This window comes from Cupriavidus pauculus (assembly GCF_008693385.1).
Classification (GTDB): domain Bacteria; phylum Pseudomonadota; class Gammaproteobacteria; order Burkholderiales; family Burkholderiaceae; genus Cupriavidus; species Cupriavidus pauculus_D.
Genome location: NZ_CP044067.1, coordinates 685,291 through 740,958, shown reverse-complemented (window position 1 = coordinate 740,958; position 55,668 = coordinate 685,291). Strand labels below are relative to the sequence as shown.

The following is a 55,668-nucleotide window of genomic DNA, read 5'->3' as shown; positions in this document are numbered from 1 at the left end:
GAGTTCCTGCGCGACGGTCTGGAAATAGCGGAGGTGGCGGAGTTCCATGGCGGAGGGGGTATGCCGAGGCATACCTTCAGGGTATGAATCGAGACATCTTCGGTCTTGGACGCCCGTCGCGTCAAGGTCCATACTCGGTGCAACGCATGAATACGCATGTTTACGGATGGAGAAGGTATGACAACGACGATCACCGCCGTCGAAGCGATTCTGGTCGATCTGCCGACGATCCGGGCCCACCAGCTGGCCATGGCCACGATGCAGCAGCAGACGCTGGTCATCGTGCGCCTGCGTTGCAGCGACGGCGTAGAAGGGATCGGCGAGGCCACGACGATCGGCGGCCTGTCGTACGGCGAGGAAAGCCCGGAAGGCATCAAGCTGACGATCGACACCTACCTGGTCCCCGCGCTGATGGGGCAGGACGCCGCCAACGTCCATGGCGCGATGGCGCGCCTGAACAAGGTGGCGCGCGGCAACCGGTTCGCCAAGTCCGCGCTGGAGTCGGCCATGCTCGATGCCCAGGGCAAGCGCCTGGGCGTACCGGTGGCCACGCTGCTCGGCGGCGCGGTGCGCGACACGCTGCCCGTGCTCTGGACGCTGGCCAGCGGCGATACGGGCCGCGATATCGAGGAAGCCGAGCGTTTTCTCGAAGAACGCCGCCACAACACGTTCAAGCTCAAGATCGGCCGCCGCGCCGTGCGCGACGACGTGGCGCATGTCTCGGCCATCAAGCGCGCGCTGGGCGACCGCGCGCGCGTGACCGTCGATGTCAATCAGGCGTGGAACGAGGCCGAGGCGGCCACCGGTATCGCGGCGCTGGAGGCCGCCGGCATCGATCTGATCGAACAGCCCACGCCGCGCGAGCACCGCGCCGCGCTGGCACGTCTGGCCGCGCGCTTCGTGGTGCCGATCATGGCCGACGAAGCCGTGACCGGCCCCGAGGATGCGATGGAACTCGCGCGCCTTGGCGCCGCCGACGTATTTGCGCTGAAGATCGCCAAGTCCGGCGGCATCTTTGGCATGCTGCGGACTGCGGCGGTGGGCGACGCGGCTGGCATCGCGCTCTATGGCGGCACGATGCTCGAAGGCGCCGTGGGGTCCATTGCCGCGGCGCATGGGTTCTGCACGCTGCCGCAGCTGGCCTGGGGCACCGAGCTGTTCGGTCCGTTGCTCGTCAAGGACGATATCGTGACCGAACGTCCGGTGTTCCGGGACTTCGCGCTGCATCTGCCGCAGGGGCCGGGTCTTGGTCTCGCCATCGACGAGGACAAGCTCGCGCACTATCGCCGCAAGGCCTGACCTGTCAACGCCACCCACGCAACGCCACCAACGATCGACCAAGGAGACTATCCCATGCTGTTCCTCGTCAGGATGGATGTACAGGTGCCGCAGCACCTGCCCGCCGACACGTTCGAAGCCATCAAGGCGCGCGAGAAGGCCTACGCGGAGGACCTGCAGCGGCAGGGCAAGTGGCAGGCGCTATATCGCGTGGTGGGCGAGTACGCGAACTACAGCGTGTTCGACGTGGAGTCGAACGACGAGCTGCATGCGTTGCTGTCCGCGCTGCCGCTGTTCCCATACATGAAGCTGCATGTGACGCCGCTCGCCAAGCACCCGTCGTCCATCCGCTGATCGCGGACCCCGATAACCATTACAACAAGGAACGGAGACAATGAAGTCCTTGCTGCCCTCGCTGGCGACCCTCGCCGTAGCGACTTCGGCGGTGTTCGCCGCCGCCCCCGCGCATGCCGCCTATCCCGACCACCCCATCCGCTGGATCGTCCCGTTCCCCGCGGGCGGCGCCATGGACAATATCGCGCGCACGCTCGGCGAGGACATGTCGAAGTCGCTGGGGCAGGCCATCGTGGTGGAGAACCGTCCCGGCGCGGGCGGCAATATCGGCGCGGAGCTCGTGGCGCGCGCGCCGGCCGACGGCTACACGCTGATCATCGTGGCCAATGGCATGGCCGTTAACCCCGCGCTGTACGGCAAGCTCAGCTACGATCCGATCAAGGATTTCGCGCCGGTGTCGCTGCTCGCGGTGGTGCCGAACGTGCTGGTCACCAGCAAGGCGAAAAACCCCAGCAAGACCGTGGCCGACGTCATCGCCAGCGCGAAGGCGAAGCCCGGCAAGTACACCTATGCGTCGGCGGGCAACGGCACGTCCATCCATCTGGCCGGCGAGCTCTTCACGTCCATGGCGCATGTGGACCTGCTGCATATCCCTTACAAGGGGTCGGGCCCGGCCATGACGGATCTGCTGGGCGGGCAGGTGGACTACATGTTCGACAGCATCACGTCGGCCAAGCCCCATATCGATAGCGGCAAGCTCACGCCGATCGCCGTGACCACGAGCGTGCGGTCGTCCGCGCTGCCCAATGTGCCGACGGTGGCGGAGGCTGGCGTGCCGGGCTACGAGCTGTCGCCGTGGTTCGCGACGTTCGTGCCCGCGAAGACGCCGCAGGCCGTCATCGACACGCTCAACCGCGCGATGCTCGAATCGCTGAAGAAGCCCGCGGTGCGGCAGCGGCTGGCCGGTATCGGCGCGGAGCCGATCGGCAGCACGCCCGCGCAGCTCAAGGATCATCTGGCGAAGGAGACGGCCAAGTGGGGCGCACTGATTCGCGAGCGGGGGATCCATGCCGATTGAGCCCACGCGTCGGCTGCATTACGTCATCGAGGGAGAGGCCGGCAAGCCCGTCCTCGTGATGTCGAATTCGCTGGGCACTACGCTCGAGATGTGGGACCCGCAGATGACCGCGCTGACGTTGCACTACCGCGTGTTGCGTTACGACACGCGCGGTCATGGCCGCTCGGCGTTGCCCTCGGCATCGTTCGGCATGGCCGAGCTCGCGGCCGACGTCGTCGCCATCATGGATCATGCGGGCATCGAACGCGCGCATTTCTGTGGGCTGTCGATGGGTGGCATGACGGGGATGTTCCTTGCCAGCTGTCACGCCTCGCGCTTCGGCCGCTTCGTACTGGCCAACACCGCGGCGTTGATCGGGCCGGAGACGGTCTGGAACAATCGCATCGCGACGGTGGAGCACGACGGCATGGGTGCGATCGTCGATGGCGTGCTCGCGCGCTGGTTCACCGAACCTTACCTGCGCGCGCATGGCGATGACATCGCGCCGGTACGGCGCATGCTGGAGACCGCCAGCGTCGCGGGCTATACGGCCAATTGCGCCGCGGTGCGCGATGCCGATCTGCGTGGGCTGCTGCCGTCGATCGACGCGCCGGTGCTCGTGATTGCCGGCGAGCAGGACCTGGCCACCACCGCGGCACAGGGGCGTGAGGCCGCGGAAGCGATTCCGGGCGCGCGATACGTGGCGCTGCCCGCCGCGCACCTCTCGAACTGGGAGGTGCCCGAACCATTCGCCGAACACGTCGTCAGGTTCCTGCGCGGACGTTAGTGGCGGACGCTGGTCGTTAAGCCAGAACGGGCAGCCATCGCTGCCCGTTTCCTCATTACATTTCCTTCCGCTCAGCCGGCGCTTGCCGCCATCTCCTGCTGCTGCTGCTGTTGCTGATGCTGCTTGCGCAGTGCCTCGGTCGTCGTGCCTTCGCCGTTCGGTGCCCAGCCCGGCGGCATGGTCAGGTAGCCGATCGCGTTCAGCATGCTGCCCGCATCCTTCATGTCCTTGCCCAGGCTGATCCAGTGTTCGAACTGGTTCACAAGCGGGTTGTGCGTCGTCGTCGGGTGGACCAGGCCGAAGCGGCAGGGTTCGTCTTCCCGTTCTTCCACGTAGGTGCCGAACAGCCGGTCGAAGACGATCAGCACGCCGCCGTAGTTGGCATCGAGGTAATCGACATTCGAAGCATGGTGCACGCGGTGGGCCGACGGGGTATTGAACACATACTCGAGCCAGCCCAGCTTGGGGATCCACGTGGTGTGCAGCCAGAACTGGTACAGCAGGTTCAGGCTCAGCGTGGCCAGGACCACTTCCGGGCGCACACCGAGGAAGACCAGCGGCGCGAAGAAGACGGCGGTGCCCGTGATCTTGCCGGTCCAGCCGAGGCGGTACGCGGTGCCTAGCGTCAGCTCGTTGGGCGAGTGGTGCACGGCGTGCGTGGCCCAGAAGAAGCGGATGCGGTGCGAGGCGCGGTGGTACCAGTAGTAGCAGAACTCCTGCCCGACGAAGAGCAGCAGCACGGCCAGCGCGCTGTTGATCTCGACGGTGAAGAGGCGGTGCTGCCAGGCAAACGCGAAGATCGGCGTGGCCAGCGAGAGCGGCAGGAAGGCCATCAGCTTGCGGCCGACCATGTCGGCGAGGGACAGGCCCATCTCGTGCCAGTGGTATTCCCTGCCTTCGCGGCGTGCCTTGCGCGCCAGAAAGAAGGCCTCTGCGAATGAAGCCGCCACGACGATTCCCGTGACGAAGAACGCGATGTAGTGAAGGTTTTCCATGATCGTTTCCGGTGGTTGAGCGATGACGTGTGTGCGTCGGTGAGCCAACTGTAGGAGCCGGTCAGGGCGGGGGCCATCTGGCAATTATGTCGACCGATGTCATGGCCGGACGGTGAAACACCGCGACATATCTCCGCGTTCTCCGTTTGACGTTTCGAACGACCGCATGCTCGAAACGTCACTCAGTGTGTATTTTGTGATACAAATACACACTTCAATATGACATCGCTCGCTGGAACAATCTGCCTCGGCATTGACACATCCGCGATCAATCAGCGGTTGGCGGCCACCACTAGGGGAAACCGAGAGCATGAAGAGAGAGCTGGTAGCAGTGGCCCTGGCGGGCCTGGGTTGTCACGCGTATGCGCAGACGTCCGTCACGCTGTATGGCGTGGCCGACGTGGGTGTCGAGTTCGTGAATCATCAGAAGGGCGCTGGCAACAGCGTGGTGCGGATGCAGTCCGGCAATCTGTCGGGGTCGCGCTGCGGGCTGCGCGGTGCCGAAGACCTGGGCGGCGGTCTGCGCGCGGTCTTTGCGCTGGAAAGCGGGTTCAGCATCGATGACGGCAAGAGCGGGCAGAGCGGTCGCCTGTTCGGCCGTCAGGCATGGATCGGTCTGGACGCGTCGCAATTCGGCACGCTGACGCTGGGTCGCCATATGACGCCGATGTATGACATCGGCGTGCAGTACGACCCGATGGGCATCTCCACGCGTTACTCGATCGGCGTGCAGGACGACGTGTTCCAGTCCCGCGCCGACAACTCGCTCAAGTACACGGGCAGGTTCGGCCCGGTCACGGCCAAGCTGCTCTACAGCTTTGGCGCGGACGGTACGTCTGGCGTGAATGGCGAAGTGCCGGGCAGCCCGAAGGTCGGCCGCGAATACGGCGCGAGCCTCGCGTACGAGAGCGGTCCGCTGGCCATCGCGGCCGTGTACGACGAGCAGGACGGCAAGACCGTCGCCACGAAGGACGATCACACGCGCAAGGCCGCGCTGGTCGGTACCTACGTGATCGGTCCGGTCAAGTCGTACCTCGGATACCGCTATGGCCGCATCCATACGGCGCCGAACGCGGCCACCTCGTCGAACCTGTACTGGGCCGGCGCCTCGTGGGATATCACGGCCGCATGGTCGCTGACCGGGGCCGCGTACTACCAGGACTTTCGCAATTCCGGCGCCGATCCGTGGCTGTTTATCGTGTCGGCGGACTATGCATTCTCCAAGCGCACCGACGCCTATCTGAACCTTGCCTACACGCGCAACAAGGATGGATCCGATCTGGGCACCGGCGGCTTCGGCAGCACCGTGCCCGGCAAGAACCAGACCGGTGTACTGATGGGCATCCGTCACCGTTTCTGACAACGATCGCCACGCACTTTCCTTGTCCTTTGAACGCCGCGGCATGGCGCCCCGGCGTTTTTTTGCGTCCGCATGCGCGATAATGGCTGCCTGTCCACCGACATCCACGCCATTGCTCATGACCGCTTCCTCTCCCGCCAAGGTCGCCGGTACCGCCGCGTTCTCCAAGTTCATGGTGGTGCTGCAGCAGGTCGCCGATGCCGAGGAGCCCGTCACCATCGCGTCGCTCGCGCGCGACGGCGAATTTCCGCGTCCTACCGTGTATCGCATCGTCGCGGCGCTCGTGGCCGAGGGCATGCTGCGCGAGAATCCGCGCGACAACACGCTGTCGCTGGGGCCACGGCTCATGCAGCTGGCCAGCCGCAGCTGGTCGCGTTCCGATCTGCGCGTGGCGGCCGTGGAGGCGCTCAAGACATTGCGCGATGTCACGGGCGAGACCGTGCATCTTGCCGTGCCCAATGGCAACACGATGATCTACATCGAGAAGCTCGAGAGCCCGAGCGCGGTGCGCATGGCGTCGCGCATCGGCACGTCGGTGTCGATGCATTCGACGGCGGTGGGAAAAGCGTATCTGTTCGCGCTCGCGCAGGATGCGCTCGATGCATTGATCCCGCAGCTGGAGTTCAAGCGCTATATGCCGAACTCGATCGGCGACGCGAAGACCCTGCGCGCGCAACTGGACGCGTTCCGCGCGCAGGGGTGGTCGGTCGATGACGAAGAGAACGAAGCGGGCATCCATTGCTTCGGCGCGCCGATCGTCGACGCACAGGGCCGCCCGATCGCGGCGGTCAGCGTGAGCACGCTACGGTTCCGCCAGAAAGAGGACCCGGTGGCGGCCTACGTGACACCGCTGATCGCGGCCTGCCGGGAGATCGGCTTACGCGTCGCGGAAACCCCGGCCCTGGCCGGTGGCCGCGACGTTTGATTACCTGCTGGTTCAGGTTTTCTCCCCTCTCCCTCGGGGAGAGGGGCCGGGGGAGAGGGCGCCCTTCAACTCACCATATACCCGCCATCCACCGGCAATATCACCCCCGTAATAAACCCCGCCGCCGGCGCACACAAGAACGCCACCGCCTGCGCCACATCCTCAGGCGTGCCCCAACGCCCCAACGCCGTCCGCTGAAGAATCGGCTCCGCGCGAGACGGGTCGTCCTGCAGCGCCTGCGTCAGCGGCGTCGCAATCCACCCCGGCGCCACCGCGTTCACGCGAATGCCATCGGCCGCATACGCCAATGCCAGCGACTTGGTCAGCTGCGCCACACCGCCCTTGCTCGCCGCATAACCGGGCACCAGCGCGCCGCCGAAAAAGCTCAGCATCGACGCCGTATTGACGATCACGCCCCTGCGCGCCGCCAGCAACGGGCGCGCCGTCGAGCAGATGCGCATCGTGCCCGTGAGGTTGACGTCCAGCACCTGTGCGAACACATCCACGTCATGCTCGTTCCCGCGACGAATGATGCCCGCGCAGTTGACGACGATATCGAGCCCGTCGAATCCGCCGATCAGCGCGGCCACGTCGGCGTCCTGGCTCACGTCGGCAATCTGGATATCGATCGACCCATCGAGCGATCCATCGCCCCGATCGATCCCCGTGGCCGTCACGCGGGCACCGAGGCTCGCGAGCCGGTTGGCGACCCCCGCGCCGATGCCCTGCGTGGCGCCCGTGACCAGCGCGCGTTTGCCCGCAAACAGGTTGGCTTCGAATGTCATGGATTCAATCCCAGCTTGGCGATCAGCGCCTTGAAGTAGGCATCGTCCCTGGCAATCGCGGCCCGGAACTCGTCCTGGTCCGCATAGGCAAAGCCGAGGTTCTGCTTGTCCATCATCTCGCGCAGCGCGGGTTCCGCGGCGGTCTTCGCGGCCGCCGTGCGCAGCACGTTGATGACCTCGGGCGGCGTCCCCTTCGGCGCGCCAATCCCGCGCCACGTGCCGATCGACAGATCGACCTTGCGCTCCTTGAGCGTCGGCACGTTCTCGAAGCCCTTCACGCGCTGGTCCGCCATCACGGCAAGCGTCTTGAGCTTGCCGGCGGACACATACGCATAGACCTCCGCGGGGCTCACCGTCACCGCATCGATATGTCCGCCGAGCAGCGCGAGCACGGCGGGATTACCGCCCTGAAACGGAATATGGTTGAACCTGGTACCAGTCTTGTCCTCGAGCGCCGCCGCGGCCAGATGCCAGATCGAGCCACTGCCCGCATTGCCCACGCGCATGCCGCCGGGGTTCTTGCGCGCGGCATCGAGGAACTGTTCCACCGTGGTGTACGGCGAATCGCTGCGCACGGTAATCGCCGACGGATCGGCGTTGAGCCGCGCGATCGGCGTGAAGTTCTCGTACGTGAGCTTGGTCAGACCCAGGTGCGGCACGATGGTCAGGTCGGCCGTCAGCAGCGACAGCTTGTAGCCGTCCGCCTTGGCGTTGGCCACGTCGGCCCACCCGATGGACCCGCTCGCACCGGGTTTGTTGACCACGATCACGCTCTGCGGCAGATGCTTGCGCGAAGACTCGCCAAACGCGCGCGCGAGCGCATCGGTGCCGCCGCCGGCCTGGAACGGCACGACGAGCTCGACGCTATGGGTCGGGTAGCTCTGCGCCTGCACGGTCGGGCCGGCAACGCAGGCGGCGGTCAGCGCAATGCCGCAACCTAGGCGGAACGCGAGAGTTTTCATGAGGCTTGTCTCCTGTCTGGTCTATTTTTAGGGCACTACGAAATCAATAGGTCGCGCGGCCTCCGGAGAGGTCGAACACCGCGCCGGTGTTGAACGAACACGACGCCGAACACAGCCACAGCACCATCTCCGCCACCTCGTCGGGCTCGCCGAGCCGATGCATCGGGCTCTTGTCGATCATCGTGCGCACATGCGCGGGCGACATCTGCTCGAGCAGGCGCGTGCGTACGGCCGCCGGGGCAATCGCATTGACGAGCACGCCTTCCATCGCGAGCTCCTTGCCGAGCGACTTGGTCAGCGCGAGCACGCCAGCCTTGGCCGCGCTGTACGCCGACGCGTTGGGCGTGCCTTCCTTGCCCGCGAGCGAGGCGATATTGACGATGCGCCCGTAGCCCGCCTGCCGCATGGCGGGCACCACGGCCTGGCACGCATGGAACACGCCGACGAGGTCGATCTCGACGATGCGCTGCCACTCGGCGGGGTCGTACGCATCGAGCGGTACGGTCGGTCCCGCGTAACCCGCGTTGTTGACGAGGCAGTCGATGCGTCCCCAGCGCGAGAGGGCGGCCGTCGCGGCCGCGCGCAGCGTGTCGGGCCGGGTCACATCGACGGCGCTGGACAGGCCGTCGCCGGTATCGTCGAGCGCGTTCGGCAGATCCCAGACGATCGCGGTCGCGCCATGCGCGCGCAGCTGCGCAACGATTTCCGCGCCGATCCCCGCCGCGCCGCCCGTGACCACGGCCACCGTGCCGGAGAAGTCGTAGCGCGCGTGGGGGCCCCTTGGCGTCGCGTTCATCGGACTGCGCCGCTATCGAATGAACTGGTTGGCATAGTCGGCGCCGAGGCCCACGGCTTCGAAATGCTTGCGGCACATCTCGATCTTCGTGAACACGTCCTCGTACCCCATGCCCTTGCCCCACGGGTCGGTGTAGTACATGACGCCGTTCACCTGAAAATACGTGATCATCTCCTCCACATCGGGCGGCACATAGAGCGTGTGCGTCTCGCCGGGCGGCTCGAACACGTAGCTGCCTTCGACCGCTTCCCAGTCATGCTCGAGATACTTCCAGCGCCCCTTGAGCACGAAGCCATGCACGGCCTGCGGATGGCGATGGCGGCTCAGCACGCCGGACTTCCGCACGCGCAGCAGATTCATCCAGTAGCCCTGGCTCGCGTTGAGGCACAGCGGCCGGAACCACACATTCTCGGCCTGCGGCACCCACAGGCGCTCGTCGGTCGGGATGGCCTGCGGCACGACGATCTCGGGCAACGCATCGGGCGGGTTCGGATACTGGTAGGGCGTCAGCGGTTCTGTGTCGGGCGTATCGAGCGGCATGGGAATCTTCCGTTGTCCATATTATGGAATACTTAACTACAATATGGACTTATTGTAGAGTCGCGCCGACACGCTTGTGGGATAGGACTTTCCCTAGCCGGAATCGACGCCCTGCGCGCTATAGTCACGCATCATTCCCAACCCTCAGTTGCCAAACATGGACAAGGCGCGCGTACTGACACTGTTCCTGGGCGTGGTCCGGGCCAAAAGCTTCGCGCAGGCCGCGGTGGAAGCCGGCGTCACGCCGCAGGCGGTCAGCAAGGCCGTGCGCACGCTCGAGGACGAACTCGGCGTGCGGCTGTTGCATCGGACCACGCGCAAGCTGAGCCTGACGACCGAAGGCGCGCGATTGTTCGAACTGGCCGATCCGGGCATGCGGCAGCTCGACGAAGCGCTCGAACAGGTGCGGAGCAGCCGGGCCGAGGACGACGGCATGCTGCGGCTGACCGCGCCGCATTCGGTGGCCGTGCGCGTGCTGGTGCCGCTGATCCGGCAGTTCCGGCAGCAGTATCCGGGCATCACGTTCGACGTCGTGGCCAGCGATCTCTTTACCGACCTCGTGGAATCGCGGATTGACGTGGGCTTCCGGGCCGGGACCAGCCCGGGCCAGAACCTCGTGGCCCGCAAGCTCTGCGATCTGCCGCTGCTGATCTGCGCCTCGCCCGAATATCTGGCCCGGCATGGCGAACCGAAGCGCGCCGAGGACCTGCAGCGGCACCAGTGCACGGGCTTCCGGCGGCCCGTCACGGGCCGGACGATCCCGTGGGAACTGACGATCGATGGCGATCTGGTCTACCTCGAGGTGCCGGCCGTGGCGACCTTCAACGATGTGGAGACCGAGATCGAAGCCGTGCGCGCGGGCATCGGCATCGGCCAGCTGTCCGCGTACATGGTGCAGGAGGATCTGGCGGCGGGGCGGCTCGTCGCGATTCTGCCGCAGTACGACAGCAACAACGTCGGCCTCTACATGTACTACCCGCATCGCACCCATATGCCCGTCCGCGTGCGGCGCTTTATCGATTTCGTCGTGGCGGCGAGCGGTGGGCCCGGCGATCGGCTGCTGGGGTTGGGCGGCACGTCGATCGCCAGGCGCTGATCATCAACCATCGGTTGTCAGTGAAACGTCATTCCTGGTCCTAGTGTCGCGAGTGGGTAGCTCCTACATTGGTCTCAACGGCAACGCGCCGCAGATATCCAGTTATCCCATCCACAGGAGTTCGATCATGACGTCCCACTTCGCACGCACGCTCGTTGTAGCCACCATGACGCTGACCCTCGGCGTCGCGCTGTCCGGCAACGCCCACGCCGGGCAGGATCGCACCGGCGTCAGCGCGCCGCCGGCCCGCACGCTGCAGGTCTTCGATCATCTGGCCCGCGCCGATCGCGCGGGACCGCGCGACCCGTACACCGATGGCGCGCGCCTTCGCGAACGCAACCCGTTCGTCGATGGTGCGCGTGTCGGCCCGCGCAGTTCGTTTTCCGACGGCGCCTGACGCCTGAAGCCCGGGTCCTCCCGCACCAACGCCCCGCACGGGGCGTTTTTTCCATGCCCGCGCCCTCAGGAAGGTGAGAGCGCCAGCGCATGCTCGATGGCCCCCACCATCGCCGAGGGCAGAAAGGGCTTCTCCAGCAGCGCGGCGGCGTTCAATAGCGCGGCCCGCTGGCGGTACGTCTCGTCCGCCGCGCCCGTCATGAAGATCACTGGCATGCGAAGCCCCGCCGCCCACAACGACTCGTACAGCGCGAAGCCCGTCATCGCGGGCAACTCGATATCGGCAATGAGGCAGGTGGTGGCCGCCAGCCGCGGCGATTGCAGGAATCCGCGCGGCGTCGCATAAAGCGCAACGGGCAGCCGCAGCGAACGGATCAGCCCGCCGAGCGCGATTCTTACGCCGGCATCGTCCTCCACGACGGAGACAAGGGGCACCACAATTGACGAGTTCTGCATGGCGGCGGACGGCGGGCGACGGGCGGAGTCATGTGGTCTCAATGTATGTGCACGCGGACGCGCGGGCGCTACCACTACGGTCGGTTCGAAGTCATACCAAAGTCGCACTTCATGCGCCGAAGCACAGCTTTTTGTGGCGGGCGCCCCGCAACCGACATACATTTTCTGGATAGTCAGAAGAATATGCGCGGATTCGCCAAAGGTACGAAGGGGGTGTACTGTGACGTTTCATGCCATTCCCGCAGCGCTGTCGGACTTGGATGACGAGGGACTCGTGTTGGCTGTCGATGACGAGGCGGCCATGCGCAGGGCGCTGGCCAACCTGTTCCGCTCGGTCGGCCTGCGCTACGAAACGCTGTCTTCCGCCGAGGAATTGCTGGCGCTGACGCCGCCCGACGTGCCGACCTGCCTCGTCCTGGACGTGCGGCTGCGCGGCATCAGCGGGCTGGAGATCCAGGCGCGGCTGCGCCAGCGCCAGCATCCGATCCCGATCGTCTTCATCTCCGGCTATGCCGATTTTGCAATGGGTGTCGCCGCCATGAAGGGCGGCGCGTGCGACTTTATCGCCAAGCCGTTCCGCGACCAGGAACTGCTCGACGCCGTGCACCGCGCGCTGGAGGTGGATCGCACGCGCCGCTCGGCGGACTCGCGGGTGCGCGCGCTGCGGGCACGCTTTGCGCAACTCACGCCGCGGGAGCAGGAAGTCATGTCGCTGGCCACGGCGGGTTTGCTGAACAAGCAGGTGGCCAGCGCCATCGGCATTACCGAGGCGACGGTGAAGATCCACCGTGGGCAGGTCATGCGCAAGATGCAGGCGGACTCGTTCGCGGAACTGGTGACGATGGCCGACGCGCTCGCCGTACGCCGCCCTCGCGCACTCACCCTATGATCTGGCTGGCCATCGTGCTGGCCGTGACGACGCTGGCATTGGCCATGCGCGTGCGCGCGATGCGGCGCGAGGTCGTGCGTCAGCGCGCCGCATTCGCGCGGCTGCAGGACATGCTCGCCCATGTCAGCCGCCTGTCCACGCTGGGCGAAATGGCCGCATCCATCGCGCACGAACTCAGGCAGCCGCTCGCGGCGATCTCGCTCGATGCGGATGCGTCGCTGCGCTGGCTGTCGCACGAGACCGTGGATCTGAAGGAGGTATCGGAGGGCGTCGAACGCATGCGCGAGGAGGCGCTGCGCGCGGAGCGGGTGCTGCGCGGACTGCGCGCGCTGAGCCGGCGCACGGAGCGCGAGGTCGAGCCGCTGTCGCTGCGCTCCGCATGGGACGAAACCGTGCCGCTGGTGCCGCTGTCGCGCCTCGCGCACGCCGAGCGGATGGACGTGGATATCGCCTCATCGCTACCCGACGTACTGGCGGACCGTGTGCAAATCCAGCAGGTCATGCTGAACCTGCTCACCAACGCGCTGGAGGCGGTCGCCGCGGTGCGCACCGGACATCTGCGCATACGCGCCTACCAGTGTGGCGACCATCGCGACGCGCGCAACGGACCCGTGTGGTTCGAGATTGCCGACAACGGCTGCGGCATCGATCCGCGGCATCTGCCGCGGGTCTTCGAACCCTTCTTCACGACCCGCCCGGAAGGCATGGGCATGGGCCTCGCGATCAGCCAGCGTCTGGTGGAAGCCCACGGCGGCGCGATGACCATTCGGTCGCGGGACGGCTGGACGACCGTCGCCTTTTCCTTACCCGCGTTGCCACGCGGCCCGGCAGACCCCTCGGGGAATGCGTCCGGTGACAGGGGCGGGGAGCCGCGTCAGGCTCAGCCAGCCTTGGCGTTGCTGCCCGATGCCCTGCGGGCTTCCTGCAGCTGATGCTGCAGCTGGGCCTGTTGCACTTGCTGCTGGTGTGCATAGGTACGGGCGCGATCGATGACGGTCCAGTCGGGACCGGCAAAGGCGGAAACGGAAGAGACAAGGGCGGTGGCGCCGGCGATGGCAAGAAGAACGCGCTTCATTTTCAACTCCAGATGGGTGGGACAAGTGCTCTGCATCGAGCGATGCAATGCGTTAAGCGATGGCTTAAGAATGGTCGCTACTTGCTATTGGGTCAAAGACCCATTTCCAATGTCCGTCATAGGTTGAACCAATAGCTGTCGAGCGTACCGGTCGCGACGATACCCGACCCATCGGCGAAGGTTTCCGTGTCGTTTCAGAAGTGTTCAAAACGCCGGATGCGGCGGTTTATCTGCGGCCCGATTTCAGATTCGCCGTGTTCTGCTTCCATGCGGAGAACACGCCATCGAGGCAGTCCAGCGTGGTGCAGGCGTCGCGCTGTTTGCGGAACGCTGCCACGTCATCGTCGGTGATCTTCTGCTCGCGCAGCATGCGCTGCTGATCGGCAAAGATCCGGCGATAGCCCATCGACAGCAGCGCGTGATCGCAGATCAGCCGCTCGGCGGCCGTCGCACTGCCGCGCGTGGCGGGATCGCACGTGATATCGATGCCTTGGGATTGCGCGAGGGCAAGGGAGGGAAGGGCGAGGACGGAGAAAAACGAGAAAATCGCGAAGCAGCGTGTCACGCGGATATCGGCAGAGGCGCCAAAGATGGGCGGAAGGCGAGAGTCTACCGCCTTCCGGCCACAGATCGGTGGAGCGGAAGCGGACGTCGAATGTGCCAATCCCCATCTAAAACTTCCTTGACTTCCAAATAGATGGTGACTACCATCTAAATAAGATGGTTAGCGACCACAAACAATCGAAGGCACAGGGGCGAACATGAGAAAGTCGAAAGCGGAAACCGCGGAAACACGCCGGCGCATCGTCGAGATGGCCGCACGCGAGTTTCGGCTCAAGGGCATTCAGGCGACGGGGCTCAACGACGTCATGACACCGCTAGGCCTGACGCAGGGCGGCTTCTACCGGCACTTCGCGTCCAAGGACCAGCTGGTGGCGGAGGCCTGTACGCAGGCCATGGCCGAAGTCATTGCCGGACTGGAAGCCGCGGCGGGAAAGCAGGGCGCGAAGCCCGGCATCGCGCCGCTGGTCGATGCCTACGTGTCCACGGCGCACCGCGACACGCCGACCGGCGGCTGCCCGCTGGCCGCCATGGGCAGCGAACTGGCCCACGCGGACACGCAGACACGGCGGGCCGCCACGCAGGGGTTCGACGACCTGCGCGACACCCTTGCCAGACGCTTCGCGGACAAGTCCCCGAACGAGGCGAAATCCGCCGCCGCGTTCGCGCTGGCGGCAATGATCGGCGCGATCACGATGTCACGCGTCATTGAAGATTCCGACGCTTCAGTGGCGCTTTTGAACGATGTCAAACGGCATCTCGATGCGATTTGACGCTGTCGGACACCCATTACCTCGACAGGAGCAACTCATGGCACAACGCAAATATCTGATCACGGGCGCAACGGGCAAGACCGGTGTCCATACCATTCGTCAACTGCTGGAGCAGGGTCACGCGGTGCGCGCGTTCGTGCATCAGGAGGACGAGCGCAGTGAAGCGCTGCGCGCGCAGGGCGCGGAAATCTTCGTGGGCGACCTGCTCGAGCACGACGACGTGATCCACGCGATGGAGGGCGTGTCCGGGGCATATCTGTGCTATCCCGTGCGGCCCGGCTATATCCAGGCGACGTCCTACTTCGCGGATGCGGCCAAGCGCGCGGGCGTGGAGGTCGTGGTGGAGATGTCGCAGATCTCGGCGCGCGAGGACTCGAAGAGCCATGCGGCGCGCGACCACTGGATTGCCGAGCGCGTGCTCGACTGGTCGGGCGTGCCCACCGTGCATATCCGTCCGACGTATTTCTCGGAGTGGCTGACATTCCCGTGGGTGCGCGACCCGCTCGTGAACGAAGGCAAGATCACGCTGCCCTATGGGGACGGCCGCCACGCCCCGATCGCGGCGGAAGACCAGGCCCGCTTTATCGCGAGCGTGCTGACGCAGCCGGAAGGCCATATCGGCCGCATCTACTCGCTGTTCGGGCCGGTGGAAATGAGCCAGCAGGAAATCGCCGCCGAAATCGGCAAGGTCCTCGGCCGGACCATCACGTACGCACCGTCCACGCTCGAGCAGTACCGCGCGCATCTGGAGTCGTACAACCTGCCGGAATTCCTGATCCAGCATTTTCTGGCCACGGCGGTGGACTATCAGAACGGCATCTTCTCGGGCGTGGACGGCGTGATCGCCCAGGTGACCGGCCAGTCCCCGCAAACCGTGGCGGACTTCGTGCAGTCGAATCGGGAGGCGTTCGCAGCATAAGTCGCGGAACTCCTATGAATCTGCGGGGTCAATGTTTCGTTCGGTTACAATGCTGTGTCGCAGCAATTCGCCTGCCACGTGGTTCTCCCGTCGTAACCCCTCCAACGCGCGCCCCCATTCATGCGTTTCGTCGTCTACCTGCTGACTGCCCTGTGCCTGTCCGCGCTGTCGTTCTCGGCAGCGGCGAACGTGCGCGCGGATGCACCTGCGGCGGACGCCGTCATGGAGGCGGTGGCGCAGTCCGATGCGGTCGTGGCCACCGGGTTTTTCGATGACGGCGATGCCGCCGAGCAGATCGTCCTGCCCGGCGACGACCCGCTCGAGGTCGAGGAAATCTTCGTCGATAACGGTCCGCCGCCCGGTTACTGCAATATCTGGTCCGCGGACCTGCTCGACCCGCTGGACATGCTCGACGAGATCGAGGAGTCCAGCGCGCTGTTCGTGCTGCCGCCCGTTCCTCCCGTTCAATTCTCCGTAGCCACCTACGTGGCACCTTCCGGTGGCCGGGCTCCCAGCCGGCCGGCGAGCCTGCTCAGGCCGCCTGACGCCCTCGTCTGACGTCTTCACGGCATCCGCCGTCTGTCCGGTAACGACCGGACACGGCGGGTCGCATCCTTGCCCTTAGCGCCTGTATGGCGCCATGCTCTCGTCCTGATGCCATGGCATCCAGGGACGTCATCCGCCTTTGGCGGGCGTGGGGCAACCGTTTCGCTCGATTGCTTTCGACATGAAGAACAAGATAACGCTGACCTGGGCAGCGTCGTTGTCGCTGGTAGCCGTGTCCGCATGGGCACAGCAGCCGGCCACGACGACCGCGCCGGCCGCGGTCCGGACACCACCCGCATATACGACCCAATCGGTCACGATTTTCGATCTGCAGCAAGTGCTCGCGCTGGCGCAGTCCACCAACAAGGGCGTGGACGCCGCACAGGCCGGCGTGGATGCCGCGTCCGCGGCCATCACGTCCGCCGGCGCGTATCCGAACCCGCAGGTCGAACTGATGTACGGCCGCCTGCAGGGCCGCCAGTCCGACGTGCCGAGCGGCGCCGCGCCGACCTACGCCGTGGTGCAGAAGTTCGACTATCCGCAGCAGCGCAGCCTGCGCCAGGAAATGGCGGGCCGCGGGCTCGAGGCATCGCAGGCGCAGCGGCAGGGGTTCCGGTCGGACCTCGCGGCCCGCGTCAAGACATCGTTCTATCAGGTGCTGCGCCGCGAATCGGAGCTCAACTCCGCGCGCCAGGACCTCGAGATGATGCGGCAGATCCATTCGCGCGCCCGGCTGCGCGTGGAAGTCGGCGAGGCTCCGCGCTACGAGCTGATCAAGGCGGAAACCGAACTGCTCACCGCGCAGAAGAACATGCAGACGGCCGAGCTGCGCGTGGATCAGGCCAAGGCCGGGCTGCGCCAGCAGGTGGGCGGCGGCATGCCGTCGCTGTTCGACGTGCAGGGTACGCTCGGCACCTCGCCCACCGTGCCGGCGCTCGGCATCCTCCACGAGACGATGCTCAGCAACAACGCGGAACTGACGCAGCGCCGCATGGAACTGGAGAAAGCGCGTCTCGGCGTGGACTACCAGCGTTCGCTGCGCTGGCCCGAGGTCTCGGTGCGCGCGCAGACCGATCGCCAGCCCGACAACAAGGTGACGCAGGTCGGCCTGGTCATGACCATTCCGCTGTGGGACCGCCGCAGCGGCCCCGTGGGCGAGGCCACCGCGCAGGCCACGCAGGCGCAGACCGCGCTGGAAGCGCGCCAGTTCGAGCTCATGCAGGAACTGGACACCGCATACCGGCAATACGAGATCACGCAGGCGCAGGTCACGGCGCTGGAGTCCGGCATCGTGCGCGAAGCCGAATCCGCGCTGGGCGTGGCGGAAGCCGCGTACCGCTTCGGCGAGCGCGGCATTCTCGACTTCATCGATGCGCAGCGTGTGCTGCGCAATGCGCGGAACGAGCTTATCGCCGCGCAGTACGAGATGCAGGTTGCCGCCATCCAGATCGAAAAGCTCATGTCCGCGGCGCCCGGTAGCGTTACCGGTCCGATGCCGTCCGCGATGCCCACGTCCCAGATTCCGAATTGATCATGCGCCCCAATTTCCTTTATTCGTTCACGGCCGCCGCCGTCATGGTGCTTGCGCTGACCGGCTGCTCCAAGGAGGCGGAGACCGAACCGGCCCCGGCCAAGCTGCCGCCGGGTCTGGTCCAGCCCGAGCAGAACCTGCTGGCGACGCTCAAGGTCGCGCCCATCGCCACGTCCCCGTTCGCGGAGATGCTGCGCGTGGCCGGCCGCGTCGACTTCGACGAGCAGCGCGTCTCGCGCATCGGCGCGAGCGTGACCGGCCGCGTCACCGATCTCTACGCTATCCTCGGCCAGGAAGTGAAGGCCGGCCAGGTGCTCGCGCGCCTCCATAGCAGCGAACTCGGCGCCGTCCAGATGTCGTTCCTGAAGGCCGTGGCGCAGAGCGACCTCCAGTCCCGCAATGCCGAGCGTGCCCGCCAGCTGTTCGCGGCCGACGTGATCGGCCGCGGCGAACTGCAACGCCGCGAAAGCGAATTCGCCATCGCGTCCGCGGAAATGCGCGCCTATCGCGACCAGCTGCGCGTGCTGGGCATGTCGCCGGCCGCCATCGCCACGCTGGCCAAGAGCGGCAGCATCGACTCGTACTCGCCCGTGTATTCGAGCATCAGCGGCACCGTGGTCGAGCGCAATGTCGCGCAGGGCCAGGTCGTGCAGCCGGCGGACGCGCTCTACACCGTGGCCGACCTGTCGCGCGTCTGGGTCGTGGCCGAAGTGCCCGAGCAGCAGGCCGCGCTGGTCGCGGAAGGCCAGAGCGTGGATATCGAAGTCCCGTCGCTGGGCAACGGCAACGGTGCGATCACGGGCAAGCTGATCTACGTCGGCCGCATCGTGAACCCGCAGACGCGCACGGTGCTCGTGCGTACCGAGCTCGACAACCGCGACGGCCGCCTCAAGCCCGCGATGCTCGCGAGCATGCTCATCGCCAGCAAGGCCGTGGAGCAGCTGGTGGTGCCGGAGTCCGCCGTGGTGCGCGACGGTAACGACGAGTCCGTCTATGTGGAGATGCCCAACCACCAGTACCGCCTGACCAAGGTCAAGCTCGGCGCGGAAAGCGACGGCATGCGCGTGGTGCTCGGCGGCGTGAAGCCGGGCGACCGCGTGGTGGTCGATGGCGCGTTCCATCTGGACAACGAGCGCAAGCGCCTCGAACAGGGATAAGCCGCCATGATGACATCCCTGGTAGAAGCCGCTATCAAGCAGCGGCTGGTGGTGTGCGTGATCGCGATCGTGCTGTTCTTCTTCGGGTTGCGCGCGGCCGGCAAGCTGTCGGTCGATGCGTTCCCGGACGTGACGAACGTGCAGGTGCAGATCGCCACCGAAGCCACCGGGCGCTCGCCCGAAGAGGTGGAGCGCTTTGTCACGGTGCCGATCGAAATGGCGATGACGGGCCTGCCCGGCCTGGAAGAGATGCGTTCGCTGAACAAGGCGGGCCTGTCGCTGATCACGCTCGTGTTCACCGAGAAGACCGACGTCTATTTTGCGCGGCAGCTCGTCATGGAGCGGCTGATCGAAGTGGGCGGGCGCATGCCGTCGGGCGTGACGCCGGTGCTCGGCCCGGTCTCGACCGGTCTTGGCGAGGTGTATCAGTACACGCTGGACCGCGCGGACGACGGCGACAAGGAACTGTCGCAGGAAGAACTCTCCGAGCGCCGGATCGTGCAGGACTGGGTGGTGCGCCCGCTGCTGCGTTCGATCCCCGGTATCGCGGAAATCAACTCGCAGGGCGGCTATGTGCGCCAGTATCAGGCGCTGGTCAATCCTGACCGCATGCGCCATTACCAGATCACGCTGCAGCAGGTGTATCAGGCCCTGGCCAACAACAACGCGAACTCGGGCGGCGGCGTGCTGCCGCACTATGCCGAGCAGTACCTGATTCGCGGCGTGGGCCTTGCGCGCGGGGTGGAGGACATCCAGAGCATCGTGATGAAGGAGGTCAACGGCACGCCGGTGTACCTGCGCGATGTGGCGGAGGTCACCATCGGGCACGAGGTCCGGCAGGGCGCGCTGATCAAGAACGGCCAGACGGAATCCGTCGGCGGCATCGTGATGATGATGCGCGGCGGCAACGCCAAGGAAGTGGTCAGCCGCGTGAAGAAACGCGTGGCGGAGATCAACAGCACCGGCATGCTGCCGGGCAAGCTGCAGATCGTGCCGTACTACGATCGAAGCGAGCTGGTGGACTCGGCGCTGTGGACCGTGACCAAGGTGCTGATGGAAGGCGTGGTGCTCGTGGTGATCATCCTGTTCCTGTTCCTCGGGGACGTGCGCTCGTCGCTGATCGTGCTGGCGACACTCGTGCTGACACCGCTGCTGACCTTCATGGTGATGAACCGGATGGGGTTGTCCGCGAACCTGATGTCATTAGGGGGGCTGGCGATCGCCATCGGCCTCATGGTGGACGGGTCCGTGGTGGTCGTGGAGAACTCGTTCGAGCGATTGGGGCACGCCAAGGATAGCGGCCTGACCAAGACGGAGATCCTCGTCGGCGCGGTCAAGGAAGTGGCCACGCCCGTGATCGTCGGCGTGGGCATCATCATCCTGGTGTTCCTGCCGCTGATGACGCTGAGCGGGATGGAAGGCAAGATGTTCGCGCCACTCGCGATCACGATCTCCATTGCGCTGGCCATCTCGCTGTTCCTGTCGCTGACGCTGTCGCCGGTGCTGTCCTCGTACCTGCTCAAGGGCGGCGTGGACCACGAGACCAGGCTCATCGCGGTGATGAAGCGCGGCTACCTGCGCATGCTGCACTGGTCGCTGACCAACAGCAAGAAGACGGTGATCGGCGCCGTGGTGGGCTTCTTTGCCGCGGTCGCGATCGTGCCGATGCTCGGTACGTCGTTCATTCCGGAGATGAAGGAAGGCTCCATCGTGCCGGCGCTGGACCGCGTGCCGAACATCTCGCTCGAAGAGTCGATCAAGCTCGAGAAGGAAGCCAACAAGCTCGTGCTGTCGGTGCCGGGCGTGAAGGGCATCGTCTCCGGCGTGGGCCGCGGCGAAAGCCCGGCCGACCCGCAGGGCCAGAACGAATCGACGCCGATCGCGAGCCTCAAGGACCGCGACGAGTGGCCCGACGGCTGGACGCAGGACGATATCCAGAACGCCATCCGCGAAAAGCTCAAGGCGATTCCCGGCGTGCAGATCGTGATGGCCCAGCCGATTTCGGACCGCGTGGACGAAATGGTCAGCGGGGTGCGTTCGGACGTGGCGGTCAAGATCTTCGGTGACGACCTCGACAAGCTGCGCGAACTCGCGGGCGAGGTGTCGCGCGTGGCCGGCGGCATCAAGGGCTCGCAGGACGTGCGTATCGAGCGGATCTCGGGCCAGCAGTACCTGCAGATCGAGATCGATCGTCAGGCGATTGCGCGCTACGGGCTCAATGTCTCGGACATCCAGGACATCATCGAGATCGCCATCGGCGGCAAGCGGGCCACGGACATCTTCGAAGGCGAACGCCGCTTCGCGGCGGCCGTGCGCCTGCCCGAGGAGTTCCGCGACAACGTGCAGGCGATTCGCAATCTGCTGGTATCGTCGCCTTCGGGCGTGCAGGTGCCGCTGCAGAGTGTGGCGAAGATCGAGGTGACCGACGGTCCGGCGCAGATCAGCCGCGAAATGGCCAAGCGCCGCGTCGTGGTGATGATCAACGTGAAGGACCGCGACCTGGGCGGCTTCGTGGCCGAACTGCAGGGCGCGACGGCCAGCAAGGTCAAGCTGCCCGAAGGCTATTACTTCGAGTGGGGCGGCCAGTTCCAGAACATGGAGCGCGCGATGGGCCACCTCCAGATCATCGTGCCGTTGACGATCGCCGCGATCTTCTTCCTGCTGTTCCTGCTGTTCAACTCGCTGCGGTATGCCACGCTGATCATTCTTGTGCTGCCGTTCGCGTCCATCGGCGGGATCATCGGGCTGTTCGTCACGGGCGAGTATCTGTCGGTGCCGGCATCGGTGGGCTTTATCGCGCTGTGGGGGATCGCGGTGTTGAATGGCGTGGTGCTGGTGTCGTATATCCGCACGCTGCGCGAGTCGGGCATGTCGCTGCGCAACAGCGTGGTGCGCGGTGCAACGCAGCGGTTCCGTCCGGTGATGATGACCGCGACGATCGCGCTGCTGGGCCTCGTGCCGTTCCTGTTCTCGACGGGGCCGGGTTCCGAGGTGCAGCGCCCGCTCGCGGTGGTGGTGATCGGCGGCCTCATCACGTCGACGCTGCTCACGCTGGTGATGGTGCCGGTGCTCTACCGCTGGTTCGACGACCAGAAGCCGGAGCCGAAGGACCTCTCGGTCTGATCCCGACCGTCTCGCTATAATCTTCGGGGCCGGCGTTTCATGCGCCGGCCTTTTTCTATTGGAGTCCTGACATGACATTGGTGGCCCGCGTGCTGGCGCTCACCGCATTGCTGCTGCCCGCGGCAGCCCATGCCGTCGTCGAGTCGTCGCTCGACGGCATCAACTACGAACTGGGCCAGCGCGGCAAGCCCGAGGCTCCCGGCGCGCCCATCGCGTGCATGGATGCGGTCAAGGCAAAGCTGCCGAATCCGGAGGCGTTCCGCTGGACGCGCAGCACCACGCGTCGCGTGGCCGAAGATGCGTACAGCGTCGTCGGCAATATCGAATTCATGACGGCGTCCGGAGAGACGCGCAAGGGCGACGCGCAGTGCGACGTCATGCGCGCGCCGGGCAATACGTTTATCGTGCCCAAGATCCGGTTGCCCTAGCACCGGCCATGCAACATGACAATGTTGTCATGTTGCTGGACACATCGCCGATGGTCTCCTAGAGTTTGTGTACGCTGTACACAAATAAAGGAGATCACGCATGCAGACGCAAACGACTCAGGAACATACCTGGCTGAAGAAGCTCATCGGCAACTGGATGGCCGAGGGCGAAGCGAAGCCGGGCCCCGATGCGCCGCCCCAGAAGTGGAAGATGCCGGAGCAGGTGACCGCCATCGGCGATATCTGGGTGCAGGGCCGCAGCGAGGGCGACATGCCGGGCTGCGGACATGGCGTCATGGTGATGACGCTTGGCTACGATCCCGCCCGCAAGCATTTCGTGGGCACGTTCATCGGCTCGATGATGAGCCATCTGTGGGTCTACGAAGGCGATCTGTCGTCCGATGGCCGCACGCTGACGCTGCGCGCCGATGGCCCCGCGTTCTCGCCGGAGGGCAAGGTCGTGGAAGGCAAGATGGCGAAGTATCGCGACGTCATTGCGTTCCAGGACGACAACCAGCGCACGCTCACGTCGTTCATGCAGGGCGGCGACGGCGAATGGATCCAGATCATGCAAGCGACATATAAACGGCAATAACGCGCAATCAATCGGCCGTTCCTTCTTCTATCATCGCGTCATGCCAACTTTCCCGCCGACGGTATGCGCGTTCCGATTGCCCTGACCGCTGTCCTCATGGCCGCCTGCGCGGCGCCGTCCGTCGATCGCCAGCCCGCGCAGGAAGCGCTCGCCGGCAGCGCCAACGGCGTCTGGTGGAGCGACCCCACGCAGGTAGCCATCATTACCGACGACACGGGCAACCGGCTGCAGTCGCGCGCCAACGATGGACGCGTGCTGCCGCTGGCCACATTGCCGCCGGTGACCACGCCGCGCGGCCCGGGTCTCGGCCAGGTCGTGCGCGATGCCGATGGCCGTTATCTTGTTCCGAGGTTCGGGTTTGGCGGCGCGGGCGGCGTGGCATACGTCGATCCGCGCGGCAGCATCGATGTGGTGAAGGGACTGGCGCCCGAGCGCCGGCGCATCGGGTTATGGCCCGTCAGGACGAATACCTATGTGGTGAGCTGGTTTATCCAGCAGGAAGGCCGGGGCGATGCCAGCCGGCAGGGCGGCGTGAGCCTGCTGACGATCGATCCGAAGACCACGCCGCTGACCGGTGTGGAACGGGATCTGGTGACGGGGCTGGACAAGCCCGTGGGCGTGGCGGTGCGCGGCAACGTGCTGTACGTCGGCGACCAGTCCACGCGAAAGATCTATACGGGCGATCTGGCGCAACTGACGTCGACACCGGGCCGTGCCGATGCCCTGAAGCTGTTGGCGACGGCCGATAACGACCAGTTCACGCTGGGTGCCAATGGCGACCTGTTCACGGGGGGCCACGATGGCGCGATTCGCCGCATCTCGGCGGCGGGCGCGGTCAGCGTGTTCGCGCAGGGATTCCAGTCGATTCGTGGCGTGGCGTTCGACGCCGGCCATCGGCGCCTGTTCGCGGTCGAGTATGCGCGGGGCACCTCGACGCTGCATGTGCTGCCGGTGGATTGAAGCGGTGAATCGACGGGCGGGTCAGGCCTCGAACGGCGAGTTCCAGGCTTCGAGCAGCGCCTGGAAGCGGTCGGCCGGCGCGGGCGGGATACGCGTGCTGCGGCGGGCAGGCGGCAACGGGCGGCCGGTGAGGTTGTAATAGACCATGTTGTCGTGCGCCTCGGGTTCGTGCGGCACATGGTCGACCACGCACATCTGGCGCGCGGCCTTGAGCGCGCGTGTGGTTTCCTCCGCGGTCAGTCCGCTTGCATCGGCAAGCTGATCGCGTCGAAGCGGTCCCTCGCGCTGGAGGCCGCTCACCAGAAGATGTACGCATTCGCGCGTATTCCGTTTCATAGCAAGGATTGTTCCGTACCAGTGACGCGAAGCCAATCCTGTCTGACATTTGTTCACATTCCGTTGCTGGCAGTCCCAAGGCGGGCATGGCACGCGCGCGTGGTTTTTGCCGTGTGAAGGTCTCCGCACTGGTGCATCGAAAGCTTGCGTGGCTCCCGATACTGTATAAATATACAGTTATTGAGAGAAACCACGACGTCGCCTTATAAAAAGAGGTGACTACAGCACAATGCCTGCGCAACCGTACGCAGCCCCGCCCATGGCGGTGGAGCTGCCGTCCCCGCTGTTTGATGCGCCCGAACCTGATGCGCCCAAATCTGATGCGCCCGAACCTGATGCGCCCGACCCGCCCCCGGAGGGCGGCCGCGTGGCCGTTGCCGATCTCGAGCAGCGCTATCCGGGTCTCTGGCGCGCTGGCCAGCTAGGCCATCTGGGCCGTCTGCCGGTATGGCCCACGGGCTATGACGCGCTCACGGCCGAGCTGCCCGGCGGCGGCTGGCCGGCCGCCGCCGTGACCGAACTGCTGCTCGCGCAGGATGGCGCGGGCGAGTTGCGCCTGCTGATGCCGGCGCTGCGCGCGATTGCCGCGACGGGGCGCCGCGTGGGGTTCGTGAATCCGCCGTACCTGCCCAACGCGATGGGACTTGCCGACAGCCTGCCGGCAAGCCAGCTGTTCTGGGTGCGGGCACCGGCCGGCGCCACGCAGGCCGCGCGCCGCGCGGACATGCTGTGGGCGGCCGAGCAGATGCTGCGCAGCCAGGCGTTCGGCGCGGTGATGGTATGGCTGTCGGGCGCGCGGCCGGAAGCGATGCGCCGGCTGCAGGTGCTGGCCCATGCGGGCGATACGGTGGTCTGGGTGCTGCGGCCGCGCAAGGCGCTGCACGAGTCGTCGCCCGCGGTGCTGCGGTTATCGCTGTCGCCGATGCCCGGCAATGTGCTGTCCATCGCGTTCCATAAACGGCGCGGGCCCGTGCGGGACACACCGCTGCTGTTGCCGCTCGCGGGCATGGCGCATGTTCCGGGCCGTCCCGCCGCCCCCGTCACTGAGAAGAGTCTTGTCCATGCTGCCGACACACTGGATCGCGGTGCATCTGCCGCGCCTGTCGCTGGACGCGCTGCGGCCGAACTGGCCTGAGGCGATAACCATCGCAGCAGATGGCACAACCTCCGTCGCGTTCCATGCGCTGCCGGTGGCGGTCTTCGAACACGAACGCGTGGTGCTGGCCAACGGGCCGGCCATGTCGCTCGGCGTCGGCCATGGCATGCGGCGCGGCGGCGTGCAGGCGCTCTCCGCGGAGGTGGTGCAGCTCGAGCGCGACGTGCAGGCCGAAGCCTCGCTGATGACCGCGGTTGCGCTGACGCTGCTGCATTTCACGCCCGCGGTGACCATCGACGAGACCCCCGACGCGGCCACCGTGATGCTCGACGTGACCGCAAGCCTGCGGCTGTTCGGCGGCCATCGCGCGCTGAGCCGCGCGGTGCGCGCGCGCGTGCGGCAACTGGGCACCCTCGCGCAGATCGGCACGGGCACCACCGCGCAGGGCGCCGCTTGGCTCGCGCGGCAGCCGCTGCGTCGCACCGCGCGCGGCAAGATCCTCCGCCCCGCGCGGCGCGCGGTGCAGGCCGCCCGCATGCATCGCCTGCTCGATCGCCTGTCCGTCGAGTGCCTGCACAACCTCGTCGATCCCGAATGGCTCGACGGCATCGGCTGCCGCACGCTCGCGCAGGTCCGTCGGCTGCCGCGCACGGGATTGTCGCGGCGGCTCGGCCCGGCGCTGCTCGCGCGGCTCGATCAGGCATACGGCGATGCGCGCGCGGGCTTTGCATGGTTCGAAGCGCCGCCGACGTTCTCGCAGCGCATGGAACTGCCCGGGCGCATCGACTCGGCCGAAGGCGTGCTGGCCGGCGCGCAGCGCCTGCTGCTGGCGCTGTCGGGCTGGCTCGCGGCACAGCAGGCGGGCGTCACGCGCTGCGTGCTCGTGCTCGAGCACGAACGCTACCGGCTGGGCGTGGAGGTCGATTGCACGTCGGTGCCGCTCGCCCTCGCGCAACCGAGCCGCGACCCCGTGCATCTGTCCCGGCTGCTGCGCGAGAAGCTCGACAAGGTGCGCTTCCACGCGCCCGTCGGCGGGCTCGCGCTCAATGTGGAAACGATGTCCACGTGCCTGCCGCGCAGCGAGGCGCTGTTTCCCGACCCGGCGGGCGAGCCCGCGGAACTCGCGCGCCTGCTCGATACGCTGACGGCGCGCCTCGGCCGCGACAATGTGCTGCAGCCCAGGCCGCTGGCCGACCATCGGCCCGAGCGCGCCAATCGATGGTGTCCCATCGACGAGGTGCCCACACGCGGGACCGGCCGAGCCAGTGGGGGTGGGGGGGGCAGCGGGACCAGCGGGACCAGCGGAAGTGGCGACCGCCCGGAGCGCCCGCTATGGCTGCTCGAAGCCCCGCAGCCGCTGCGCGTGGAACGCCATCGTCCGCTGTACGAGGGCCCGCTGGTCATGCTCACGCGCGCGGAGCGCATCGAGGCCGGCTGGTGGGACGGCGGCCTGGCCACGCGCGACTACTTTATCGCCGAGCGCGCCGACGGCGTGCGCTGCTGGGTGTATCGCGAGCGCCCGGGACATCCCGCGCGCGACGGGGACGAGGGCGGCGAGTACCGCTGGTTCCTGCATGGATTGTTTGCCTGATGTCGATGTTTCCGTTACTGCCGTCGCTGCCCGACTACGTCGAGCTGCACTGCATCTCCAACTTCACGTTCCTGACCGGCGCGTCGCACCCGGCCGAGCTGATCGAGCGCGCGTTCCAGCTCGGCTACAGCGGACTCGCGCTGACCGACGAGTGCTCGGTGGCCGGCACCGCGCGTGCGCACCATGCGCTCAAGACCCTGCGCGAGGAAGCGCGCGAAGCCGCCCGCGCGGCGGAGCAGGCGTTGAAGGCGGGCCCCAGCGACGACGCGGCATGGGAAGAGAATAACTGGCTGCTGGCCCGCGCCGCCGCGGCCGATGCCTTCAACCTCATCATCGGCAGCCGCTTCACGCTCATGGCAGACGTCGCGGCGAACCCCATGCCGCCACCCAGACTGGCCATCCTGGCAAGGAACCGCGAAGGCTTCGGCAACCTCAGCGAGATGATCACGCTGGGCCGCCGCCGCGCGGAGAAGGGCAGCTACCTGCTGTACCCATCGGACTTCAGCGACCCCGCCCCCGAGCAGTCCCATCTGCACGGCATGCCCGACTGCCTCGTGCTGCTGCTGCCCGACTATTGCCCCGACCCCGACGTGCTGCGCGCGCAGGTGGACTGGTGCCAGCGCACATTCGGCGCGCGCGTTTCCATCGCGCTGGAGCTGTTGCAGGGCCACGCGGAAGCGCTGCATCGCACGCGCCTGCAGCAGGTATCCGACGAGACCGGCGTGCCGCTCGCGGCGGCCGGCGCGGTAACGATGCACGTGCGTTCGCGCAAGCCGCTGGCCGATGTGCTGACCGCCATCCGCGTGGGCCAGCCGTTGCAGGCATGCGGCCATGTGCTGGCACCGAATGCGGAGGCGCATCTGCGCATGCGTCAGGTCCTGTCGCGCCTGTATCCGAAAGAGGCGCTGGAACGCACGCTGACCATCGCCGACCAGTGCGATTTCTCGCTCGGCACGCTGCGCTACGAATACCCCGAGGAACTGGTGCCCGATGGCCTCACGCCCATCCAGTACCTGCGGGACGAGGTGAGAATCGGCATGCGCGAACGCTTTCCGTATGGCATGGAGCCCGCATGGGAGCAGCAGCTCGAAGAAGAGCTGCAACTGATCGAGGAAAAGAAGTACGAGCCGTTTTTCCTGACCGTGCACGATATCGTGCGTTTCGCGCGTGGCAAAGGCATCCTGTGCCAGGGCCGCGGTTCGGCGGCCAACTCGCTGGTCTGCTTCTGCCTGCATATCACCGAGGTGAGTCCCGCGCAGGCCAATCTGCTGTTCGGCCGCTTTCTTTCGCGCGAGCGCGACGAGCCGCCCGATATCGACGTGGACTTCGAGCACCAGCGCCGGGAAGAGGTCATCCAGTACATCTACGGCAAGTACGGCCGCCATCGCGCGGCATTGGCCGCCTCGCTGATCTCGTACCGCTCGCGCAGCGCATTGCGCGATGTGGGCCGCGCGCTCGGCATCGACGCAACCGTGGTGGAGCAGGTGGTCAAGAGCCAGGCATGGTGGGACAGCGGACGCGCGTTCATGGAGCGGCTTGCGCGCTTCGGGCTCGATCCCGATGCGCCGGCGGTGCAGCAATGGGCGAGCCTGACCGAACAGCTGCGCGGGTTTCCGCGGCATCTGTCGCAGCACGTCGGCGGTTTCGTGATCGCGCGGCACAAGCTGTCGCGGCTCGTGCCCATCGAGAATGCGGCGATGGCGGATCGCAGCGTGATCCAGTGGGACAAGGACGACCTCGAATCGCTGGGGCTGCTCAAGGTGGATGTGCTCGCGCTCGGCATGCTGACCGCGATCCGCCGCGCGCTGGCGATGGTGCCGAACCCCGACCCCGAGCGCGCGGGGCAGCCGTGCCGCATGGAGGATCTGCCCGAGGAAGATCCGGCCGCGTACGACATGATGTGCAAGGCCGATACGGTCGGCGTGTTCCAGATCGAATCGCGCGCGCAGCAATCGATGCTGCCGCGCCTGCAGCCGCGCCAGTATTACGACCTCGTGGTCGAGGTCGCGATCGTGCGGCCGGGGCCGATTCAGGGCGGCATGGTGCATCCGTATCTGGAGCGGCGCGAGGCGCTGCGCGAGCGGCAGCAGGCGCCGACCTATTTCAACGACGTGATTCGCCGCGTGCTGGGCCGCACACTGGGCGTGCCGATCTTTCAGGAACAGGTGATGCAGCTGGCGATCGACGCGGCGGGTTTCACCGCGGGGCAGGCGGACCAGCTGCGGCGCTCGATGGCGGCATGGCGCCGGCATGGCAATCTGCGCAAGCATCAGGACGCGCTGATGAGCGCGCTCGTCTCGCGCGGGTATCCCGAATCGTTCGCCCAGGCGTTATGCCGGCAGATCGAGGGGTTTGGCGAGTACGGGTTTCCGGAAAGCCATTCGGCAAGCTTCGCCAAGCTCGTGTACGTGAGCGCGTGGATCAAGTGCCATCATCCCGATGCATTCCTCTGCGCGCTGCTCAATAGCCAGCCAATGGGCTTCTATTCGCCGTCTCAGCTCGTGCAGGATGCGCGCCGGCATGGCGTGATCACGCTTCCCGCGGACGTGACGTGCAGCGGTTGGGAAAGCACGCTCGAGGCGCGCCGCCCCGGGCGGCAATATCGCGATGTGCGGCTGGGGCTCGATCGCGTGAAGGGCATGCGCGAGGAGGCCGCGCATCGTATCGAGGCGGCGCGCGCCGAGCAGCCGTTCGCGAGCGTGGAAGACCTCGCGCGCCGCGCCGCGCTCGACGCGCACGATATCGACGTGCTGGCCGCCGCCGATGCGCTCTCGGGTCTGGCCGGCAATCGCCGTCAGGCCCGCTGGCAGGCGCGCGCGGCGGCGCTGCAGAGCGCGCATCGAGACCTGCTCCATGCCGCGCCGCCGGAAGAAGACGCGCTCGAACTGCCGGTGCCGCGGCTGGGCGAAGACGTGGCCGCCGACTACGCGAGCCTGGGCCTGTCGCTCAAGTGCCATCCGCTGACGCTGCTGCGCGAGCGGCTGGCCGCAATGAAGTATGTCTCGGCGGCGCAGCTGAACCGGACGCCGAACGGCCGGATGGTGCGCGCGTGCGGCATCGTGACGGTGCGGCAGCGGCCGTCGACGGCCAGCGGCACGATCTTCATGTCCATCGAGGACGAGACCGGCCCGGTCAACGTGATCGTGTGGCCGTCGCTCGTGGAGACCCAGCGCAAGGAGGTGCTCGGCGCCACGCTGGTCGGCGTCATCGGGACGTGGCAGCGGCAGGGCGAGGTGAAGCACCTCGTGGCGAAGGAACTGGTGGACCTGAGCCCATTGCTGGGCCGGCTGATGGTCGGCAGCCGCGACTTTCACTAAAAGAATGCCGGCGATGACCCGTGCCATCGCCGGCAATTTTTACGCAGCGCTCGTCAGCCTTACCAATACGTGGAGATATACGCCCCGACGATCAATACGATCGCAATCAGAAAAATCGGGTGCGTCCATGTGTACCGGCGCTTGCCCCGAATACGCTCCATCTTCTCGCGTTGATCCTGCACGTCGCTCTGCATCATGTTTCTCCTTGAGTAGCGTCTCTCGGAACGTGCACGATGCGTGCCATTGGGGCGATGTCCTACGGCGGCGTAGGACGCCACGCGTTATGCCTGTGTAAAGCGTGTGTTAGCATGGCACGAACTTGCGTTGGACATTGCTGCTGCCCGCGCGTGTGTCGCGATTTCTGTTTCGCCTTCCGGCGATTTCTGTTTCGCCTTCCGTTTCGACCTCGTTATCTTCATCGCCCATGTGCGCTTGCCAACCGCTCCCGACGCCTGCCGCTCGCCCCGCGCGAACGCCGTCGGCCCGCGCGCGCGCCGAGGCTCTCCCTCTCCTGCGGACCAAGGCTCCGCTTGATCGGGCCCGGTACCAGGACTGACACCCGCGAGGGTTGGGCCGGACCGGGCAATCAAGCGACCCATCCAATTCCCGTTACGCGTTTTTTTTGCGCCGATTTGCGTTTATTCGCAGGAGATGCCATGTCCACGACCCAACAGCACACACCGACCCTTTTCCTGACCGAGCTCGACGTCGTCCGTCTGGAGCGCCTTGCCGCCCGGAGCGCGGCGCCTCATCTGCTCGAGATGCTCGACGACGTGCTCGCGCGCGCCGCGATCGTCGCGCCGAGCGAGATTCCGCACGATATCGTCACCATGAACACGCGCTTCGTCTGCCTGCTGGAGGGGGACGCGACGCCGCGCGAGTGGACGCTCGTCTATCCGGATGCGGCCGACTACGAGGCCGGTCGCGTCTCGGTGCTGTCGCCGGCGGGCGGCGCGCTGCTTGGCGTGCATGCGGGCTCGACCGTGCAGTTTCCGCTGCCCGACGGCCGCGCGCAGCGGATCGTCGTGACGGAGATCCTGTATCAGCCCGAAGCGAACGGCGAATACACGGTCTGAGTACCGTCTGACGTCATCAATCGAGATGAATGCCGAGCTCGCGAATCAGCCGCGTCCAGCGCGCGGTTTCCGCACGCAATAACTCGCCGAACTGCTCGGGCGTATTGCCCACCGGTTCCACCCCGAAATCGACGAGCCGCCTGTTGATCTCGGGATCGCGAATCGCGGCCACCACCTGCCGGTTGAGCGTGGCGACGACATCGGGCGGCGTGGCGGCAGGCACCACCATGCCGTTCAACGCCGCGGCCTCGACGTTGCGGTAGCCGAGTTCGGCAAAGGTCGGCACATCGGGCAATTGCGGCAGCCGCGTGGCGTTGGCCACGGCCAGTGGGCGAACCTTGCCGCCCTTGATAAACCCCGCGCCAGCGGCATAGTCCACCATCATCGCGGGCACCTGTCCCGCGGCCACATCGGCCAGCGCCGGCGCGGCGCCGCGATAGGGGGCGTGCGTGAGCGTGAGGCCGGCTTCGACCTTCAGCAGTTCCATCGCCAGATGATGGGGGCTGCCGGCGCCGGCGGATGCATAGTTGAGCCCAGCGGGTTTCGCCTTGGCTTCAGCGATAAACGCCTGCGCGGTCGTCGCGCGCGTGGCGGGCCCGACCACCAGGATCATCGGAAGCCGGCCGATCAGCGTCACGGGCGCAAGGTCCTTCGTCGGGCTATACGACAGCGTCTTGTACAGCGCGGGATTGAACACCATCGTGCCGTTGTCGGCCGAAAGCACGGTATAACCATCGGGTGCCGCCCGCGCGGTCTCCGCGGCCCCGATCGCGGTGTTGGCCCCGGGCTTGTTGTCCACGACCACGGGCTGCCCCAGCCGCGCGGACAAGCCTTGCCCCACGGCACGCGCCAGAAAATCGGAACCGCCGCCGGCGGGATAGGGCACGATCCACCGCACGGGCCGCGAGGCGTAGGTGTCTGCGTATGCCGACGGCAGCAGCGCAAGGGAGATCAGGCACAGCGTAAATCGATGGATGGCACCGCGATGGCTCGTCATAAAGGGCGTCTCCTGAAATAGGCGAGACCGATTCCGCAAATGCATGCACGAACGGATCGATCCTCTGTGCGGGATGCTAATGGATTCGCCGGTATTGCACATCCCCGGGATCAACCGTATGGTTAGTGCTCCCGCTCTATCTCGCGCCCGGGCTCACACGACGGATATGGTGGCGCTCCCGTCGGTGCTCTCCAGCAGAGGCGGGTGCGTGACGATGGACCGCAGCGGAGGGATACTCGCCGTCAAGTTCGCCAGATCGGGATGCGGGCGACGCAGCTGCGGGTCTCGACTAAAGGCGGATTCGAGCGCGGATGCGATCTCCAGCAGCCGCAAGTCGCGCCGGAACGGCGCCACGACCTGAAGCCCGAACGGAAGATTTCGCTGATCCCGCCCACACGGCAGCGAGAGGGACGGATTCGTGGCGAGCGTCACGACGTACGTCAGATCGAGCCATCGATAGTAGTTCGGCAGTGTCTTGCCATTGATCGATTCGGCGTACAGATGGGTCCACGCAAAAGGCGATACCGGCGTCGTCGGGGTGAGGATGACGTCGTAGCGCGAATACAGCTTCTGGAACGCGCGAAAGATGCGCGTCTGCTTGGAATGCGCCCACGCCGCGTCGGCCATCGTGAACGCCGCGCCAAGCTCGTAGTTGGCCCGCGCATTCGGGCCGATCGAATCGGGATCTCTTTCGTAGGCATCGTGCATTGCCGCGACGAAAGCCTGGGAGCGCACGATGTCGAAGCAGCGGTGGACGTCGCCGAGCGGATGCGTGGCGAAGTCGATCGGCTCGCATGACGCGAAAAGCCCCGAGATCCTGGAGATCTTGTCCCGGAATGTCGCCTGGACCGCGGTGTCGACTTCGCATACGCCGAAGTCCTCGGTAAAGCCGACGCGAAGCGTGCTCAGGTCCACAGGCTGCAGGTCGAGGAACGCCTGCGCATCCGCGTCATAGCTCAACGGCTCCGCGTCGGACAAGCCGACCGTTGCCGCAAGTTGAAGCGCGGTCTCGGCAACGGTCCGGCCCATGGGTCCCACGACCGAGAGGGGCGACCAGCCGAGCTGGCGCCGGTCGCTGGGGACGAGTCCGGGAGACGGCCGCATCCCCACGACCCCGCACTTGGCCGCGGGGATTCGAAGCGACCCGCCCGTGTCCGATCCCGTGCAGATCGGCAGCATGTCGCAGGCCAGCGCCGCCGCGGAGCCGCCAGACGATCCGCCGGCATTCAGGTTTGGATCGAATGGATTCCCGGTGGCGCCCCACACTGGATTGCGTGTGTTGGCTCCCGCGCCGAACTCGGGGACATTCGTCTTTCCGACAAGCACCGCGCCGGCAGCGCGCAATCGCCCCACCAGGACATTGTCCCGTGCCGGAATATTGCCGCGGTACAAGGAAGACCCGTAGGTAGTCAGAAGTCCCGCCGTTTCTTCGAGGTCCTTCACGCCCATCGGCAGCCCATGGAGAATTCCCACGGACTTGCCTTCGAGGATCGCGCGCTCGGCGGCACGCGCTTCGTCCAACGCCCGATCGAAGCAGGTTGCCGTGACCGCGTTGATAAAGGGATTGAAAGTCTCGATCTGGCGAATGCAGGACTGCAAGACCTCGACCGGCGAGACGTCCCTCGCGACGATCATTGCTCTTAAATCGGGTGCTGTGAGTTGTGCAAGCTCGGCAGTCATAACGTATCTCTTGTGCGGTCCGTGCCGCGTCCTGATGAGTAGAAGGGTTCCTCGAAGCGTTACTGCCTGAGCTTCATTTTCTCGACCACAGGGGCGTTCTGCGCCATCTCGGCGCTCGCGCGGCGTTGGAACGCGGCGCCGTCCTGCCAGGTCACGGAAAACCCCATCGCGCCGAGCTTTTTCTCCACCTCGGCGTCATGAACCATGGCCTTGAGCTCGGACCCGAGACGCGCCGCGACATCGGCGGGCAATCCCTTCGGTGCGACGATGCCGACCCAGTTGTCGAACACGAAGTCGGGCAGGCCCTGTTCGATGAACGTGGGCACTTGAGGAAGGAGTGGCGAGCGGCTTCGGGACGCCACTGCGATGGGAACCAAGGCGCCCGACTGAATGAACGGCGCGGCTGCCACCACGCTATCGATGGCCAGGGTGGTCTGTTTCCCCATGAGTGACGTCAAGGAGGGTGCGCTGCCCTGGAATGGAACGTGCAAGAGCGACGTGCCGGTCCTCGCCGCGAAGCTCTCGGCGATGACATGCGGCATCGATCCGTTGCCAAAAGAGCCGTAGGGCACATTGCCAGGCGCCTTGCGCGCCGCCGCAATGACGTCGCCCACGTTCTTCAGCGGGGAGCCGGCATAAGTCACCATGACCATCGGCATCGCGGCCACGATCCCGAGATAGTCGAAGCTCTCCGCGCTATATCGTGGATTCGGATAGATCAACGGGTTGATCGTAAAAGTCGGCGCGCCCGTGACGAGCAGGGTGTAGCCGTCTGCTTTTGCTTTCCCCACATACGCCGCGCCGATGGTCGTATTTGCGCCAGGCCGGTTATCGACGATGAACGACTGATGCATGCGCTCGCCCAGCTTGGCTGCGATCAGTCGGGCAATCGTGTCGCCCGTCCCACCTGCGGGGACGGGGGCTACGACGGTGACAGGTCGTGTGGGATAGGTCTCGGCAAAGGAGGGGTTGAAGACCGTAATGCCGGCAACGGCGATGGCCGCGAGAAGGTAACGCATGAAACACTCCAATCACTCTCATCAAAGGGCGCGACCGCGCTGTCCGGGCGGCCGGTTCGGTTGATATTGGACTGTTGTTTGGCGTTTTTCAAGTGCTTGTCCATTGAACAATGAACTTTTACTCACCAGGCACTGACGCTGTGCACTCCGGGTCGTCAATGCACTGAAGCAAGGCGCCACGCCTCATGTTGATGCCGCAAAAAATGCCGTGCATGGACCCGGCTTCCCTATTGGTAATTTCTTTGTGTTGTACGGTGAACAAGGAAATACAAACCATCAAATTACTTTTCACAGAACATCGTGCAGGGCTGGCATAGCCATTGCATTGCATCTCTGGGAAGGTCTGATTTGCTTACAGGGGAGAGAAACTTGAAGACAAGCAGCATGGTTTGGACGGCCGGGGCGGCCTGTTTTATTCTGGCAGGCGGAGCGCAGGCTCAAGCAAGGTCGGGCGTAACGCTTTATGGCTCGATTGACGCAGGGGTGACCTACCTCAGCAATGTGGGCGGGCACAGCCTGGTCAAGATGGACGACAGTGTGAGCCAGGGCAATCGCTTCGGCTTCCGTGGGACCGAGAAGCTTACGAGCGATGTATCTGCGCTTTTCAACCTCGAGGGCGGCTTTATGTCCGACACGGGCGCAAGCCGTCAAGGCGGTTTGCTGTTCGGCCGTCAGGCCTATGTTGGTTTGTCTTCCGAGCGGTTCGGCACCGTCACGATGGGGCGTCGCTTCGATCAGATGGTGAGTCTGATTCGCTATCACCCGGGCTACTACACCGGCATCTACTCGTTTTCGCCTGGCGACCTGGACCGGATCTCGGGGGCCTGGCTGAACAACACCGTGGTGTATAGCAGCCCAAGCATCGGCGGTCTTACCGTAAACGCGCAGTACAGCTTTGCCGAGGATGGCACGAGCAATACCAATGGCGGTCGGGCCTACAGTCTTAGCGCGGCTTACGCGTCGGGCCCGTTCAATGCGGTATTGGCCACCACGAACATCAAGCAGTACGCCGGAAAGTCCGCCGCTGCCTTGGGCTTGCCGAGCCTTTTCGGCACCGCGGCCAATGCCTCGCAGGCGACAACGATTCTCGACGACTACCGCGCCATGGGTGCCGGTGCCGCTTACACATTCGATAAGCTGACGATCAGCGGGCTCTACACGAACACTCGCCTCGAACCCAGAGTCGGGTCTTCCGAGACGCTGCACAACGCATCGCTCACTGCCGCGTACTACGTGACACCGAGCCTCGTCCTGACTTCCGGCTACACGTATTCGAAGCTGGATAGCTATCGCTGGAATACGTTCGACGGCGCCGTGGACTATCTCTTCTCCAAACGCACCGACGTCTATTTCATGGCCAATTTCCAGGACGCAAAGTCGGGAATTCGCGCGCTTCTTGCCACGAATGCGTCATCGAGCAACGATCGACAACTGGCGTTGCGCATCGGGATTCGGCACAAGTTCTGATTGCGCGCGACCGGCGTCACATCTGCGCGAGGCGTTTCTCCATCCCGGCGATCACGACTTCAACGTATGTGGCAAAGCTCGAGTCCATCGGCGCCTCGACGCCATTCTGCCAACGAACGATGAAGGCGCGATTCGCCATGGCAGGAAGGTATCGCGCAAGCATCGGGTACTCGAGTGCGCGAATTTCGTGGGCCTTCTGCTGCAATTGCGCGGCCCAGGCATCTGGGTCATCGGTAGGCACCGCGGCGAACTCGAGCGTAGGGAATCCGACCATCGCGGCAATGACCACGTTGTAAAGCTCCACAATGCCCTCCTCCTTGCAGCCTGCAGATACCAGAACAGTGAGGATTCGGTCGATCATGCCCGGACTCAGGCACGAGTTCGCGACCAGCTGTCCACCGACAAGCTGGGCCGCGTTCGGGTGTTCCTTCATCACCGCGCGGCATCGAACAAACAGTTCGCGAAACCAGTCCTGCCACGTCAACTTGCCGATCTCTGGCGCGACATCGGCCATGGTGGCTTCAACGACGGCTGCGAGCAGGTCGTCACGGGTTGCAACGTGCCAGTAGACGGCGGCCGGATAAACGCCCAGCGAGCGGGCGACATCCCGAAGGCTGAAGCGCATGACGCCATTGCGGTCAATCTGTTCGATGGCGGCGGCAATGATCCGCTCCCGGGTCAGACCGGTATCCGCGGCCTTCCGGGTCGTTTTCCTGGCGCTTGCTGGCGCGCGTGAAGCCGCCTTCTTCTTTGGCCCCGCCGCATTTTCGGTCTTCTCTTCGGTTTTCTTGACGCGGGCACGTGGTGTCCGTTGAGTCGAATTTGGCATGGATGTATCCGTTACGTTGCTTGTCCGCACAACTGTCCATTGTACAGCGCACAGGTTTTTGGCTATGCAGGCAAAATTATGCAGATGACAACCATCAATTGATCAGTGGACAATGCAAATGTTGATCGCTATCATAGCCGGCATACCGGACCCACGGAGTGCAGCTTCTTCATGAACAATTTCGCAATCCATATCGACGTCGCCGCCATCGACAAGGCGGTGGCTGCTGCAGCGGCAAACTACGCGGAACGAAACCCGAACAGCCAGGCGCAGTATGTCCAGGCGACCGAGGTGATGCCAGGCGGCAACACACGTTCGGTGCTGTTCTACACCCCATTCCCCCTGGCGATCGTTCGCGGAGAGGGCTGCCGGCTTTGGGATGCGGACGGCCACGAGTATCTGGACTTCATCGCGGAATTCACGGCCGGGATCTATGGCCATTCGAACCCCGTCATCCGGGCGGCCATCGATGGCGCGCTGGACAAAGGCATCAATCTCAGCGGCCATAACCTTCTGGAATCCCGGCTCGCGAGGATGATTTGCGAGCGGTTCCCCTCTGTCGACGCCATACGCTTCACGAACTCGGGAACCGAGGCCAACCTGATGGCCATTGCTACCGCGAAGGTTCATACCAGGCGGGCGAAGATCATCGTCTTCAAGGGTGGTTATCACGGCGGTGTCCTCACGTTCGCTGCCGGTGGCAGTCCCGTGAATGTTCCGCACGAGTATCTGATCGCGAATTACAACGACCTCGAGAGTGTTCGAACGATCTTCGAGACATACCCGGAGGACGTCGCCGCGGTCGTCGTGGAGGCCATGCAGGGCGCGTCGGGTTGCATCCTCGGCAAGCCGGCGTTTCTGGCAGGTCTGCGTGAGATGACGACGGCGTATGGTGCGCTGCTGGTTTTCGACGAGGTGATGACGTCCCGCCTGGCACCCGGTGGACTGCAGCAAACGTTGGGAATCCATGCAGATCTGACGACCCTCGGCAAGTACATTGGAGGTGGGATGTCGTTCGGCGCGTTTGGCGGACGCCGGGACCTGATGGACCAGTTCGACCCACGCAATCGCGCTGCAACGCCCCATGCCGGCACGTTCAATAACAACGTTCTCACGATGGCCGCCGGTGCCGCGGGACTGGCCGAACTGTACACACCCGCCGCCGCGCGCGAACTGAACGCGATGGGGGATCAGCTGCGTCGTGAACTGAATGCCATGTGCACCGCGCGTCGTGTGCCGATGCAATTTATCGGGACGGGGTCGCTGATGAACCTTCAAGCCGGCACTCAGGAAATTCGTTCGGTCTCCGACCTGGACCCGAATGGAAACATTCTTAAAGACTTGTTCTTTTTCCACATGATCGAGCAAGGCATCTATATCGCGCGCAGAGGTTTCATTGTGCTGAGCCTGCCAATTACACCGAGGGAGACAGGTCGGATGCTGAGGGCTGTCGAAGGCTTTATCGATCGGTACGAGTCCGTGTTGAAGCCTGTCGCTCCATGACGCAGCCGAATGTCGTGGGTGCATTCGAGTGCAGAAAACTGGTGAGGTTTCAGCACTGCGATCCTGCGGGCATCGTGTTCTATCCGCAGTATTTCGTGCTCTTTCATGAGCTGATCGAAGACTGGTTCAACGAAGGCCTGCAAGTCAACTACGCGAATCTGATCTCGGTGCGACGGACGGGTGTACCGACCGTCCACCTCGAGGTCGATTTCAAATCGCCAAGCAAGATCGGCGATAGCCTGCGAATGCAGTTGGCTGTTACTCGCGTGGGGGACAGCTCCGTATCGCTCGCCTTGAGGGCCGTGTGTCACCACGAGGTCCGGGTCGAGATATCGCAGACGATCGTATTTCTCTCATTCGACAGACGCGTGGCGATATCGATTCCGGAAGATTTGCGCGAGCGCATGCTTCAGTATGCCGTGCGCGACGATGCGCCGATGGCTGCATCGAGAAGGGAGTGAGCAGGTTTTCATGGCGAAGAACAAGGTGATAGTCCTCGTCGCACCAACGGGCGGCATGGCATTCAAGTCACAGAATCCTTACCTGCCGACGCAGCCAGAGGAGATCGCACGCGACGTGTACGACTGCTACAACGCTGGCGCAAGTGTTGTGGCCATACATGCCCGGCGTCCGGACGACGAAGCCACGTGCAACGCCGATATCTACGCGGATATCAACGCACGCATCCGCGCGGCATGCGACATCGTCATCAATAACTCGACTGGCGGCGGTGTCCACGGCGACATGATCCGGCCGATCGAGGGCGGGATGTGGGACACCGTTTGGGAAGAGCGTATCAAGGGAATGGAAGCGGGGGCCGAAATGTGTACCCTCGACGCTTTCACGTTCGTGGCTTCGTTCGGTGGCAAGGAAGTCCTGCTCAACACGTCGCCATCGCGCGGCCGGTTTCTTGCGGAAGCAATGAAGACGCGCGGAATCAAGCCCGAATGGGAGGTCTTTAGCCCCACCCATATCGTCCAGGACGCGACGACCTTGATTCAGATGGGGCTGGACGAACCGCCATACGTGTTCAACCTGGTCATGAACGCGCACCGCGGCTTTCAGAACGCGATGCCCTATAGCCCGAAGGGCTTGCAGTACATGGTCGACCTGTTGCCAGAAGAGAGCATCTTCTGCGTGAGCGGGATCGGCCCGGCGCAATTGCCGGCAGGAATCAACTCGCTGCTGCTTGGCGGCCAGATGATCCGGGTCGGTCTGGAAGACAATTTGTACTACCGCCAGGGGCAACTTGCCCGCAATGTCGAACTGGTCGAACGCACCGTGCGCATTCTGCGCGAAATGGATTACGACATTGCGTCGCCCGCGGAGGCCCGTGAAATGCTCGGACTCCCCAGGACCGATACTTCCGCGCGTCCACGCTTCTCGCCTCCTCTCCGTCACGCCTGATCAGCCCAATACTATTTGGGAGACGCTCGCATCAAATAGGGACCCCTGCTCGATCATCCAATCGCAGAAAGTCTTCACGATGGGATCATGCTGCCGTTCGGCGCGCGTGATCAGAAAATAGCCCGGTGTAGTGAGTTCCAGCGCCCCGAACGGTGCGACGAGACGTCCGGCCGCAAGGTCCGTAGCAACGAGGGGCGAGTAGCCCATCGCCACGCCGAGGCCGTCGATTGCGGCCTGCAGGCAGAAGTACAGATGCTCCAGTTCGAGGGATTGCGCGGGGACCACGCGCGTGTGCTGTACCGCCGCCAGCCAGTCGTCCCATGCCGTGCGGCGCGCCGGGCAGTGCAGGATCGTATGGTGGGCCAGGTCTGCGATGGTCGATAACGGCGCGCGCTCGAGCAGCGCCGGCGAGCATACGGGAAACGCGGTTTCCGAAACGACCTTCACCTTGTGTAGTCCCATGACCTCCTGCGGCTCGCGGCGAATGACGACATCGACGTTCGCGGGTATCTGGCTCATAGGCTCGAGGCCCGTGGATATCTCCACCTCGACGTGCGGATGCAGCGCGCGGAACGCGGCGAGCCGTGGAAAGATCCATCGCATGGTGATGGTGGGCAATGCGTTGACTCGCAGCACTTCATGCGCGCGAATGCGCCGCGATGCGGACGCGATCGCGGCCAGCGCGGGACTGATGGAGTCGAGATAGAGCCGTCCCTGATCGGTCAGTTGCACCGATCGCCCCAGCCGGTGGAAGAGCAATACACCCAGCGATTGTTCCAGCGCCTTGATCTGGTGGCTCACCGCGGCATGCGTGACGGAAAGCTCGTCCGCCGCGCGCGAAAAGCTGCGCAGCCTGCCGGCAGCCTCGAAGGCCCGGATCGAATTGAGTGGGGGTAGTCTTTGCATAGTGTTAGGAAAGCTAACATTAGCGGCCAGTTTATATCGTTTGATGCCGGTCGGTCGAGAGAGTCAAATGCTCCTGCTCCGCACGCGGCGCGCACAGGGCGCGGCACCGCAGTGTGAGGAATATTCATCCCATGAGGGAGAGGAGACGACATGCTGGCAGGCAGGCGAGTGCTGGATCTGAGCTGGGTACTGGGCGGACCGTTCGCGGGACAGTTGCTCGCGCAGCTCGGTGCGGACGTGATCAAGGTGGAGACACTCGACGGGGACACGGCACGGCGCGTGCCGCCCCTCACCGAGGCCGGGGACTCGCCGTTCTTCCTGTCGGTCAATCGCGGGAAGCGCGGCATCGCGCTCGACCTGAAGACGCCCGGCGGCAAGGAAGCCTTTCACGATCTGCTGCGCGAAGCCGATGCCGTGATCTACGGTTTCGCGCCGTCCGTACCCAAGCGGCTGGGGCTGGATTTCGAGACGCTGGCCGCCATCAATCCGCGCATCGTCGTGGCGCAGATGATCGGGCTACATGATCAGGGCGAGTATGCGAACGCCCCGGCCTTCGACCTCATGCTGCAGGCAATGTCCGGGCTGATGAGCATCACGGGTGAAGCAGGCAGGCAGCCCGTGCGCGTGGGCTATCAGGTGGCCGATCTGGCCGGAGGCCTGTATCTCGCGCTCGGCACGGTGGCGGCGCTGTGCCGTGCCCAGGCGACGGGGAAGGGCGAATGCGTGCAGGTTTCCCTGTTCGACGCGCAGGTGGCCATGATGACCTGGCAGGCGCAGGGCTGGCTATGCGGCGGCGCGATGCCGCAGGCGGGTGGCGCACGGCACGCCATGATCGCGCCGAGCGATATCTTCCAGACCGCCGATGGAAGGTGGATCGCGCTCGCGCCGACGGGCGAACATTTCTGGCGCAAGCTTTGCGAGTCGATAGGACGCCCCGAGCTCGCGGACGATCCGCGCTTCCTCGACGGTGCCGCGCGCATCGCGAACGTGCCGGCGCTCACGCGAGAACTCGCGGACACCATCGTCACGCGGCCCGCGTCCGAATGGGAATCGATCTTTACGGAAGCCCGTGTGCCGGCGGCCGTCGTCCTGAACGTCAGCGAGGCCCTTGCGCATCCGGTGGTCCACGAGCGGCGCATGGTCGAACAGGTCGCACATCCCGCGGACGGCACCGCGGTGCCCATGCTCGGCAACCCCTTCAAGTTCGCGGACGCGCCATCGCTGGCATATCCACCCGCGCACGGTGCCGATACCGCGCGCGTCCTGCGCGAGGTGGCCGGCTATTCCGCGGCCCGCATCGACGCGCTCCTGCAAAGCGGCGCCATCGCCGACGCTTGCGAGGCTACGGCATGAACGCGGGCGATCTCGACGTAGTGGAGCGCCGCATTGCGGCGCTGCTCGACACGACGCGGCAGTTCGCGACAGATACGGTGGCTCGACTGGCCGGCAGCGGGTTGGATACCTGGGCAGGCGCGGCCATTCGCGAAGCGTGCGCGCGCGGCATGGCGGGCATCGAGGTTCCCGCCGAACTCGGCGGACTTGGGTTGCCGTTTCGCGCGCGCACACTGGTCGCGCAGACGCTCGCGGAAACGGAATTCGCGTTTGCCTTCGCATTTATCAACCACCATAACGCCGCCCTCCGCATCGCGGAGAGCGGAACGCCCGCGGCACGCGGGAAGTACGTTCCCGCAATGCTGAGAGGCGAGTTGATCGGATGCACGGCGATGACGGAGCGCGGCGCGGGCAGCGACTTCACGTCCATCGCCATGCGGGCGAGCCGGGTGGAGAACGGCTGGCGCCTGACCGGCGACAAGCAGTGGATCGCCAGCGCGACCGGCGCCGAAATTTCGCTCGTGTTCGCGCAGACCGATGCATCGCAGGGCGCCAACGGCATTGCCTGCTTTATCGTGGATCTCCGCACGCAAGGCTGCGTTCGTCAGGGCGATATGCCCATCGACGGACTCGAACTCGCGGGGATCGGCGGCTTCGCGCTCGACGATTGCTTCGTTCCGGAGGAGGACGTGCTCTATGCGCCTGGGGCCGGCTTTCGGCAGGCGATGGCGGGCGTCAACAAGGCGCGCGTGCATATCGCGGCGATGGCGTGCGGCGTCATGCGAAGCGCGCTCGAGACGGCCACGGCATGGACCGCGTCGCGTACGGTCTACGGCCAACCCGTGATCAACCAGCAGGGCGTGCGTTGGTCGCTCGTCGACGCTGCGGCCAAGCTGGATATTCTGGACATGCTGACGCAACGGGCTGCACAGGCGATCGATTCGGGCAGTCCCGAGGCAATGCAGGCGGCGGCAAGCGCCAAGCTCTACGCCGGCAACGAGACCGAAAGCGTGGTCTCCGCCTGTATCCAGGCCATGGGCGCACGCGGGATGGCGCGCGACACCGGCATGAGCCGGCGCCTCATGGCGGCGCGCGCGCTATGCCTTGCCGATGGCTCCAACGAAGTCATGCGCGATCGCCTTGGCGCATCGCTCGCTCAACGATTCCGGCGTCGCGCTGGCGATGCCGGGCAACCCCACACCGAAGCGACCACCACCTCCACCATGCAAACACCTCCGACCACGTTCCGTGCGTTGTTCATCGACAAGGCCGAAGGCGGCGGCACCCGCTGCGATCTGCGCTCCCTCGGCAGGGCGGCGCTGCCGGAAGGGGATGTGCTCGTGCGCGTCAGTCATTCCACGCTCAACTACAAGGATGCGTTGGCCATCACCGGCCGTTCGCCTGTCGTGCGGAAGTTTCCGATGGTACCGGGCATCGATTTCGCGGGTGTCGTGGAGCGCAGCGCGGACGCGCGTTTCGCCGTGGGCGACACCGTGGTGTTGAACGGGTGGGGCACCGGGGAAACGCACTGGGGTGGCCTTGCCGAGTACGCCGTGACACGCGGCGACTGGCTGGTCCCGCTGCCGGCGGGGATGTCGGCGCGGCACAGTATGTCCATCGGCACCGCGGGCTACACGGCCATGCTGTGCGTGATGGCGCTGCAGGCGCGCGGCGTGATGCCCGAGTCCGGGCCCGTGTTGGTGACGGGGGCGAACGGCGGTGTCGGCACCATCGCCATCTCGATTCTGTCGAGGCTTGGCTACGCCGTAACGGCCTCGACGGGCCGGCCCGACCAGGCCGACTACCTGATCGGGCTCGGCGCCAGCGGCGTCATCGATCGCGGCGTGCTGGCCGAGGCGGGCAAGCCGCTTCAGAAGGAGGCATGGGCCGCGGCCGTCGACTGTGTCGGCGGTCATACGCTCGCCAACGTGCTCGCGACCACGCGCTACGGCGGTGTGGTCGCCGCCTGCGGGCTGGCGCAGAGCATGGACCTGCCCGCGACCGTCGCGCCATTCATCCTGCGCGCCGTCTCGCTGATCGGCATCGACAGCGTGTATGCACCGCGAGCACGCCGTCTGGAAGCCTGGAGTCGCCTGGCCGCGGATCTCGATCCGGCCGTGCTGGCGGACAACACGCGCGTCATCGGATTGAGCGATGCGATCGGCGCCGCGCACGAGCTGCTGGAAGGAAAAGTGAGGGGGCGACTGGTCGTCGATATCGGCCGCTGACCCCCGCGAGCAGGACACCCCGAGAAGGAGGAGACAACGATGAACAATAAAAGCATTCGCAACACCATCCGCAACCGCGTCGGCGCGGCGATCGCGGGGGCCATGCTCGTACTGGCTCCCGCCGCAGGCCACGCCGATACCTATCCGAGCAAGCCCGTACGTCTGATCGTGCCGTTCCCACCCGGTGGCTCCGTGGACTATGTCGCGCGCACGATCTCGCAGAAGTTCTCGGAGAATCTCGGCCAGACGGTGGTCGTCGACAACCGCGGCGGTGCGTCGGGCACGATCGGCACCGCGGAGGCCGCGCGAGCGGCGCCTGACGGCTACACGTTGCTGCTGGTGTTCGACTCGCACGCCGTGAACCAGAGCCTGTACGACATCAAGTACGACACCTTCAAGTCGTTCGATTATGTGAGCCTGATCGGAACGATGCCTATGGCCGTCGTCACATCGAAGAAGTCCGGGCTGACGTCGCTGCAGGCGTTGCTGTCGAAAGCGAAAGCGAATCCCGGCGGCGTGACCTACGGATCTTCGGGAGTGGGGGGCTCCAATCACCTCAACCCCGTCGCTTTCGGCAAGAAAGCGGGGATCGACCTGATGCATGTGCCGTACCGCGGCGGCGGCCCGATGCTCACGGCACTACTGGGCGGCGAGGTCGATATGGTGATCGCCAGCCTGCCGACGGTGATCAACTACGAGAAGACCGGCCGCGCGCATATCGTCGCTATCGCGAGCAAGGATCCTGCGCCGCAGTTGCCCGGCATTCCTACCGTCGATGCCGTGCTGCCGGGGTACGTCGCCCAGTCGTGGGTAGGCATGGTCGCGCCCGCGCAATTGCCGAAAGACGTGTTCCAGAAGATACAGGCAGCGCTGTCGAAGACGCTGGCGGATACAGCGATCCGGAACAAGATGGCCAGTGACGGGTTCAATATCGTCAGCTCCACCCCGGAGGCATTCGAGCAGCAGGTGCGGCACGAGGCCAGGCGTTGGGGAGATCTGATACGAGACGCCAACATCCGGGTCGAATGAATTGAACCGGTTCGCTGTGAGACACATGAATGGATTGGAGGGCTACTCCAGAAACACATAATCCGCGCGGTAGGGCACGCGATTTTCCTGCCCCTCCTGTGTGCAACCCTGAGCCGGTGCCACACCGCCCTCGGTCTTCAGCCGTTGCACATACCGCGTCTTCGAGAGCAGACCCGTCCCGCCGGTGCTCGTTGCCTGCAACAGCAACAACGGAATGCTGTCGGGGCCCTGGGCCTTCTGCTGCAGCACCTTGCCTGTCACCTTGCTCCCATCGGGCGCCTCCCACGTCGGTCCGGCGTAATGCCGGACGACGCGCTGCCCCGTGTCATCCTTCAGCGTCGCCTCCGGTGCGAGGAACGTCCACGACAACCGGCCGTCGTTCCCGCGCCTGCACTGATAGATCTGCACGCCCGACGCATGCATCGCGGCGATCGTGCCACGCGCGTCGGGGGGCTGTAGTTCGGGCGGAGCCGATATCCCCGACGCGCATGACGCCAGCGCGCCCGCCATGCAGGCGATGGCGACGCTTACCTTGCCAGAATGGCCGCTGAAGTTTGACATCTTGCCTCCCTGTGTCATGTACGGGAGAAGCATAGTACGCGGCGACCGAGACGTTCAACGTACCGGCGTCAGGCGCCGGATATCCAGCTGCGCAATTCCGGTGATGGTCTTGGCCAGGGCCAGGAAGGCCGGCGCATTGGCATGCGCTTCGAGATCCGCCTCGCTGCGCCAGCGTTCGATCATGACAAACGTGCCGGGCTGGCTGGTGTCCGTGCTCAGGTCATACTGCTCGCAGCCTGGCTCCGTTCTGACCGCCTCGACAGCGCGGACGAGCGCATCGCGGACAATGGTTTCCGAGCCCGATTGCGCGGTAATGGTTGCGACAACGACGATGGGTTGCATGATGGGATCAGTCGCGCGAAGGAATGTTCACCGCGCGCTGCACGGCGGGCCGAGCCACGAATGCTTCGAGCACGCGTGACACTTCGGGGAAGTCCTGGATGCCGACGATATCGCCCGCTTCGTAGAAGCCCACGAGATTGCGCACCCACGGGAACGTCGCCATATCGGCGATCGTGTAGTCGTCGCCCATGATCCACGCGCGGCCCTTGAGCCGTTCGTTGAGCACGCCCAGCAGCCGCTTCGACTCCGCCACGTAGCGGTCGCGCGGACGCTTGTCCTCGTACTCCTTGCCCGCGAACTTGTGGAAGAACCCCAGCTGGCCGAACATCGGACCGATGCCGCCCATCTGGAACATCACCCACTGGATGGTCTCGTAGCGCGTGGCCGGATCGGCCGACATGAACTTGCCGGTCTTCTCGGCCAGATAGATCAGGATCGCGCCCGATTCGAACAGCGCCAGCGGCTTGCCGCCAGGACCGTCGGGATCGAGGATCGCCGGGATCTTGTTGTTCGGATTGAGCGAGAGAAACGCGGGCGAGAGCTGATCGTTGCTGTCGAAGCGCACGGCATGCGGTTCGTACGGCAGACCGGTCTCTTCGAGCATCAGCGACACCTTGATGCCGTTGGGCGTGGGCAGCGAGTAAAGCTGCAGGCGGTCAGGGTGGGAGGCAGGCCACTTGTCGTGAATCGGGAACGAGGCCAAAGTTGAAGCCATGAAAACTCCGTGCGGATAGGGAATGGCCGAAATGGTACCCCCATCCGCAGGAGCTTGCTGACAGTCGCTTAATCCTTCAGGACCTGTCCGATGGCATGGGCCACGACGCCCACGTTTCGCTCGTTCAAGCCAGCCACGCACATACGGCCCGAACGCAGCAGATACACGCCATGCTCGTTCTTGAGGCGATCGACCTGATCGGCCGTCAGCCCCGTGTACGTGAACATGCCGCGCTGCTTGATGTAACGCGACAGCTTCTCGCCGGTCACATGCTCGCGCAGCTGGTCATGGATGGCCTGACGCATGCGCGCGATACGATCGCACATCGAGGCCAGTTCCTGCTGCCAGCTCGCGCGCAGATCGGGCGAGGTCAGCACGCGAGCCACCACGCGCGCGCCATGCGTCGGCGGGTTGCTGTAGTTCGCGCGCACGGCACCGGTCAGCTGACCGAGCACGCGGCCCGCTTCGTCGGCGCTCTGGCAGATCACGCTCAGTCCGCCGCAACGCTCGCCATACAGCGAGAAGTTCTTCGAGAACGAATTGGCGACGAGCGCCGGCACGCCCTGGCGCGCGAGTTCGCGCACGACGAACGCGTCGTCATCGAGGTTCGAACCGAAACCCTGATAGGCCATATCGACGAACGGCAGCAGCTTGCGCTGCTTGACCACGTCGATGACCTGCAGCCATTGCGCGTCGTTCAGATCGACGCCGGTCGGGTTGTGGCAGCACGCATGCAGCAGCACGATGCCGCCCTGCGGAATCTGCTTGATCGCGGCAAGCATCTCGTCGAACTTCAGGCCGCCGGTCGCCGGGTCGTAGTACGGATAGCTGTTGACCTTGAAGCCCGCGCGCTCGAACACCACGCGGTGGTTCTCCCAGCTGGGGTCGCTGAGCCACAGCTCGGTGTTGGGGAAATAGCGCTTGAGGAAGTCCGCGCCGACGCGCAGCGCGCCGGAACCGCCCAGCGTCTGCAGCGTGGCGATGCGGCCATCCACGCGCGCCGGATTGTCTTCGCCGAAGACCAGCGCCTGCACGGCCTGGCGATACGCGGCCATGCCCGACATCGGCAGGTATGGCCGCGGACCCATGTCGGCCAGCAGCGCGGCTTCCGCCTCGGCCACGGCCTTCATGACGGGCAGCCGGCCATCGTCATCGAAATAGATACCGATGCTCAGGTTGACCTTGTTGGTGCGCGGGTCCTGCTGGAAGTCTTCGTTGAGCGAGAGGATGGGATCGCCCGGAAAGGCCTCGATATGTTGGAACATGGGCTGGCTTGGCAGAGAGTGGAGGGAGCGCGGGCGGCAGCACGCCGCCAAAACCGATAGCTTACGACAAAAATGACCGCGATCGGCCCCCTTGCGCCGTCTCGCGCGGGGGCCATCCCGGCAAAACCGTTCAAACCTTCAACGTGCCGCGGGCGATCTGGTCGCGCTCGAGCGACTCGAACAGCGCCTTGAAGTTGCCCTCGCCAAAGCCCTCGTCGCCGCTGCGCTGGATGTACTCGAAGAACACCGGGCCGAGCACGGTCTTGGAGAAGATCTGCAGCAGCAGCCGCGGCTTGCCGTCGGCCGTGGTGCCGTCCAGCAGGATGCCGCGCGCCTTGAGCTGGTCCACGGGCTGGCCATGTCCGGGCAGGCGCGTCTCCAGCGCTTCGTAGTAATAGTCGTTCGGTGCCGTCATCAGCTCCACGCCGGCCATCTGCAGGCGATCGATCACCTCGATGAGGTTGTCCGTCAGGAACGCGATGTGCTGGATGCCTTCGCCGTTGAACGCCATCAGGAATTCCTCGATCTGGCCGCTGCCCTTCGACGATTCCTCGTTGAGCGGAATGCGGATGCGGCCGTCGGGCGCGGTCATCGCCTTGGACGTGAGGCCCGTGTACTCGCCCTGGATGTCGAAGTAGCGGATTTCGCGGAAGTTGAAGAGGCGTTCGTAGAAGTTCGCCCAGTAGGTCATGCGGCCGCGATAGACGTTGTGCGTCAGGTGGTCGATCACGCGCAGGCCATGCCCCTCGGGGCGGCGATCGACGCCCTCGATGAACTCGAAGTCGATGTCATAGATCGACTTGCCGTCCTCGAACCGGTCGATCAGGTACAGCGGCGCGCCGCCGATACCCTTGATCGCGGGCAGGCGCAGCTCCATCGGGCCGGTCGGAATCTCCACGGGCTGCGCACCGAGTTCCAGCGCGCGGGCGTACGCCTTGTGCGAATCCTTCACGCGGAATGCCATGCCGCAGGCGCTCGGGCCGTGCTCGGCCGCGAAGTAGGCCGCCTGGCTGTGCGGCTCGCGGTTCACGATGAAGTTCACGTCGCCCTGGCGGTACAGCACCACGTCCTTCGAACGATGGCGTGCCACGAGCGTGAAGCCCATTTTCTCGAACAGCGGTTCGAGGACATTCGGCATCGGCGACGCGAATTCGACGAACTCGAATCCCATCAGCTGCATCGGGTTGTCAAAGAGGTCGGCCATGGGCGTTTGCGTGGAGAGGTCGGTCATGGAGAAATTTTATTGCGGGTGTCAGGCCCGGATATTGCAGGGATCTCGTAAATACCGAGTCGCGGGCGGGGACAAAAGATGCGATATTCCCGACTTCGGTGCACCATCCCTGCCAGCAGCGAACCATTCGAGTGTATATTCGCGCCCGCAAAATAGGATTTCGTAACATCCCAAGGGAAACCCTAGGTTGTGAGAGGAAATTTCGTAGAACTACGATAAGGAGAAATCGACGTGCAGAATCCGGAGCTCGATCGAACCGACCGGCGCTTGCTGGGCGTGCTGCAGGAACATGGACGCGCCTCCAACCTCGAACTGGCCGAGGCCATCAGCCTGTCGCCGGCGCAGACGCTGCGGCGGCATCGCCGGCTGGAAGAGGCCGGCATCATCAAGCGGTACGAGGCGCGGCTCGATAGCGCGGCGCTCGGGTTTGGGGTGACCGCGTTCATCCACGTGACGATGGAACGCGGGCACATCCGGGACTTGTCCAGGTTCAAGGGGCTGGTGGCCGAACTCGCACAGATCCAGGAGTGCTTCTCGGTGACGGGCGATATCGACTACGTGCTCAAGGTCGTGGCGCGCGACCTCAAGTCGCTGTCCGACTTTCTGCTCGATACGCTGATGCGCATACCGGGCGTGAGCGGCGTAAAGTCGAGCGTATGCCTCGACGAGATCAAGTGCACGAGCGCGATGCCGCTCGAGACCTGATCTCCCGTATCGTCCTCGGATCAAGCGGCAAATACGCCGAGCGTGGACTTCGGTTCGAGGAAGGCCTCGAGCCCGAACGTGCCGTACTCGCGGCCGAGGCCCGACTGCTTGAAGCCGCCGAACGGTGCCTTGGGCTCGTGCGCGAGCGTGTTCACCAGCACGCGTCCCGACGCGATGCGTGACGCCACGCGCCGGGCGCGTTCCGCGTCCTTGCCCATGACATACGCGGACAGTCCATACGTGGTGTCGTTGGCAATCGCCACCGCGTCCGCTTCGTCGCGATACGCGATGATCGACAGCACGGGCCCGAAAATCTCCTCGCGTGCAATCGTCATGTCGTTGCGCACATCGGTGAACACCGTCGGGCGCACGAACCAGCCCGCGGACAAGCCATCGGGACGGCCCGGTCCACCGGCCACGAGCGTCGCGCCTTCCTCGAGCCCCACGCCGATATAGCGCTGCACGCGCTCCCACTGACGCTGGCTCACCATCGGACCGATGGCCGTGGCGGGGTCCGAAGGCAGGCCCGCCGGAAACTGGCCGATGGCGTCGCGAATATGGGCTTCGAACTCGGCCTTGCGCGCGGCGGGCACGAGAACGCGCGTGCCCGCGATGCAGGCCTGCCCGCTGTTCATAAAGCCGGCCTGCAGCACCATCGGCACGACTTCCGCAAAATCCGCGTCGTCGAGGACGATCGTCGGCGACTTGCCGCCGAGCTCGAGCGTCACGCGCTTGAGCGTGTCCGCCCCGGCGCGCACGATGGCCTTGCCCACCGCGGTGGAGCCCGTGAACGAGATCTTGGCCACATCGGGATGCGCGGTGATGGCCGCGCCCACCACATCGCCACGGCCCGTCACGATATGGAACGCTCCCGGGGGCAGGTCGGCTTCATGCAGCGCCTCGGTCACGATGCGCGTTTGCAGCGCGCTCATCTCGCTGGGTTTGATGACCGCCGGGCAGCCGGCCGCGAGCGCCGTGGCGAGCTTGCCCGTGATAAAGCTGGCATTGGCATTCCACGGCGTGATGAGGCCGGCCACGCCGACCGGCGTCATCGTGACTTCCGCGGTGCCCGCGCGCCGCGCGAACGGATAGTCGCGCAGCACGTCGGCGGTATGCGCGATGACGTCGGCGGCATAGTCCACCATCCAGCGCGCGCGGCTGATCGGCGCGCCATATTCCTCGATGACCGCGTCGAACAGTTCCGCCTCGCGCTTGCGGACTGCGGTTTCCATCCGCGCGAGCCATGCAAGCCGTTCTTCGCGGCTGGCACTGGCGATGCGCGGCAAGGCGGCCTTGGCGGCGGCGATCGCCGCGCCGGCGTCGGCCTCGTCGGCGAGCCGCACGCGGCCGATGGTCTGCTCGGTGGCCGGGTTGAAGAGATCGAACCATTCTTCGCCGTGCGGGGTGACGAAGGCGCCGTTGATATAGATCTTGTCGATGGTGTGCATGGTGAGCGTCAAATAGCGGGAAAGTTGGGTTGCTTTCAATGTAGGCGCGCACCATTGGCCCGTCTAGCCATACAATCGAGGATGAATCGTTGAATAGATCGGGATAATTCGAGGATGCAGACCAGTGGCTTACAGGAACTCGAGGCGGTGCTTGCGGTGGCCCGGCACAAAAGCTTTCGCGCGGCGGCGGTAGAACTCGGCGTCTCGACCTCGGCGCTATCGCACGGTATCGCGGCGCTCGAAGGCCGCATCGGCGTGCGGCTGTTCAATCGCACCACACGTAGCGTGGCGTTGTCGGAGGCCGGCGCGCAGTTCGTCGATAACGTGGCGCCGGCGCTGGCGTCGATCCGCGACGCGCTGACGCAGGCGGGCAGCTATGGCGAAACGCCGCGCGGCACGCTGCGCATCAATACGTCGGTCGGCGCGGCCAGACAGGTGCTGCCGATCTTTCTCGAATACGGCCGGCGTTACCCCGACATGCAACTCGACGTCGTCACCGAGGGCCGGCTGATCGATATCGTCGTGGCGGGATTCGACGCGGGCATCCGGCTGCTCGAAGCCGTGCCGCAGGACATGGTGGCCATCCCGTTCGGACCCGATCAGCGCATGGTGGTGGTGGGCACGCCCGGGTACTTCGAGAAGCATCCGGTGCCGCAGTCGCCGATGGATCTGCTGCAGCATCGCTGCATCCGCGCGCGCATGGCGAGCGGGTCGATCTATCGCTGGGAGTTCACGCGCCATGGCGAGATGCTCGAGGTGGACGTGCCCGGCCCGATCACGCTCGACGACGCGTCGCTGATGACGGCCGCCGTGCGCGAGGGCGAATGCCTGGCGTACCTGAGCGAATGGAACGCGCTGCCCGATATCGCGGCCGGGCGCCTCGTGCGCGTGCTCGAGGACTGGACGCCGTCGTATGGCCGGCTGTGCCTGTATTACCCGAGCCGCCGCAATATCCCGGCGGGCCTGCGCGCGCTCGTGGAGATGATGCGCGAGGCCTGAATGGCTGGGTTAGCCGGCGGCCTCGATACTCGCCATGGCTTCCGCGATGGCGTTCGCGTCGGTGGGCCGCACGAGGCGCGCGACTTCCTGCCCGTCGCGCAGGAACACGAGCGTGGGCCAGAGCTTGACGCGGAACGAACGGCCGAGCGGCCGGCCGCTGCCGTCCTCGATCTTGACGTGGCGGATGGACGGATGCGTCGCGAACGCGGTCTCGATCAGCGGCTGCGCGCGCATGCAGAAGCCGCACCACGGGGCGCCGAACTCGAGCAGCGTGGCGCCGGACAGCGCATCGATCTCGGCGCGCGCCGGTTCGGTGGCGGCAAAGGTCTTGGTCATGCTCATCGTTAGGTGTCTCCTGGTCTCGCGGATGAGGTGGCCCACGCTTACGCGAAAATCGCGCCAGCGGCATCCGGCCCGGATTGCGAGTCGTGCTGAAGCGCATTGTGCCGCGAAAATTCACGATGTGCAGGCCGCCACCACGCGGGCAACAATGCAAGAATTTCCGCATCGGCAAACCGATCGTCGATGAGCCAGACCACACCCCGATCCGCATCGGTACGGATGACCCGGCCCGCAGCCTGCACCACCTTGCGCAGTCCCGGATACAGGTACGCATAGGCATATCCCTGTCCGAACAGCTGCTCCATGCGCTCGCGCAACTGCTCGTTGACGGGATTGATCTGCGGCAGCCCGAGCGTCGCCACGAACGCGCCGATCAGCCGGTCGCCGGGAAGATCGACACCCTCCGAAAAGCTGCCGCCCAGCACCGCGAAACCGATGCCGCGTCCGCCCGCGACAAAGCCATCGATAAACGCGGCCTGATTCGCTTCGTCCATGCCGCGCGCCTGCAGCCGGCACGGCACGTCCGGGTAGTGACGCGCGAACAGTTCGGCCGCGCGTTGCAGATAGTCATGGCTGCTGAAGAACGCAAGGTAGTTGCCGGGCCGCGCCGCATATTGCTCGCCCATCAGCTGCACGAGCGCGGGTAGCGTACGGTCGCGGTCGCGATAGCGCGTGGAGATGCGCGTGGCGATATGGACGTCGAGCTGCTCGGCGCGGAACGGCGAGGGCACCTCGACCCAGGCCGTGCGCGCCGGCAGCCCGAGCATGTCGTTGTAGTAATCGACGGGCTGCAGCGTGGCCGAAAACAGCGTGGTCGAATGCGCGCCGGCAAAGCGTGGGCGCAGGAATGGCGCGGGCAGAAGATTGCGCACGCATGGCAACGCATCCACGCCACGCGCGGCGGACCGAACATCGCGGGGCCGACGCGTGAGATCGAACACCGAATGCTGGCCGCCGTGCTCCGCCATCTGCTCGGCCAGGCGCACGAACTGCAGCGCGTCGAAATAGAACCGTTCGAGCTCGGCATCGTGGCGTTCGTGCGCGGGACCGGCGGCGCTCATCTGCTCGAGGATCGCCGCGCAGCATTGCGTGAGCGCATCGATAAAGCCCGCCGGGGCCGTCTCCATCCTCTCGTAAGCGGCATCGCCCTGGCGTGCCAGCGCGCGCCATTGCCGGTTGACGCGCTCGATCGGCTTCGCCAGCCCCTTGGGGGCCGTCTTGCGCATCGCGCGGAACGCGATGGGATCGAGCTCGGCCGTGTACATCGCGCGAGCGCGTTCGACGAGGTTGTGCGCTTCATCGACGAGCACACTCACGCGCCAGCCGTTGATCACGGTGAGCGCGTACAGCATCGCATTGCGGTCGAAGTAGTAGTTGTAGTCGGCGACCACCACATCGCTCCAGCGCACCATCTCCTGTGCGAGGAAATACGGACAGATCGCATGCGCGCGCGCGATCTCGCGCAAGGCCCCGCGATCGAGCCGAAGGGTGTGACTGGCCGCGTCGCTCGCCGCCTCGCGCGCGGCGGGCAGCCGGTCGTAGAACCCGTGCGCGAGCGGACACGAGGCGCCATGGCAGGCCAGCTCCGGGTGTTCGCAGGCCTTGTCGCGCGCGACGAGTTCGATCACGCGCAGCGGGCCGCCATCGCGGCCGCGCAGTTTTGCCGTGGCCTCCAGTGCCACCGCGCGGCCCGTCGAGCGTGCCGACAGGAAAAACAGCTTGTCGATCTGCTGCCCCGGCATGGCCTTGAGCGCGGGGAACACGGTGCCGATGGACTTGCCGATACCGGTCGGCGCCTGCGTCAGCAGCGTGCGGCCCGAGGCATTGGCCTTGTAGACCGACTCGGCCAGCGTGCGCTGCCCCGGCCGGAAGTCGTCGTGCGGAAAGGAGAGAGCGGCCAGGCCGGTATCGCGCGCATGCCGATGGGCCAGCTCGCGTTCGGCCCATGCGAGAAAGCACTGGC

The 55,668-nt window shown here is 65.4% G+C and carries 56 protein-coding genes and 1 pseudogene (2 of these 57 cut by a window edge); 33 read left to right on the top strand and 24 right to left on the bottom strand.

The annotated features are described in order from the left end of the window. Positions 1–48, bottom strand: partial view of a LysR family transcriptional regulator gene (locus FOB72_RS21615; RefSeq protein ID WP_150374757.1) — the 5' end (the start) only. It extends 834 nt beyond the left edge of the window; 48 of the gene's 882 nt are visible here — the first part of the coding sequence; it begins with the start codon at positions 46–48; the stop codon falls past the left edge of the window. A gap of 129 nt (positions 49–177) precedes the next feature. Here FOB72_RS21615 and FOB72_RS21610 point away from each other — a divergent pair, with 129 nt between their 5' ends. The 4 genes from FOB72_RS21610 to pcaD are packed head-to-tail and all read left to right on the top strand — an operon-like array spanning position 178 to position 3,416. Next, positions 178–1,299, top strand: coding sequence for a muconate/chloromuconate family cycloisomerase (locus FOB72_RS21610; protein WP_150374756.1), 1,122 nt, complete (start codon positions 178–180; stop codon positions 1,297–1,299). Positions 1,300–1,353: 54 nt separating this feature from the next. Then, complete coding sequence (gene catC, locus FOB72_RS21605) at positions 1,354–1,632, top strand: muconolactone Delta-isomerase (protein ID WP_150374755.1); 279 nt, start codon at positions 1,354–1,356, stop codon at positions 1,630–1,632. A 40-nt stretch (positions 1,633–1,672) separates the two neighbouring features. Continuing rightward, on the top strand, positions 1,673–2,650 hold the full coding sequence (locus FOB72_RS21600; RefSeq protein ID WP_150374754.1) for a tripartite tricarboxylate transporter substrate binding protein: 978 nt from the start codon (positions 1,673–1,675) through the stop codon (positions 2,648–2,650). Next, positions 2,640–3,416 (top strand): 3-oxoadipate enol-lactonase, encoded by a 777-nt coding sequence (pcaD, locus tag FOB72_RS21595; RefSeq protein ID WP_150374753.1) that lies wholly within the window; start codon positions 2,640–2,642, stop codon positions 3,414–3,416. Before FOB72_RS21600 ends, pcaD begins: the two co-directional genes overlap by 11 nt. Positions 3,417–3,487: 71 nt before the next feature. Here pcaD and FOB72_RS21590 read toward each other — a convergent pair whose 3' ends face one another. Then, positions 3,488–4,411 (bottom strand): sterol desaturase family protein, encoded by a 924-nt coding sequence (locus tag FOB72_RS21590; protein ID WP_150374752.1) that lies wholly within the window; start codon positions 4,409–4,411, stop codon positions 3,488–3,490. A 310-nt stretch (positions 4,412–4,721) separates the two neighbouring features. Here FOB72_RS21590 and FOB72_RS21585 point away from each other — a divergent pair, with 310 nt between their 5' ends. Beyond that, entirely contained in the window at positions 4,722–5,771 is a 1,050-nt protein-coding gene (locus tag FOB72_RS21585) for a porin (RefSeq protein ID WP_191002373.1), read from the top strand. Between the two features lie 118 nt (positions 5,772–5,889). Next, entirely contained in the window at positions 5,890–6,696 is an 807-nt protein-coding gene (locus tag FOB72_RS21580; RefSeq protein WP_150374751.1) for an IclR family transcriptional regulator, read from the top strand. A gap of 65 nt (positions 6,697–6,761) precedes the next feature. Here FOB72_RS21580 and FOB72_RS21575 read toward each other — a convergent pair whose 3' ends face one another. From FOB72_RS21575 to FOB72_RS21560, 4 genes are read right to left on the bottom strand one after another with little or no spacing between them, the layout of a single operon-like run. Further along, entirely contained in the window at positions 6,762–7,481 is a 720-nt protein-coding gene (locus tag FOB72_RS21575; protein ID WP_150374750.1) for an SDR family NAD(P)-dependent oxidoreductase, read from the bottom strand. Further along, complete coding sequence (locus FOB72_RS21570; protein ID WP_150374749.1) at positions 7,478–8,443, bottom strand: Bug family tripartite tricarboxylate transporter substrate binding protein; 966 nt, start codon at positions 8,441–8,443, stop codon at positions 7,478–7,480. Before FOB72_RS21570 ends, FOB72_RS21575 begins: the two co-directional genes overlap by 4 nt. Positions 8,444–8,486: 43 nt before the next feature. Beyond that, the gene (locus tag FOB72_RS21565) at positions 8,487–9,239 is read right to left on the bottom strand and encodes an SDR family NAD(P)-dependent oxidoreductase (protein WP_150374748.1); all 753 of its coding nucleotides are present in this window, start codon (positions 9,237–9,239) and stop codon (positions 8,487–8,489) included. Positions 9,240–9,251: 12 nt separating this feature from the next. Further along, positions 9,252–9,779 carry a 2,4'-dihydroxyacetophenone dioxygenase family protein gene (locus tag FOB72_RS21560; RefSeq protein ID WP_150374747.1) on the bottom strand — a complete coding sequence of 176 codons (528 nt, stop codon included), beginning with the start codon at positions 9,777–9,779 and terminating at the stop codon, positions 9,252–9,254. A gap of 157 nt (positions 9,780–9,936) precedes the next feature. Between FOB72_RS21560 and FOB72_RS21555 the strand changes: the two genes are divergently transcribed. Together FOB72_RS21555 and FOB72_RS21550 are read left to right on the top strand one after the other, a co-directional pair. Further along, the gene (locus FOB72_RS21555) at positions 9,937–10,875 is read left to right on the top strand and encodes a LysR family transcriptional regulator (RefSeq protein WP_150374746.1); all 939 of its coding nucleotides are present in this window, start codon (positions 9,937–9,939) and stop codon (positions 10,873–10,875) included. 127 nt (positions 10,876–11,002) lie between these two features. Continuing rightward, positions 11,003–11,272: a hypothetical protein gene (locus FOB72_RS21550; RefSeq protein ID WP_150374745.1), complete on the top strand. Its 270-nt coding sequence runs from the start codon at positions 11,003–11,005 to the stop codon at positions 11,270–11,272. 65 nt (positions 11,273–11,337) lie between these two features. Here FOB72_RS21550 and FOB72_RS21545 read toward each other — a convergent pair whose 3' ends face one another. Further along, on the bottom strand, positions 11,338–11,706 hold the full coding sequence (locus FOB72_RS21545; protein WP_191002372.1) for a response regulator: 369 nt from the start codon (positions 11,704–11,706) through the stop codon (positions 11,338–11,340). Between the two features lie 295 nt (positions 11,707–12,001). Here FOB72_RS21545 and FOB72_RS21540 point away from each other — a divergent pair, with 295 nt between their 5' ends. Beyond that, entirely contained in the window at positions 12,002–12,616 is a 615-nt protein-coding gene (locus FOB72_RS21540; protein ID WP_223851739.1) for a response regulator transcription factor, read from the top strand. Next, complete coding sequence (locus FOB72_RS21535) at positions 12,613–13,548, top strand: sensor histidine kinase (RefSeq protein WP_150374742.1); 936 nt, start codon at positions 12,613–12,615, stop codon at positions 13,546–13,548. Before FOB72_RS21540 ends, FOB72_RS21535 begins: the two co-directional genes overlap by 4 nt. On the opposite strand, the gene FOB72_RS21530 is transcribed toward FOB72_RS21535, so the two are convergent. Next, positions 13,497–13,691, bottom strand: a complete 195-nt coding sequence (locus FOB72_RS21530) for a hypothetical protein (RefSeq protein ID WP_150374741.1) — start codon at positions 13,689–13,691, stop codon at positions 13,497–13,499. The genes FOB72_RS21535 and FOB72_RS21530 overlap by 52 nt on opposite strands. A 226-nt stretch (positions 13,692–13,917) precedes the next feature. Further along, positions 13,918–14,256, bottom strand: a complete 339-nt coding sequence (locus tag FOB72_RS21525) for a hypothetical protein (protein WP_150374740.1) — start codon at positions 14,254–14,256, stop codon at positions 13,918–13,920. Between the two features lie 196 nt (positions 14,257–14,452). On the opposite strand from FOB72_RS21525, the gene FOB72_RS21520 reads away from it, so the two are divergent. From FOB72_RS21520 to FOB72_RS21480, 9 genes are all read left to right on the top strand, one after another. Continuing rightward, positions 14,453–15,025 (top strand): TetR/AcrR family transcriptional regulator, encoded by a 573-nt coding sequence (locus FOB72_RS21520; protein WP_150374739.1) that lies wholly within the window; start codon positions 14,453–14,455, stop codon positions 15,023–15,025. A gap of 37 nt (positions 15,026–15,062) precedes the next feature. Beyond that, positions 15,063–15,944, top strand: a complete 882-nt coding sequence (locus tag FOB72_RS21515) for an NmrA family NAD(P)-binding protein (protein WP_150374738.1) — start codon at positions 15,063–15,065, stop codon at positions 15,942–15,944. A gap of 120 nt (positions 15,945–16,064) precedes the next feature. After that, a complete protein-coding gene (locus FOB72_RS21510; RefSeq protein ID WP_150374737.1) occupies positions 16,065–16,502 on the top strand; it encodes an auxiliary protein of the heavy metal cation-transporting efflux system HmyCBA in 438 nt (145 codons plus the stop codon). A gap of 169 nt (positions 16,503–16,671) precedes the next feature. Next, a complete protein-coding gene (locus tag FOB72_RS21505) occupies positions 16,672–18,021 on the top strand; it encodes a TolC family protein (protein WP_150374736.1) in 1,350 nt (449 codons plus the stop codon). Between the two features lie 2 nt (positions 18,022–18,023). Next, positions 18,024–19,178, top strand: coding sequence for an efflux RND transporter periplasmic adaptor subunit (locus FOB72_RS21500; protein ID WP_150374735.1), 1,155 nt, complete (start codon positions 18,024–18,026; stop codon positions 19,176–19,178). A 6-nt stretch (positions 19,179–19,184) separates the two neighbouring features. Then, positions 19,185–22,301 carry an efflux RND transporter permease subunit gene (locus FOB72_RS21495; protein WP_150374734.1) on the top strand — a complete coding sequence of 1,039 codons (3,117 nt, stop codon included), beginning with the start codon at positions 19,185–19,187 and terminating at the stop codon, positions 22,299–22,301. Positions 22,302–22,372: 71 nt separating this feature from the next. Continuing rightward, positions 22,373–22,729 (top strand): DUF2880 domain-containing protein, encoded by a 357-nt coding sequence (locus FOB72_RS21490; protein WP_150374733.1) that lies wholly within the window; start codon positions 22,373–22,375, stop codon positions 22,727–22,729. A gap of 100 nt (positions 22,730–22,829) precedes the next feature. Then, a complete protein-coding gene (locus FOB72_RS21485) occupies positions 22,830–23,324 on the top strand; it encodes a DUF1579 domain-containing protein (RefSeq protein ID WP_150374732.1) in 495 nt (164 codons plus the stop codon). Positions 23,325–23,387: 63 nt separating this feature from the next. Continuing rightward, entirely contained in the window at positions 23,388–24,284 is an 897-nt protein-coding gene (locus tag FOB72_RS21480) for a hypothetical protein (RefSeq protein WP_150374731.1), read from the top strand. 21 nt (positions 24,285–24,305) lie between these two features. Here the strand turns inward: FOB72_RS21480 and FOB72_RS21475 are convergent, their stop codons facing one another. Next, on the bottom strand, positions 24,306–24,584 hold the full coding sequence (locus tag FOB72_RS21475; protein WP_223851738.1) for a hypothetical protein: 279 nt from the start codon (positions 24,582–24,584) through the stop codon (positions 24,306–24,308). Between the two features lie 265 nt (positions 24,585–24,849). On the opposite strand from FOB72_RS21475, the gene imuA reads away from it, so the two are divergent. Genes imuA through FOB72_RS21460 form a run of 3 tightly spaced genes read left to right on the top strand, consistent with a single transcriptional unit; the run spans position 24,850 to position 30,624 of the window. Beyond that, positions 24,850–25,755, top strand: coding sequence for a translesion DNA synthesis-associated protein ImuA (imuA, locus tag FOB72_RS21470; RefSeq protein WP_150374730.1), 906 nt, complete (start codon positions 24,850–24,852; stop codon positions 25,753–25,755). Further along, positions 25,682–27,307 (top strand): Y-family DNA polymerase, encoded by a 1,626-nt coding sequence (locus tag FOB72_RS21465; protein ID WP_150374729.1) that lies wholly within the window; start codon positions 25,682–25,684, stop codon positions 27,305–27,307. The genes imuA and FOB72_RS21465 overlap by 74 nt, the downstream gene beginning before the upstream one ends. Further along, on the top strand, positions 27,307–30,624 hold the full coding sequence (locus tag FOB72_RS21460; protein WP_150374728.1) for an error-prone DNA polymerase: 3,318 nt from the start codon (positions 27,307–27,309) through the stop codon (positions 30,622–30,624). The genes FOB72_RS21465 and FOB72_RS21460 overlap by 1 nt, the downstream gene beginning before the upstream one ends. A 59-nt stretch (positions 30,625–30,683) precedes the next feature. On the opposite strand, the gene FOB72_RS32265 is transcribed toward FOB72_RS21460, so the two are convergent. Then, entirely contained in the window at positions 30,684–30,821 is a 138-nt protein-coding gene (locus tag FOB72_RS32265) for a hypothetical protein (protein ID WP_191002371.1), read from the bottom strand. 459 nt (positions 30,822–31,280) lie between these two features. Between FOB72_RS32265 and rnk the strand changes: the two genes are divergently transcribed. Further along, positions 31,281–31,700 carry a nucleoside diphosphate kinase regulator gene (gene rnk / locus FOB72_RS21455; protein ID WP_150374727.1) on the top strand — a complete coding sequence of 140 codons (420 nt, stop codon included), beginning with the start codon at positions 31,281–31,283 and terminating at the stop codon, positions 31,698–31,700. A 16-nt stretch (positions 31,701–31,716) separates the two neighbouring features. Here the strand turns inward: rnk and FOB72_RS21450 are convergent, their stop codons facing one another. From FOB72_RS21450 to FOB72_RS21440, 3 genes are all read right to left on the bottom strand, one after another. Then, the gene (locus FOB72_RS21450; RefSeq protein ID WP_150374726.1) at positions 31,717–32,697 is read right to left on the bottom strand and encodes a Bug family tripartite tricarboxylate transporter substrate binding protein; all 981 of its coding nucleotides are present in this window, start codon (positions 32,695–32,697) and stop codon (positions 31,717–31,719) included. Positions 32,698–32,850: 153 nt separating this feature from the next. Beyond that, positions 32,851–34,377 carry an amidase gene (locus FOB72_RS21445; protein WP_150374725.1) on the bottom strand — a complete coding sequence of 509 codons (1,527 nt, stop codon included), beginning with the start codon at positions 34,375–34,377 and terminating at the stop codon, positions 32,851–32,853. A gap of 59 nt (positions 34,378–34,436) precedes the next feature. Further along, entirely contained in the window at positions 34,437–35,396 is a 960-nt protein-coding gene (locus FOB72_RS21440) for a Bug family tripartite tricarboxylate transporter substrate binding protein (protein WP_150374724.1), read from the bottom strand. Positions 35,397–35,765: 369 nt separating this feature from the next. On the opposite strand from FOB72_RS21440, the gene FOB72_RS21435 reads away from it, so the two are divergent. After that, positions 35,766–36,863, top strand: coding sequence for a porin (locus tag FOB72_RS21435; RefSeq protein WP_223851737.1), 1,098 nt, complete (start codon positions 35,766–35,768; stop codon positions 36,861–36,863). A 16-nt stretch (positions 36,864–36,879) separates the two neighbouring features. On the opposite strand, the gene FOB72_RS21430 is transcribed toward FOB72_RS21435, so the two are convergent. Then, a complete protein-coding gene (locus FOB72_RS21430; RefSeq protein ID WP_150374723.1) occupies positions 36,880–37,692 on the bottom strand; it encodes a TetR/AcrR family transcriptional regulator in 813 nt (270 codons plus the stop codon). 171 nt (positions 37,693–37,863) lie between these two features. On the opposite strand from FOB72_RS21430, the gene FOB72_RS21425 reads away from it, so the two are divergent. From FOB72_RS21425 to FOB72_RS21415, 3 genes are read left to right on the top strand one after another with little or no spacing between them, the layout of a single operon-like run. Continuing rightward, entirely contained in the window at positions 37,864–39,195 is a 1,332-nt protein-coding gene (locus tag FOB72_RS21425; protein WP_150374722.1) for an aspartate aminotransferase family protein, read from the top strand. Next, complete coding sequence (locus tag FOB72_RS21420; protein WP_150374721.1) at positions 39,192–39,656, top strand: acyl-CoA thioesterase; 465 nt, start codon at positions 39,192–39,194, stop codon at positions 39,654–39,656. Before FOB72_RS21425 ends, FOB72_RS21420 begins: the two co-directional genes overlap by 4 nt. A gap of 10 nt (positions 39,657–39,666) precedes the next feature. Further along, positions 39,667–40,602 carry a 3-keto-5-aminohexanoate cleavage protein gene (locus FOB72_RS21415; RefSeq protein WP_150374720.1) on the top strand — a complete coding sequence of 312 codons (936 nt, stop codon included), beginning with the start codon at positions 39,667–39,669 and terminating at the stop codon, positions 40,600–40,602. On the opposite strand, the gene gcvA is transcribed toward FOB72_RS21415, so the two are convergent. Further along, a complete protein-coding gene (gene gcvA, locus FOB72_RS21410) occupies positions 40,603–41,508 on the bottom strand; it encodes a transcriptional regulator GcvA (RefSeq protein WP_150374719.1) in 906 nt (301 codons plus the stop codon). 150 nt (positions 41,509–41,658) lie between these two features. Between gcvA and FOB72_RS21405 the strand changes: the two genes are divergently transcribed. The 4 genes and pseudogenes from FOB72_RS21405 (at position 41,659) to FOB72_RS21395 (ending at position 46,097) form a co-directional block, all read left to right on the top strand. After that, entirely contained in the window at positions 41,659–42,861 is a 1,203-nt protein-coding gene (locus FOB72_RS21405) for a CaiB/BaiF CoA transferase family protein (RefSeq protein WP_150374718.1), read from the top strand. Beyond that, positions 42,858–43,982: pseudogene (locus FOB72_RS32660) on the top strand (acyl-CoA dehydrogenase family protein); the annotation flags it as partial. The gene FOB72_RS21405 and the pseudogene FOB72_RS32660, both read left to right, overlap by 4 nt. A gap of 81 nt (positions 43,983–44,063) precedes the next feature. Continuing rightward, complete coding sequence (locus FOB72_RS32655) at positions 44,064–45,068, top strand: MDR family oxidoreductase (RefSeq protein ID WP_223851850.1); 1,005 nt, start codon at positions 44,064–44,066, stop codon at positions 45,066–45,068. 39 nt (positions 45,069–45,107) lie between these two features. Then, positions 45,108–46,097: a tripartite tricarboxylate transporter substrate binding protein gene (locus FOB72_RS21395; protein WP_223851736.1), complete on the top strand. Its 990-nt coding sequence runs from the start codon at positions 45,108–45,110 to the stop codon at positions 46,095–46,097. A 42-nt stretch (positions 46,098–46,139) separates the two neighbouring features. Here the strand turns inward: FOB72_RS21395 and FOB72_RS21390 are convergent, their stop codons facing one another. The 5 genes from FOB72_RS21390 to hppD form a co-directional block, all read right to left on the bottom strand. Then, positions 46,140–46,658, bottom strand: coding sequence for a DUF3455 domain-containing protein (locus FOB72_RS21390; protein WP_223851735.1), 519 nt, complete (start codon positions 46,656–46,658; stop codon positions 46,140–46,142). Between the two features lie 54 nt (positions 46,659–46,712). Further along, on the bottom strand, positions 46,713–47,000 hold the full coding sequence (locus tag FOB72_RS21385; RefSeq protein WP_150374716.1) for a putative quinol monooxygenase: 288 nt from the start codon (positions 46,998–47,000) through the stop codon (positions 46,713–46,715). A 7-nt stretch (positions 47,001–47,007) separates the two neighbouring features. Further along, complete coding sequence (locus FOB72_RS21380; RefSeq protein WP_150374715.1) at positions 47,008–47,715, bottom strand: glutathione S-transferase N-terminal domain-containing protein; 708 nt, start codon at positions 47,713–47,715, stop codon at positions 47,008–47,010. 68 nt (positions 47,716–47,783) lie between these two features. Then, on the bottom strand, positions 47,784–48,980 hold the full coding sequence (locus FOB72_RS21375; RefSeq protein WP_150374714.1) for an amino acid aminotransferase: 1,197 nt from the start codon (positions 48,978–48,980) through the stop codon (positions 47,784–47,786). Between the two features lie 130 nt (positions 48,981–49,110). Continuing rightward, positions 49,111–50,184, bottom strand: coding sequence for a 4-hydroxyphenylpyruvate dioxygenase (gene hppD, locus FOB72_RS21370; RefSeq protein WP_150374713.1), 1,074 nt, complete (start codon positions 50,182–50,184; stop codon positions 49,111–49,113). Between the two features lie 258 nt (positions 50,185–50,442). On the opposite strand from hppD, the gene FOB72_RS21365 reads away from it, so the two are divergent. Continuing rightward, the gene (locus FOB72_RS21365; protein ID WP_150374712.1) at positions 50,443–50,916 is read left to right on the top strand and encodes an Lrp/AsnC family transcriptional regulator; all 474 of its coding nucleotides are present in this window, start codon (positions 50,443–50,445) and stop codon (positions 50,914–50,916) included. A 20-nt stretch (positions 50,917–50,936) separates the two neighbouring features. Here FOB72_RS21365 and FOB72_RS21360 read toward each other — a convergent pair whose 3' ends face one another. After that, positions 50,937–52,364, bottom strand: a complete 1,428-nt coding sequence (locus FOB72_RS21360; RefSeq protein WP_150374711.1) for an aldehyde dehydrogenase family protein — start codon at positions 52,362–52,364, stop codon at positions 50,937–50,939. Between the two features lie 114 nt (positions 52,365–52,478). Here FOB72_RS21360 and FOB72_RS21355 point away from each other — a divergent pair, with 114 nt between their 5' ends. Further along, positions 52,479–53,363, top strand: coding sequence for a LysR family transcriptional regulator (locus FOB72_RS21355; protein WP_150374710.1), 885 nt, complete (start codon positions 52,479–52,481; stop codon positions 53,361–53,363). A 9-nt stretch (positions 53,364–53,372) separates the two neighbouring features. On the opposite strand, the gene FOB72_RS21350 is transcribed toward FOB72_RS21355, so the two are convergent. Both FOB72_RS21350 and FOB72_RS21345 read right to left on the bottom strand, forming a co-directional pair. Continuing rightward, positions 53,373–53,705 (bottom strand): thioredoxin family protein, encoded by a 333-nt coding sequence (locus FOB72_RS21350; RefSeq protein ID WP_150374709.1) that lies wholly within the window; start codon positions 53,703–53,705, stop codon positions 53,373–53,375. Positions 53,706–53,746: 41 nt separating this feature from the next. Further along, a protein-coding gene (locus tag FOB72_RS21345) for an ATP-dependent DNA helicase (protein WP_150377310.1) crosses the window boundary here: on the bottom strand, positions 53,747–55,668 show its 3' portion. The gene runs 460 nt beyond the window's last position; only the last 1,922 of its 2,382 coding nucleotides appear in the window; the start codon falls outside the window, past its right edge; the stop codon is at positions 53,747–53,749.

Bases quoted from the DNA above. Each gene is read 5' to 3' on its own strand.
- FOB72_RS21610 (WP_150374756.1), top strand. From the start codon at position 178: ATGACAACGACGATCACCGCCGTCGAAGCGATTCTGGTCGATCTGCCG.
- catC (WP_150374755.1), top strand. From the start codon at position 1,354: ATGCTGTTCCTCGTCAGGATGGATGTACAGGTGCCGCAGCACCTGCCC.
- FOB72_RS21600 (WP_150374754.1), top strand. From the start codon at position 1,673: ATGAAGTCCTTGCTGCCCTCGCTGGCGACCCTCGCCGTAGCGACTTCG.
- pcaD (WP_150374753.1), top strand. From the start codon at position 2,640: ATGCCGATTGAGCCCACGCGTCGGCTGCATTACGTCATCGAGGGAGAG.
- FOB72_RS21590 (WP_150374752.1), bottom strand. From the start codon at position 4,411: ATGGAAAACCTTCACTACATCGCGTTCTTCGTCACGGGAATCGTCGTG.
- FOB72_RS21585 (WP_191002373.1), top strand. From the start codon at position 4,722: ATGAAGAGAGAGCTGGTAGCAGTGGCCCTGGCGGGCCTGGGTTGTCAC.
- FOB72_RS21580 (WP_150374751.1), top strand. From the start codon at position 5,890: ATGACCGCTTCCTCTCCCGCCAAGGTCGCCGGTACCGCCGCGTTCTCC.
- FOB72_RS21575 (WP_150374750.1), bottom strand. From the start codon at position 7,481: ATGACATTCGAAGCCAACCTGTTTGCGGGCAAACGCGCGCTGGTCACG.
- FOB72_RS21570 (WP_150374749.1), bottom strand. From the start codon at position 8,443: ATGAAAACTCTCGCGTTCCGCCTAGGTTGCGGCATTGCGCTGACCGCC.
- FOB72_RS21565 (WP_150374748.1), bottom strand. From the start codon at position 9,239: ATGAACGCGACGCCAAGGGGCCCCCACGCGCGCTACGACTTCTCCGGC.
- FOB72_RS21560 (WP_150374747.1), bottom strand. From the start codon at position 9,779: ATGCCGCTCGATACGCCCGACACAGAACCGCTGACGCCCTACCAGTAT.
- FOB72_RS21555 (WP_150374746.1), top strand. From the start codon at position 9,937: ATGGACAAGGCGCGCGTACTGACACTGTTCCTGGGCGTGGTCCGGGCC.
- FOB72_RS21550 (WP_150374745.1), top strand. From the start codon at position 11,003: ATGACGTCCCACTTCGCACGCACGCTCGTTGTAGCCACCATGACGCTG.
- FOB72_RS21535 (WP_150374742.1), top strand. From the start codon at position 12,613: ATGATCTGGCTGGCCATCGTGCTGGCCGTGACGACGCTGGCATTGGCC.
- FOB72_RS21530 (WP_150374741.1), bottom strand. From the start codon at position 13,691: ATGAAGCGCGTTCTTCTTGCCATCGCCGGCGCCACCGCCCTTGTCTCT.
- FOB72_RS21520 (WP_150374739.1), top strand. From the start codon at position 14,453: ATGAGAAAGTCGAAAGCGGAAACCGCGGAAACACGCCGGCGCATCGTC.
- FOB72_RS21515 (WP_150374738.1), top strand. From the start codon at position 15,063: ATGGCACAACGCAAATATCTGATCACGGGCGCAACGGGCAAGACCGGT.
- FOB72_RS21510 (WP_150374737.1), top strand. From the start codon at position 16,065: ATGCGTTTCGTCGTCTACCTGCTGACTGCCCTGTGCCTGTCCGCGCTG.
- FOB72_RS21505 (WP_150374736.1), top strand. From the start codon at position 16,672: ATGAAGAACAAGATAACGCTGACCTGGGCAGCGTCGTTGTCGCTGGTA.
- FOB72_RS21500 (WP_150374735.1), top strand. From the start codon at position 18,024: ATGCGCCCCAATTTCCTTTATTCGTTCACGGCCGCCGCCGTCATGGTG.
- FOB72_RS21495 (WP_150374734.1), top strand. From the start codon at position 19,185: ATGATGACATCCCTGGTAGAAGCCGCTATCAAGCAGCGGCTGGTGGTG.
- FOB72_RS21490 (WP_150374733.1), top strand. From the start codon at position 22,373: ATGACATTGGTGGCCCGCGTGCTGGCGCTCACCGCATTGCTGCTGCCC.
- FOB72_RS21485 (WP_150374732.1), top strand. From the start codon at position 22,830: ATGCAGACGCAAACGACTCAGGAACATACCTGGCTGAAGAAGCTCATC.
- FOB72_RS21480 (WP_150374731.1), top strand. From the start codon at position 23,388: ATGCGCGTTCCGATTGCCCTGACCGCTGTCCTCATGGCCGCCTGCGCG.
- imuA (WP_150374730.1), top strand. From the start codon at position 24,850: ATGCCTGCGCAACCGTACGCAGCCCCGCCCATGGCGGTGGAGCTGCCG.
- FOB72_RS21465 (WP_150374729.1), top strand. From the start codon at position 25,682: ATGCTGCCGACACACTGGATCGCGGTGCATCTGCCGCGCCTGTCGCTG.
- FOB72_RS21460 (WP_150374728.1), top strand. From the start codon at position 27,307: ATGTCGATGTTTCCGTTACTGCCGTCGCTGCCCGACTACGTCGAGCTG.
- FOB72_RS32265 (WP_191002371.1), bottom strand. From the start codon at position 30,821: ATGATGCAGAGCGACGTGCAGGATCAACGCGAGAAGATGGAGCGTATT.
- rnk (WP_150374727.1), top strand. From the start codon at position 31,281: ATGTCCACGACCCAACAGCACACACCGACCCTTTTCCTGACCGAGCTC.
- FOB72_RS21450 (WP_150374726.1), bottom strand. From the start codon at position 32,697: ATGACGAGCCATCGCGGTGCCATCCATCGATTTACGCTGTGCCTGATC.
- FOB72_RS21445 (WP_150374725.1), bottom strand. From the start codon at position 34,377: ATGACTGCCGAGCTTGCACAACTCACAGCACCCGATTTAAGAGCAATG.
- FOB72_RS21440 (WP_150374724.1), bottom strand. From the start codon at position 35,396: ATGCGTTACCTTCTCGCGGCCATCGCCGTTGCCGGCATTACGGTCTTC.
- FOB72_RS21430 (WP_150374723.1), bottom strand. From the start codon at position 37,692: ATGCCAAATTCGACTCAACGGACACCACGTGCCCGCGTCAAGAAAACC.
- FOB72_RS21425 (WP_150374722.1), top strand. From the start codon at position 37,864: ATGAACAATTTCGCAATCCATATCGACGTCGCCGCCATCGACAAGGCG.
- FOB72_RS21420 (WP_150374721.1), top strand. From the start codon at position 39,192: ATGACGCAGCCGAATGTCGTGGGTGCATTCGAGTGCAGAAAACTGGTG.
- FOB72_RS21415 (WP_150374720.1), top strand. From the start codon at position 39,667: ATGGCGAAGAACAAGGTGATAGTCCTCGTCGCACCAACGGGCGGCATG.
- gcvA (WP_150374719.1), bottom strand. From the start codon at position 41,508: ATGCAAAGACTACCCCCACTCAATTCGATCCGGGCCTTCGAGGCTGCC.
- FOB72_RS21405 (WP_150374718.1), top strand. From the start codon at position 41,659: ATGCTGGCAGGCAGGCGAGTGCTGGATCTGAGCTGGGTACTGGGCGGA.
- FOB72_RS32655 (WP_223851850.1), top strand. From the start codon at position 44,064: ATGCAAACACCTCCGACCACGTTCCGTGCGTTGTTCATCGACAAGGCC.
- FOB72_RS21395 (WP_223851736.1), top strand. From the start codon at position 45,108: ATGAACAATAAAAGCATTCGCAACACCATCCGCAACCGCGTCGGCGCG.
- FOB72_RS21390 (WP_223851735.1), bottom strand. From the start codon at position 46,658: ATGTCAAACTTCAGCGGCCATTCTGGCAAGGTAAGCGTCGCCATCGCC.
- FOB72_RS21385 (WP_150374716.1), bottom strand. From the start codon at position 47,000: ATGCAACCCATCGTCGTTGTCGCAACCATTACCGCGCAATCGGGCTCG.
- FOB72_RS21380 (WP_150374715.1), bottom strand. From the start codon at position 47,715: ATGGCTTCAACTTTGGCCTCGTTCCCGATTCACGACAAGTGGCCTGCC.
- FOB72_RS21375 (WP_150374714.1), bottom strand. From the start codon at position 48,980: ATGTTCCAACATATCGAGGCCTTTCCGGGCGATCCCATCCTCTCGCTC.
- hppD (WP_150374713.1), bottom strand. From the start codon at position 50,184: ATGGCCGACCTCTTTGACAACCCGATGCAGCTGATGGGATTCGAGTTC.
- FOB72_RS21360 (WP_150374711.1), bottom strand. From the start codon at position 52,364: ATGCACACCATCGACAAGATCTATATCAACGGCGCCTTCGTCACCCCG.
- FOB72_RS21355 (WP_150374710.1), top strand. From the start codon at position 52,479: ATGCAGACCAGTGGCTTACAGGAACTCGAGGCGGTGCTTGCGGTGGCC.
- FOB72_RS21350 (WP_150374709.1), bottom strand. From the start codon at position 53,705: ATGAGCATGACCAAGACCTTTGCCGCCACCGAACCGGCGCGCGCCGAG.